We start from the raw sequence: 56,344 nt of genomic DNA, 5'->3' as shown, positions 1-56,344 counted from the left end.
GACGACGTCGTGCCGCTCATAGGCGTAGGGCGCGCGGCCGCAGACTTTGAGCGGTCCGTCGATGCGGTCATAAGGCTTGCCGACCACCTTGAGCTGGTCGATCGGGTTTGTCGTGGCGGGCGTATCGAACTTCATGGGCATCAGCCTCGCGCCTCCGTCAGGACCGAGCCGAGCGTGCGCTGCGCGAGCGTCCGCTTGAACTCGTTGTCGTGGGTGGGTCTCGCGTCGGCGAACAGGCCGTCCGTGACGGCCTTGGCGCCGCGCCTCATGTCCGCCTCGGCGCCCTCGATACGCCACGGCTTCGGAGCGACGCCGCCAACCGCGACGCGGCCGGAGCCGTCCGGCTGCACGATCGCGGCCACCGAAACAAGCGCGAAGGCATAGGACGCGCGGTCCCGCACCTTCCGGTAGACGTGCTTGCCGCCGACAGGAGGCGGCAGCGTCACGGCCGCGATGAGCTCGCCCTTCTCAAGCGCCGTCTCGACGTGCGGCGTGTTTCCCGGTAGGCGGTGGAAGTCGGCGATCGAGATGGTTCGCGCTTCGCCGCCGGGCTTCACCGTCTCCACCACGGCGTCCAGCGCGCGCATAGCGACGGCCATGTCGCTCGGGTGGGTGGCGATGCAGGCGTCGGATACGCCGACAACGGCGAGCTGCCGGCTGAACCCGCCGATCGCTGAGCAGCCAGAGCCGGGCGTCCGCTTATTGCAGGGCTGCGCCGTATCGTAGAAGTACGGGCACCGCGTGCGCTGGAGCAGGTTGCCGGCGGTGGTCGCCCTGTTGCGGAGCTGCCCTGAGGCGCCCGCGAGCAGCGCGCGGGCAAGAAGCGCATAGTCGCGCCTGACGCCCTCGTGGGCGGCGAGGTCGGTGTTGCGGACAAGCGCGCCGATGCGCAGTCCGCCCTCGGGCGTCGCTTCGATCTTGTCGAGAGCGAGCCGGTTCACGTCGATCAGGTGGGTCGGCGTTTCGATCTCGAGCTTCATCAGGTCGAGGAGGTTGGTGCCGCCGGCGATGAACTTGGCGCCGTCGTTCTTGGCGGCCGCAGCGGCGGCCTCGGCCGGGGTTGCGACGCGCTCATAAGTGAAGGCTTTCATGCGCGCCTCCCGGCGACTTCGGCTATTGCTTCGACGATGTTTGAGTAAGCGCCGCAGCGACAGATGTTGCCGCTCATGCGCTCGCGGATTTCGGCGTCGGTGGGGAGCATCTCGCCGAAAAGGTCTTCGGTGACGTGGCTGGGGACGCCGGCCTTGATCTCGGCGAGCGTCGCGACCGCGGAGCAGATCTGGCCCGGCGTGCAGTAGCCGCACTGATAGCCGTCATGCTTCACGAAGGCGGCCTGCATGGGGTGCAGGTTGTCGGGATCGCCGAGGCCCTCGATGGTGGTGACCTCCGACCCCTCGTGCATCACCGCAAGCGTCAGGCAGGAATTGATGCGGTGGCCGTCGACGATCACCGTGCAGGCGCCGCACTGGCCGTGATCGCAGCCTTTCTTGGTGCCGGTGAGATGAAGCCGCTCGCGCAAAGCGTCGAGCAGGGTCGTGCGCGTGTCGACCTCGAGCTGCCGCGCTTCCCCGTTTACCGTGAAGGCGACCGGCGCATAGGTCGGCATCCGCGACTCGGAGGCGAGCCCAGCGCCGGCCTTCGCCAGCTCAGGCGCGGCTGCGAGAACCGCAGCCGCGGCGACGCTGACCATCAGGTCGCGCCGCGATGGATCCCAATGCTGGGGATCGGTCATGTCGTGCTCCCGTCGTCGCGGGGCCGAACATCTTCGCGCCGCCGCTTCCAAACGAACAGGCCGCTCCATGCGGCCTCTCAAGTTTGGAAACGATCCAGGATCGCGACGGTTCGCGTTAATCGCGGGAAGATGGTTGAGCTTATGAGATCTGCTGATGAGCAGCGGCGGAGCCGTACGTCCTGAGGAGCGTCCTCAACCGCCGTGCGAAAGCGCTTTGTCCTAGCCGTCTGGCGCTCTCTGACGGCAAGGTCTGTGACTGGATGGAGACGGTAAGCGACGAGTAACAGGGTGGCTAACGCCACGGCTTGAGCGCGTTGAGCATGTCAGCAACAAGGGGCCCCCGGCGTCGACGGAATTAGCGTCGATCTGAGCCAAACACATCCGACGCTGGTAAGCGCCGCGTATTTCGGTAAGTCTGCAGCTCCGCGTTATTCGTTATGCCTCGGCTCGGATTCGTCGGTCGGCTTCTTCGCCTCCTCCAAGCCGGCCTGCATGGCCCGTTCGCCGCGCTCGAGCTGTTCGTCGGCTTTGGCCTTCAGAGCCGATTTAAGCTCGTCGGCCTCAGACCCCATCAGCCGGTTTTCGGTCTCCGTGCCCGGAAGCGCGGCGCCGAGGGCCGCGCCGATCGCGAGGCCGATGGCGCCGACGGCTATAGGATTTTCGGTGCAAAGCCTCTGCAGCTCGCTGACGGCATCGCCGATCCGGGCGCCGCCGGTCTGCAGCGTGTCTCCGGCCGACGAAGCCAGCGAACCGACCTTGGCGCCGACGCCTTCGACGCCCGATTTCCCGGCGCCCAAAGCGTCACGCATGCCGGCGGATGCGGAGGACATTGCGTCGCCGACCGCGGCCGCGGCGCTCGACGTCAGGTCGCGCGCATCGTGCGCCGTTCGGACACCGCCGCCATGCAGCGCGCCCAGCGACGGGCCGGCGGCGGGCTTGCGGCCGCTCATCAGCCAGGCGAGGCCGGCGCCGATCAGGAGCACGGGCAGGGGATTGTCCCGCGCCTGGGTGGCGGCGTTCCGTACGAAGTCCGAGCCGCCATTGTTGCGAGCGTAAGCGAAGGCCTGGTCGACGACCCGGCCGGGCTCCATCCGGGCGCGGATCTCGTCGAGCGTGGACGACAGTTCGGCGCGGGTGCGTTCAGCGTCGCGTTCGAGTTCGCTGGTGCTTCTAGTCATCGCGTCTGCTCCTTTGCGACGGCGATGTCCTGCTGCATCTGGCCGACCGTCCGCCGCGGCACGATGTCGGTCTTCTTGAGGGCGGCTATCGCCGACGACAGGATGATGCCGCCGACGATCATGACGACGACGCCGACGATGACGACGGACCAGATCGGCGTCACGCCGTAGAGCTGCAGTCCGAGTACGGCGGCCTGAAGCAGCACGACGAGCCCGGCGATGAGCAACGCCGAGGCGATGACGATCGTCATCGCGCTCGCAGCGATCTTCGCGACGGCGTCGCCGACTTCGGATCGGGCGAGCCGCACTTCCTGCTGCGCGAGCGTGGTGACCTGATCGACGAGAGTGGACAGCAGATGGGGAAAGGAGCGCCCGGCGGACGCCTGTTCATGAAGATCGGTCATAGCGGGCGCGCTCCCTCGCGAAATCGCTGGTCGCCTGTCGAGAGACCATCGGGATCGGACGCGCCTGTCGGAGAGCCTCCCATCGAGCCGGGCGCCGCCGGGTTCGCCAAAGGCTTCACGACGTTCGCCGGATGCGGCGCCGTTTCGGAGCCGATCGGCCGGTCGGTGCGCAGCGCCGTGACGGAATGCGCCGGCTCTGCCGCCGGGCCGGGTTGCGCGGTCGCAGCCGACGACGTGCTCTTCAGCAGACGCGAGAGAGCGAAGCCCGCGACCGCCGACGCGGCGAGGAAAGCCGCCGGCTCGCGCCGCGCGAAATCTTTCCCCATCGTCAGGAGATCGCCGATGCTCTTGTCCTTGAGGCTCCGCGAGACGCCCTCGAGCTCATTGGCGGCTTTGCGCACCCACTCCGCCATCATCGGCGATTCTTCGGCGACCTGATCGGCGACGCGGTCGACGGTGTCGGCGACGCCTTTCAGGCGTTCCGCGCCCTTTGCCTTTCCGTCTTCGGCGAATGTCTGGGCGCCCTGCTTCACCTCGTCGGCGAACTGGCGGGCCTGCTCTCCGACGCCGGCGGCGGACGATCCGCTTTCAGCTCCCGGGGATGAAGTTTCGGATGGGTTCGGCATGGTCCTGATCCTCACGTCCTCGATCGGAGACGCACAAACTCAAGCCGCGCGGATGTTGGAAGGTTCCTCTCCTCGCTAGAAAACGTACGTGAAGAGCGCCGCTACTCTCGACGGCGCCGGTCAGGCATTCAGTAGAGCCTCCAGCGCGCGACGGTCCGGCAGCGCACCGAACGTGCCTGGCTTGGTCGCGGTCAGCGCGCCACAGGCTGCAGCGATGCGCATCACTTCGAGCCACGCGCGGCGTTCAGCGAGACCGACGGCGAGGCCGGCGGCGAAGGCGTCGCCAGCGCCGAGGGTGTCGACCGCCTCGACGGGGAACGCCGCCTGGCGGTGGGGCTTGGCGCTGCTGCGGTACAGATGCGCGCCCTGAGCCCCGCTTGTGACGATGAGCGCCTCCACTCCAAACCCGAAGACGACTTCCGCAAGCCGTTCGGACCGATCGCCATCCGCATCGCGTGCGTCGCCGAGCAGGTCGCGCACAAGCGCCTCGGCTTCCGGCGCGTTGACGCACAGCACGGATGTCAGCGCGAGGAGGGGGTCGCTCGGCCGCCGGTAAGGGGAGGGGTTGAGGATCGTCAGGCGGCCCGCCGCGCGCGCGATGGCGAAGGCTTCCGCGATGGGCGCCTCCTCGACCTCGAACTGCGCGAGGCAGACGTCGGCGGCGGCGATCGCCGGCGAGGCCTCCCGCACGTCGCCCGCGCTCAGCGCATGGTTCGCGCCGGGCGCCACCGCGAGGCAGGTTTCACCGCCGCGGGCGATGAAGCCGATGCCTGCGCCGGTCACGCCGGTCTTGTGGCGCAGCATAGAGACGGAAAGCCCTTCCCGCGCGAAGGCGGGCGCGGCGAAGGCGGAAAGCGCGTCGTCACCGATCGCGAACAGCCCGTCTACCGACGCCCCGAGCCTGCGGGCGGCGATCGCGAGGTTAAAACCCTTGCCGCCGGGCTCCTGCAGGAAGGCGTGGCCCCTCAGGGATTCTCCGGGATGCGGCAGGGCCTCCACGGTCACGGTGGAGGCGACCACGAAGCTGCCGATCACGAAAATCTTTGCGTCCGACATGCCTCCGGCCCTAACTTTTGCGGCAGCGCGCGGCGAAGCGATTCATCGCCGGACGACTGGCAAATCCGCTTCCAAGACGGGCGACGTGACCAAGCAAGCCACTCTCTCCAGTCAGTTGCGGTTGAACAATGATACCGCGCTGCCGCATTATCTTCAGCTGGAGAGACAGATCGGCGCGCTGATCGAAACCGGCGTGATCCCGCTCGGCACGACGCTGCCGCCGAGCCGCAAGCTCGCCTCGGATCTGGGCTTGAGCCGGACGACGATCCAGAAATGCTACGACACGCTCCGGCGCAACAATCTGCTGAGCGCGGACGGCCGCCGCGGCTTCACCGTCATCGCCGGCGACCGCGTCGAGCCGAGCCTCGAGCGCCTCAAGGGCTTTACCGAGGAGATGCGCGAGATCGGCCGCACGCCCTCGTCGCGGGTGATCGAGCGGGCGGTCGTCGCCGACAGGTCGGTCGCCTCGGTGTTTGGGCTGCCCTCCACCGCCTCCTTCCTCAAGCTGGTGCGCGTGCGGTTCGGCGACGACACGCCGATGTCGCGCGAAGTCGCCTGGTACAATCTGAGCGCCGCGCCCGCCCTCGAGACCGACGATCTCAAGGGATCGGTCTACGAGCTGTTGCGGAAATCCGGCGCGGCGCTGACGCATTGCGAACAGACGATTGAGGCGGCGCAGCCCAACGCCGAGGAATGCGCAACCTTCGGCTTCGACGAGCCGCGCCCCTGCCTGCTCATCAAACGCCGCTCCTTCGCCGCGGACAACCAGCTCATCGAGTATGTCGAGGGCCTGTTCCGGGGCGACAGCTACGCCTACCGGCTGAAGCTCTCGATCTAGCCGCCGCGACGCCCTTCCAATGCCTCTGTCGGCCGCCGGATGGTCGCGGGCGGTCGCCGCTGTATGGAAGCGTCAACCCATCCCGGAACGGCGCCAAACATTCACTTGACTCTTTTTTGGTCTCTGTTTGGTATCTTTATGGTTCTTGAAATTCGTCTGCGCGCTTGAGCTTCTTGAACGGGGGGAACGCGATGTCGGCCGGAGCCGATCAACCGAAAGCGCAATGCGCCTGCCTGGTCCGGGTCCGCTATCTGGTCGCGACGTCGCGGCGCGGAGGGGGCTATACGATCGGCGTGAAGACAGACCGCTGCCGCCGCCGGGCTGTCGACGAAGATTTGTGCTGGCAGCACGCGAAATCCGCGGGGCGCGACACGCGGGGTTAGGCTGCTCGGTTCGAAGGTTTCTACGGAGTTGCAGCGCGCTTCCGCTCCAGGTAAGGAGCGGCCCGCCGACGTCTCGCGCGCGTGTTTCGTGCCTTCCGTCTCCGCTCTCCATCAGGGCGCAGGAGGGCCTCCACCTAGGCCTTGAGGTGCGATTCTGCTCGCGTCCAGTCGTAGCGCTGGGCGGACGGCTCGCGTCCAAAACCCTGACGCGAAGCCGTCGGGAGGATTTCGCGTAGACACCGCAAACGTCCCCTCACCGCGAAATCAGACGCCTCCGGAAGACACGCTCCCTCGTGGGCAGGGATCAGCGGAGGGTAGCTATGAGACGCGGTCCACCTAGTCCGACGATGGCGGCCCAACGAAATGTGCGATATCTGATGTCGCGTTCGGAGGGACCCCGTAATGGCTGAGCTTTCATCTCAACCTTTAGCGATTCAATCCGTGTATGGCATGTACGCGGAGGATAAACTATTCGTTAATCGAAGATACCAGCGCAAGTTGGTCTGGACACTTGAAGAAAAACAGAGGCTTATCGAGTCAATCCTGAAGAGCTTCCCTATCCCGGCGATCTTGATCGCTGAGCGGGAAAGCGCGAAAGGAACCTATGAGATTATCGACGGGCTGCAAAGGCTTCACGCCATTGTCTCCTTTATCGAAGGCTCTTTTAAAACGCTAGATGGAAGACTTTTTGATCTCAATCATTTCGCGAATGCAAAACGTCGCGCTGATGAAGGTATTTTCACTCCCTTGGTAGGGGACACAAAGCTCACGCAGAAAGAGGTGAGCGTAATTCTCGACTATAGTATGGCCTGGACGGTCATGAGGGGCGCAACTGAAACAGACATTGACGATGTCTTTGGCCGTATCAACATGGTTGGCGTGGTGAGGGAGGCTAAAGCTCTCGGCGTCACAATTGAGCAGTACTTCGCTCTTATCAAAAAAGAAGTTGGAAATTCGGGCCTGTCGGAGGATTTAAAGAAAAGCATCCTCTCAAGCATCGATTATAACTCGTATTACGGCTTGGGAGTTATCGCAATATCGGTTCCTGCGCAAAAAGATGTCTCCTACTTCGATGGAGATGTTTATTGGCGCAGCGGCGACTCAACCCAGAAGGCAAGCAAGGCGGCCGACATCGCAGGGATTGCGAAGCGCTTTGGATAGAGGGCGATTTCGGGAATTAAGCTGGACATTAGATATAAGACTTCGCTGGCTGCGGCCTACGTCGCCCGACGGGCATATTGCGGTTAGTCACCAGGTGCTCGCCTCCCGCAGTAAGCTTTCGGTTTCCGACTATCGAACACCCTCGACTGCCGTTGCCTCAATGCGCCTCCTCCCAGTTCTCCGCCGCCCTCGCATCCACCTGTAGCGGCACCTTCAGCGCCCTCGCAGGCAACGGGGCGTCCTCCATCACGCGCTTGACGATCGGGAGCGTCGCTTCGATCTCGGCTTCGTCGACCTCGAAAATCAGTTCGTCGTGGACCTGCAGCAGCATCTTCGCGCCGAGCTTGGCGTGCTCCAGCGCGCCGGGCATGCGGATCATCGCGCGGCGGATGATGTCGGCGGCCGAGCCCTGGATCGGGGCGTTGATCGCGGCGCGTTCGAAATTGGCGCGCTCGGCCGGGTTCTTCGTCCTGATCTGCGGGTAGTGACACTTTCGGCCGAAGATCGTGGTGACAAAGCCCTGGTCGCGGCAGGCGGCCTTGGTGGCCTCCATGTAGTCGCGGATGCCCGGAAAGCGCTCAAAATAGGTCTTGATGTATTGGCCCGCCTCCTCGCGGCCGATGCCGAGCTGGTTGGCGAGACCGAAGGCCGAGATGCCGTAGACGATGCCGAAATTGATCGCCTTGGCGCGCCGGCGGGTGTGCGGGTCCATCTCCGCGATCGGCACGCGGAACATCTCCGAGGCCGTCATCGCGTGGATGTCGAGCCCATCCGCGAAAGCCTGCCGGAGTTGCGGAATGTCGGCCATATCCGCGAGCAGGCGAAGCTCGATCTGGCTGTAATCCGCCGAGACCAGCCGCTTGCCCGGAGCCGCCACGAAGGCGCGGCGGATTTTGCGGCCCTCTTCCGTGCGCACGGGGATGTTCTGCAAATTCGGCTCGGTGGAGGAGAGCCGGCCTGTCGTCGTCGCCGCGAGCTGGTAGGTGGTGTGGACGCGACGCGTCTCGGGATGAAGATAGGTCGGTAAAGCGTCGGCGTAGGTGGATTTAAGCTTCGACAGCTGGCGCCAGTCGAGGATCAGGCGGGCGAGGTCGACGCCCGAAACCGCGAGCTCCTCGAGCACGCCGGCGGCGGTGCCCCAGGCGCCGGTCTTGGTCTTCTTGGCGCCCGGCAGCTGCATCTTGCCGAACAGGATGTCGCCAAGCTGCTTCGGGGAGCCGATATTGAACGGCTCGCCCGCGGCCTCGTAGACGGAGGCCTCCAGCGCGCCCATGCGCTGCGCGAGCTCTCCGCTCAGCCTCGACAGCATCGCCCGGTCGATCGAGACGCCCTCGCTCTCCATCGCGGAGAGCACGGCGGGCATCGGCCGCTCCAGCGTCTCGTAGACGGTGTTCATGCGCTCAGCGACGAGGCGGGCCTTGAACAGCTTCCACAGGCGCAAAGCGACGTCCGCCCTTTCGGCGGCGTAAGGCGCCGCCTTGTCGAACGAGACCTGCGCGAAGCTGAGGCGTGCGCGGCCCGATCCAGTGACGTCGTCCGCGGTCATCGAGGCGTGGCCGAGATGGCGGCGGCCGAGATCGTCGAGCGAGAGCCCGCCGAGGCCGCTCTCCAACGCATAGGCCATGAGCTGGACGTCGTCATAGGCGCGAAGCGTGATTCCGAGCCGCGAGAGCACGGTGATCCCCTGCTTCACGTCATGGCCGACCTTGAGGATGCTGTCGTCCTCGGCGAGCTCCTTCAGCAGGGTCAGCGCTTCGTTCGCGGGGATCTGGCCGGCGATCACCCCGCCGACGTCGCCGCCGCCTTCGGAGAGCAGATCGGTCGCGGCCTGGATGTGGCCGAGCGGCACATAGGCCGCGCGGTTCGGCCCAAGGGCCAGGGAGATGCCGACGAGCTCGGCGCGCATCGCGTCAGGCCCGGAGATCTCGAGCCCGAGCGCGATCACGCCATCCTCATAGGCGTCCTGCAGCCATTCTCCGAGCCGGCCGACCTCGGTGACGCACTCGTATTTCGAGCGGTCGACAGCGCCGGTCGCCGCCTCCTGCCGCCGCCGCTCGGCGAGGTTTTGAGGCGTGAGGAGTTCTCCGCCATTCCCCTTGCGGGGAGTGGGCGCGGAAGGAGGCGGCGCAGAATGAGCCGGCTGCGCCGGGCGTCGCTCGTCGCCCTCGGAGGGGGGCGCTTCGCCGTCATTCCGCCGCGTCGACATCATCTCCGCGTTTGGCGTCACGCTCGCGACGTCGACGCCGGTGGCCTCCGCCACGCGGCGCGTCAACGTGTTGAACTCCATGGCCTTCAGGAATGCGACGAGCCGCGACGGGTTCGGCTCGTGGACCGCAAGGTCCTCGAGAGGCACGTCCAGCGGCACGTCGGTCTCGAGCGTGACGAGGCGCTTGGAGACGCGCGCGAGGTCGGCGTTCGCAATTAGGTTCTCGCGGCGCTTGGGCTGGCTGATCTCGTGGGCGCGCTCGAGCAGGGTTTCGAGGTCGCCATACTGGTCGAGCAGCTGCGCCGCGGTCTTCGCGCCGATGCCCGGCACGCCCGGCACATTGTCGACGCTGTCGCCCGCGAGCGCCTGCAGGTCGATCATCTTCTCCGGCCGAACCCCAAACTTTTCGAACACCTCGTCCGGACCGATGCGCTTGTCCTTGACGGGGTCGAGCATGGTGACGAGCCCGCCGACGAGCTGGAACAGGTCCTTGTCGGAGCCGACGATCGTCACCTCCGCGCCAGCCTCGGCGCCCAGCCGCGCATAGGTCGCGATCAGGTCGTCCGCTTCGTAGCCGCCCTTCTCGATCGCCGGGATCGAAAACGCCTCGGTCGCGCGCCTGATCAGCGGGAACTGCGGGATCAGATCGTCCGGCGGCTCCGAGCGGTTCGCCTTGTAGGTCTCGTGGATCTCCTTGCGGAAGGTGACTTCGGACTTGTCGAAGATCACCGCGAGATGGGTCGGATCGACCCAGCCGGCGTCGCGGAGCAGCTTCCAGAGCATGTTGCAGAAGCCCGATACGGCGCCGACCGGCAGCCCGTCGGATGGGCGCGTCAGGGGCGGCAGCGCGTGGAAGGCGCGGAAAATGTAGGACGAGCCGTCCACGAGGACGAGATGGTCGCCTTTGGCGACGGGGCGGTTCGGCATGCGGAAGTCCCATCGGGGTGCGGCCGGGGACTATAAGGGTGCGGCGTCCGAAAGGAACCTCACGGAAGGCGCCGCGGCGGAGAGGCTGCGCCGTCGACCCAGTCCCGGCGCGTCGCAAACGAAAGCGGCGCGCCGGTTGCTCGGCGCGCCGCGGAATTGTCGACCGACGCGGGCGCGAAGCCCGCGTCAGCTCACTTCTCGATGGTGACCGACTTGCCGCTATCGGCCGTCAGCGGCGTCTGGCCGGGCGTGTAGCCGTTCAGCGAGAGAATGTAGGAGACGATCGGGTAGAGCTGATCGTCGGTGAGCGAGCCCGGCGCCGTCTGCGGCATGTTGGCGTGGATCCAGGTGCTCACGTCGGTGACCGACTGACCCCCGAAGCGGCCTTTGAAGGTGTCGCCCATCAGCGCGGGCCCGAGCGCGCCCTTGCCCTTGGCGGCGTGGCACGTGCGGCAATGCGTGTTGTACTCGGACGTGCCCTTGGTGAGCTGGTCCTGAGTGAAGGGCCCTTCAGCCGCGGAAGCGGAGCCCGCGAAGGCCGCAGCGCTGAACGCGGCGGCTGCAAGAAGGCCGTGGATCTTCATGTTTGTTTCTCCCTACCCGCACGAGGCGCACGCAACATTACGTGGCGCTTTCATACCAAGCGTCATCCCGCGCTACCTAAACTTTTTCTAGTTACAAAGCCTGATTGCGGCGTCTGGTCGCGCCACCGTGAACGCACGGGGCGTGTCACTCCGCGAGCTGCAGCCGCGGGTTGTCAGTTCTGGGCCGATCGATGCGGAAAGCGCGCGGCCGTTCGAACAGGAAGGTTCCCCAGCCGGTTTTCACGATCCCCCAGTGCAGAGCAAGGGGGACGACCACGCCGGCCGCCGTGACGATCGCGGAAATCGCGCCGACGTCCGAGATGACGCCCGTGTTCAACAGGATGACGCGAGCGAGCACCATCGGCAGGAAGAAGGCGAGATAGACGACGATCGAGCGCTCGCCGGCATAGCGCAGCGGCTCGGAGGCCTTCGAGCCCGCCAGCAGCGCAGCCGTGGTGACGATCGCGAGCGCGCCGGCGACGCCGAGCACGAGGCTGACGCCGATCTGTTCGGAAAGGCCGCCGAACACTGCCCAGGCGTGAATGAACGCCCAGGCGGCGAGGCCGGTCAGCGCAAGCGCCGATCTCCGCCGCACGTTCTCGGCGAAGGCGAAGATCAGCGGCGCGCCGTACCACCCGAGCATCACGTAGAACAGCCGCGCGCAGAACTCGTCTGGGACCATCCAGCCGGTCTCGACCCGAAGCGATTCCAGGCCCGCCGCGAAGGCGAGCACCAGCAGCGGAGGCAAGCCTTTCACGAGCTTGGCGAACACGAAGAAGATCGGCAGCAAATAGATGAACCAGAGCGTGCCGAACGGGTCGACCAGCGACAGAAGGAACTGGTGGACGACCTCGCCGATCCCCTCGTCCATCGCCACCGCCGGCCAGCGGGCGGCGCCCTGGATGACGAGCCAGAGGAAGTAGAAATAGGCGAAATGCACGACCTTGCGGTCGAGATAGAGCCGCCAAGGCCGGTCGATCACCAGCGCGAGAAAAAGCCCCGAGATCATGAAGAAGTCCGGCATCCGGAACGGCCGCGCGAACGTGACCACGTAATGCATGAAGCCCTCTTCGCCCGCGGCTTTTTCGACGCCAAGAGTGGAGTGCATCATCACGACGAGAACGATGCAGATGCCCTTGGCGACGTCGACCCAATCGAGGCGCGGCTTCATTGCGGATGCGTCGCGGGCGCTGGCCATGGCGTCGGTCCCAGGAGGAGGTTCACGTCCACCATAAAGCGAAGGTTTTCAGGGAAGGTGAAAGGCGGTCCGTCTAAATCGGGGTCGGAAGGTAAGGATTTGTTAGGCGCTCTGAAGCAGGCGAAGAGGCCTTATACGTGCTGAAATCAGCCTCGTCCTACCGCCCTCCGGATCCCGTCGGCGATCTCGCGGCGATAGGCGGACGGGGCTCGATCCAGCCGTCCATAAATGTGGAAGATCGCGGGCTGCACGACGAGGCCGAGCGCCATGGCGGCGGCGAGAACCGGGTCGCTCGCAGGGATCTCGCCTTCCGCCATCGCCTCCTCGAACACCCGCACCAGCGCCGCGACGGCGTTCTCGGGGGCTAACTGGTCGAGCGCCCTCAGGTGCTCGTGCTGCGCGATGAGCACATAGGCAAAGCCGTCGGGATCGGCGTCGAACGTGTCCGCGAAGAATCCGACCAGCGCGTCCAGCCTGGCGTCGAAGCCGTGATGATCGGCGCGCGCGGCTTCGACGCCACGGGCGAGAGCGCCGTAGCGGTCGAGGAATAGCGCGCGGGCGAACTCCTCCTTTGAGGCGAAGTGCCGGTAGAGCGCGCCCTCGGTGACGCCGACCGCCTGGGCGATGTCGCGGATCGACGTGCCGGCCACGCCGCGCGCCGCGAACAGCCGGATCGCCGCCGCCTCGATGCGGCCGCGCGTGTCCGCGGAGGCGGACGCCGACCTCACGCCGCCTTCTCCTCGCCGACCACAAGGCGGGCGATCGTGACGTAATCGGTCTTGCCAGAGCCCAGCAGCGGGATCGCCTCGACGACGCGGATCTCGGCGGGGACCGCAAGGTCGGGGAGACCCGCATCGCGCATCGCGGCGCGCAACTCGCCGCGGTCGGGCTGCGGGCGGGTGGTGAGCAGCACCACACGCTCCCCCTTGCGCTCGTCGGGAACAGCGATCGCGGCGTGCGCCTCATCCGGCCAGACGCGTCCGACCGCCTCTTCGACGACCCCGAGCGAGACCATCTCGCCCGCGAGCTTGGCGAAGCGCTTGGCGCGGCCCTTGATGCGGACGAAGCCGCCACCGTCGAGCGTGACGATGTCGCCGGTGTCGTGCCAGCCACCGGGCGGCGGCTCCAGCACGCCGGGATTGTCCGTTCGGAGATAGCCGAGCATAACGTTCGGGCCGCTGATCGCGAGCCGGCCGCCCTCAGCGACGCCTTCGACCGGATCGAGCCGGTGCGCCACGCCGGGCAGAAGCTGGCCGACGGAGCCCGGCTGGTTGAACATTGGCGTGTTGACCGCGACGACCGGGCTCGCCTCGGTGACGCCGTAGCCCTCCAGAATCCTCAGGCCGAACTTCTCGCTCCAGACCCGTCGCGTCTCCGGCTTCACGGCCTCGGCGCCCGCGACCACGAGCCGAAGAGAGCGGAAGTCGTAAGGGTGCGCGGAGCGCGCATAGCCCGCGAGGAAAGTGTCCGTGCCGAACAGCACGGTGGCGTTCAGGCCGTAGAGCAACTCCGGCACCTGCCGGTAGTGCAGCGGAGAGGGATAGAGCAGGGTCCTGACGCCCGAGACCATCGGCAGCAACAGGCCGCCTGTCAGCCCGAAGGCGTGGAACACCGGCAGCACGTTGAAGATAAAGTCGGCTGGGCCGAAATCGATCCTGGCGGCCACCTGCGCGACGTTCGACAGCAGATTGCGATGGCTGAGCACGACGCCCTTAGGCGCGCCCTCCGAGCCCGAGGTAAACAGGATCGCGGCGGGCGCGTCGGGATCGCCGCCGACGGCCCGGCCGCTGAGAAGAAGTCCGCGAAGACGGTCGAGCGTCCCGATTGTCGCGCGGACGTCCTCGAGATAGACGAGCTCCACCGCCTCCTTGAGCGCCGCCTCCTCGCGCTGCAGTCGGCCTTTCTCGATGAAGGCGCGTGACGTCAGCACGGTCGCGATCTGCGCCGCGCGGCAGGCGGCGACGAGGTTCGCCGGGCCCGCCGTGTAGTTCAGCATCGCCGGAACGCGCCCGCCGCGATGAAGCGCGAGGAAGGCGACGGCGACGCCCGCCGCGTTTGGCAGGAAGACGACAACGGCCTCGCCTGGCTTCGTCAGCGGGTCGATCTTGGCGTCGAGCGCGGCGGCGGCCGCCAGCAGCCGGCGATAGGTGAGCTTAGTCCCGAACGGATCCTCCACCGCCGGACGGCCGAACCCTTCCGACCGCGCCGCCGCGACTGTCGCCTGGTGGATCGTGCGGTCGGCGTTGGTGGTCGCAAACAGCATGCGCTCCATGAGCGCGGTCAGCGCCGCGCCCGCGGCCTGCCTGCGCTTGCGGCCGACAAGGGCGGGGTCGATCTCCAGCCGCTCCGGCGGCAGCACCGTGACGATCACCTTCGGAAACCAGCGTTTCCGGACTTGGGAGGGCAGCAGATAGGAGAATGGCGAGCGGTCGAGCCCCTCGATCCGCACCGGCACGACCGGCGCGTCGCCGCGCACCGCGATCAGCCCCGCGCCGTCATAGACCTTCATCAGCGAGCCGGTGACGGTGATCCGTCCCTCCGGGAAAATCACCAGCCGCTCGTCGGATTTCACGAGGTTGATGAGCGCGCGCGTCGCGAGCGGCTTCGCGGGGTCCATCGGGAAAGCCCGCACGAGGCGCATGAACGGCTTCACCCACCAGCGTTCGGCCATGCCGCTGTTGATCGCGAAGACCGGGTCATTGGTCATCAGCGACATGATCAGCGGCGCGTCGAGCAGGCTGACGTGATTGACCGCGATCACGGCGCGTGGCCCGACCTTGTCGAGGTTCTCCATGCCGCGGACTTCGACGCGGAAGATCAGCGTCGCGATCAGATGCGCGATGTCCCGGGCGATCGAGCCCGGCAGCGCGCGGCCGAGGAAGGGTGCGCCGATCAGCGAGGCCAAGCCCAGCAGGCCGATCAGCGTGGACGTCGAGAGGCCCGCTGCCTGCAGCGCGATCAGCGCTACGGCGCCGGCGACCATGAAGGCGGCGTTGAGGACGTTGTTCGCGGCGATCACGCGGGCGCGGCGGTCCTCGTCCGCTTCGCCCTGCAGGAAGGCGAACACCGGCACGACGAACAGCCCGCCGGCGGCCGCCATGCCCATGAGGTCGATGGCGATGCGGAGGTCGCCGGGGCCGCGCAGGAATTCGCTCCAGCCGATCGCAGGCTCCGCCGGGATCAGACCGTAGGTCGCGAAGGCGAGGTCGAGCGCGAACAGGCCGACGATCACGCCGGCGATCGGGGTCAGCGCGAGCAGCACGCGACGTTCGCTGAGCCTTGCCGCGAGCAGCGAGCCAAGCGCGATGCCGACGGTGAAGACGATCAGGAACAGGGTGACGACGCTCTCCGCGCCGCCGATTGAGGTCTTCACCAGCTGCGGCACGAGCGCGAGGATGATGCCGCCGGTAAGCCAGAAGCAGCTCACGGCGATCGCCGCGATCCATTGGCGCGGCTGACGCTTAAGGTCCTTAAGCAGCCCGAACGCGCTCTTGAAGATGTTGCGCTCGATCTTCAGGCCTGGCGCGCTTTCGCCGGTCGGCGGGATAGCGCAAGCGCTGAGGAAGGCGAGGAGAGAGATCGCGATGGTCACCCCCGCGACTGCCCAGGGGCTCGCCTCCGCGACCATGATGCCGCCGCCGACCGTGCCGGCGAGGATGGCGATGAAGGTCGCGGTCTCGATCAGCGCGTTGCCGGCGACGAGCTCCTCGCGGCGGAGATGATCGGGCAGGATGCCGTACTTCACGGGCCCGAACAGGGAGGACAGCACGCCCGTGAGGAACAGCGCGACGAACAGCAGGAAGGCGGATGGGATCAGGAAACCGATCGAAGCGATGATCGCGACGCCGATCTCACCGGCTTTGGTCCAACGCGCGACGCGGGCCTTGTCGTAGCGGTCGGCGAGCTCGCCGCCGAGCGCCGAGAGCAGGAAGAACGGCAGGATGAACATGCCCCCCGCCAGCGTCACCAGCATCGGCCCGCTTGTCCCGCCAAGCCGGAACAGCAGCAGGATGACAAGCGCGTTCTTGATGAAATTGTCGTTGAACGCGGCGAACAGCTGGCAGCCGAACAGCGGCGCGAAGCGGCGGGAGCGGAGCAGTTCGAACATGGCCGAAATCTCGCGTTCAAGTATGTGAGTAAATGTTTACTCGCGAACAATTCGCCACGTCAAGGGTGCGATCAGCTGGTTGGCCCCGGCCCCGTCATCGTCGCCGCGTCCCGCTTGCGCCTCTTCTCGCGCCCCCGCTACTCTGCGCTCATCACCAGGACGAACCCCCATGGCGACCCGCGGCTTCATCGGACGGCGGACACCCGAAGACCACGCCGCGCGCACCCCTCCGGGCCAGGCGCTGACGACGGACTTCCCAGTCCTCTCCGCTGGCCCCACGCCGCGGATCAAGCTCGAGGACTGGAAGTTCACGCTCAAAGTCGGGCCACGGCCGGTGTTCGCCTGGGATTGGAAGACGTTCGACGCCCTGCCGAAGACGGCGTTCACCCGCGACATCCATTGCGTCACCACGTGGTCGAAGCTCGACACCAAATGGGAGGGCGTGACGATCGACGATCTGCTCGCAGCGGCGGGGATGGAGGCCGCGACGCCCTTCGTGCTCGCGCACGGCTTCGACGGCTATTCCACAAACGTGCCGACCGCTGATCTCGCGGGATCGAAGGCGATGATCGCCACCACCTATGACGGCAAGCCGCTGACGCCGGACCATGGCGGCCCGGCGAGGCTGCTGGTGCCGCATCTCTATCTCTGGAAGTCCGCGAAGTGGGTCAGCGGACTGCAGTTCACAGAGGTCGACACGGCCGGCTTCTGGGAGCTCCGCGGCTACCACATGGTTGGCGATCCCTGGCGCGAGCAGCGCTACCACGACGACCCGTGAGCGCTAGCCCTTCGCCCTGGGAGCGGGCTACGATCAGCGCGATCTCGGACCTGACGCCACGGGTCAAGAGCTTCACGTTTGCGCCCGAAACGCCGTTCCGGTTCCGCCCTGGGCAGCATGTCGATCTCAGGCTCACCGCGCCCGACGGCTACCAGGCCCGGCGGAGCTATTCGATCGCCTCTGCGCCGTCGGCTGACGGGACGATCGAGCTCGCCATCGAGCGGCTCGACGACGGCGAGGTGTCGTCTTTTTTCCATGAGGCCGCCGAGGTCGGCGACGCAATTGAGCTGCGCGGACCGATCGGGGGGCACTTCGTCTGGGATTCCGATGATGGCGGGCCGCTGCTGCTGATCGGCGCGGGCTCCGGCGTTGCGCCGCTGATGGCGATGATCCGCGAGCGCGCAGGCCAAGGCTCGGCCGTGCCCGCATTGCTGGTGCTCGCCGCGCGAGGCTGGGACAACATCCTGTTCCGCGACGAACTTCTGGCTCTGGAGGCGCGGACGGACGGCTTCGAACTCGTCTTCGCTTTGTCGCGGGAGGCGGTGCGGCGCGACCGCGACCATGGCGGGCGAATCGATCAGGCGCTGGCCGCCGCCGCATTGGCGCGGCTCCCTTCGCCGCCGACCTTCGCCTTCGTCTGTGGATCGAACGCCTTCGTCGAGGCCGCGACCTCGGCCTTCATCGAAGCTGGCCTCGACTCCAAGATCATCCGGACCGAGCGCTACGGCGGCTGACGCTTCAGCCGAAGCGGTGCAGGGCGAGCAGCACGAGCATCGTGTAGATGACGCCGGAGCCGACGAAGAACCAGGCGGGATGGATCCCGGGCGACGTGCGCATGAGGATCGTGGCGACGCCGCCGATCAGCGCCATCAGGAGCAGCGCTCCGACCAGTACGCCCGCGCGTCGCGCCCATTGCATCATCGAAGCTGCCCGGTGAAGATCGCCAGACAATGCGGCGCCCGGCATCTTGGGCCAAGAGGCGACCGTGGCTGGAACAAGCATCGTGCTTCGCATCGCCTTCGTCGTCCTCCTGATCGTCGCCGCGCTCGGCTTCACTGACGGCCGCGGGCGGCTTGCGCATGTGGCCTACGAGGCCGGTTCTCCGCGCGTCGCGGCGCTGCTGATCGGCGGGCCGGCCTGGCGGGGCGTCGCGCATTACGAGGCCGGGCGTTATCCGCAAGCATCGGCCGCCTTCCGTGAGGACGAGTTTCCCGGCCGGCTCTATGATCTCGGCACGGCGCTGGCGCGCGAAGGCCGGCTCAAGGAAGCGTCCGAAGCCTTCGACGATGCGCTCGAGCGCGACCCGAACGACGAGGACGCGCGCTACAATCTGGCCGTCGTCGAGGCCATGCTCGCCAAGGTGCCGACGCCCGGCGCCGATGCGAAGAACCCGGCGAACGCCAGCGCAAACCAGAACAAGCGCGGCGGCGAAGCCCCGAGCGACGCCGAGAACGAGATCAGCTCGACGGGCCTTGGCGCGGCCGGCGACCGCGATTCCGGCCGCGAGGCCAATTCGGCGGGACCGAGCAAAGTGCTGCGCACCGGCCGGGCGAACCCGACCAACGACCCGAACAAGAGCAAGCAGGCGAGCGGTTCGATCGGCTCGTCGGCGGGCATCGGCCGCACCGGCGACAGCAACACGAATGTGGCCAAGCCCTACGAGCAGCCCGCGCTGCGCAGCGACGTGGTGCTGACGACGACGGTCTACGCCTCCCGCCAGTGGCTGGAGACCCTGCCCGACGATCCCGGCGCCTATGTGAAGAAGCTGTTCGCCCAGCAGCGCGAAGCGCGCAAGGAGCGCGGCCTGGCGGCGCCGGAGGTGACGGACCCTTGGTGACGCGAGCGTACCGCAGTCACGCCTTCAGCCGGTACCCTGTCTTGAACACGTACCAGACGGCGGTCAGGCAAATCGCGAGGAAGACCAGCGTCATCGCGAGGCTGATCTCCACGCCGACGTCGGACTGGCCGAAGAAGCTCCAGCGGAAGCCCGAGATCAGATAGACGACAGGGTTGAACAGTGACACGCCGCGCCAGAACGGCGGGAGCATATCGATCGAGTAGAACGCCCCGCCGAGAAATGTCAGCGGCGTCACGATCAGCAGCGGCACGAGTTGCAGCTTCTCGAAGCCGTCGGCCCAGATGCCGATGATGAAGCCGAACAGCGAGAAGGTGACGGCGGTGAGCACGAGGAAGCCGACCATCCATACCGGATGCTGGATCTGCAACGGCACGAACAGCGAGGCCGTCGCCAGCATGATTAGTCCGATCAGGATCGACTTGGTCGCGGCCGCGCCGACATAGGCGACCGTGATCTCGATAAACGAGATCGGGGCCGACAGGATCTCGTAGATCGTGCCCGCGAAGCGCGGAAAGTAGATGCCGAACGAAGCGTTTGCGATCGACTGCGTCAGCAGCGTCAGCATGATCAGGCCCGGAACGATGTACGCGCCATAGGAGACGTTATCGACCTGCTGGATGCGTGAGCCAATGGCCGCGCCGAACACCACGAAATAAAGCGAGGTCGAAATTACAGGAGAGATGATCGACTGCATCACGGTGCGCCAGGCGCGCGCCATTTCGAAATAGTAGATCGCGTAGATCGCGCGCCAGTTCATCGATTGGCTCCCACCAGGCCGACGAAGATGTCCTCAAGCGAACTCTGCTTCGTCTGGAGGTCCTTGAAGTGGATGCCGGCGGCCGCAAGGTCCGTCAGCAGGCCGGTGATCCCGGTGCGATCCCCTTGAGTGTCGTAGGTGTAGACCAGCGAGCAGCCGTCGTCGGCGAGCTCGAGCTGGTGGCCCGCCAATGCCGGAGGCACAGCCCCGAGGGGCTCGGCGAGCTGCAGCGTCAGCTGCTTCTGGCCGAGCTTCGCCATCAGCGCGGCCTTATCCTCGGTCAGGATGATCTCGCCGCCCAGGATGACGCCGACCCGGTCGGCCATCTCCTCGGCCTCCTCGATGTAGTGGGTGGTGAGGATGATGGTGACGCCGGTCTCGCGAAGACCGCGCACCAGCGCCCACATGTCCCGCCTCAAGCCGACGTCGACGCCCGCTGTCGGCTCGTCGAGGAACAGCACGCGCGGCTCGTGGGCCAGCGCCTTGGCGATCAGCACGCGCCGCTTCATGCCGCCGGAGAGCGTGCGGATCTGCGCGTCCTTCTTCTCCCACAGCGACAGGTCGCGCAGGATCCGCTCGATCTTGGCGGGATCTTTCGGCTTGCCGAACAGGCCGCGGCTGAAGCTCGTGGTCGACCAGACGCTCTCGAAATGGTCCGTCGTGAGCTCCTGAGGGACCAAACCGACAAGCGCGCGGGCGGCGCGGTAGTCCCTGACGATATCGTGCCCGTCGATAGAGGCGCGGCCTTCGCTCGGGGTCACGATCCCGCATAGGATCGAGATCAGCGTCGTCTTGCCGGCGCCGTTCGGCCCGAGCAGCGCGAAGATCTCCCCACGGTCGATCGAAAGGTCGATCGATTTCAGCGCGGGGAGGCCGGTGGCGTAGGTCTTGGAGAGGTTTTCGACGGAGATGATTGGCGGCATGGCCGCGAGATAGAGGTCGGGCCCCGCTTCGTCCATGGCCCGGCCGCGCGGGAGACCGCTTGCGCAGGCGCATTCGAGCGCGGCTCACTTCGCTGGCGTGACCTCCCTGGCGGACGCCAGGCTCCGGGATTTGGGCGCGAGCCGCCTGACGGAGGAGGAGGCTGCGACCTCGCCGCGGGCGAAGAACGCCTCGTGGTTTGCTTCGATCTCGTCGAGTTCATAGAGGTAGTTGACCATCATGCTATGGGCCTGCCTTTCGGCGCGCGCCGAACGGTCGCCCATGAAATTGACCCGCTCGAGCCGGGCGCCGTTGCCGAGATGGAAGCGCGCGACGGGGTCCGCCGGCCCGCCGCGCCGGTCGCGGCCATGGAGCAGATAAGCTGCGCAAAGGCGGGGGAGGATCGGCTTCAGGCGCTCGGCGACCTCCGCATCGTCCATCCAGCCGCGCTCGGCGAGCGGCTCCAGCGTTGCGCGGTCCTCGTTCGTCAGCCAAAGCGAGGCTTCGTCCGCGGTCTCGCGGGCGAGCCATGCGGCGAAGCCCGGAACGGGCGACAGCGTGACGAAGGTCGAGAGATCCGGCAGGTCGCGGCGAAGATCCTCGACCACCTGCTTGATCAGGAAATTGCCGAAGGAGACGCCGCGCAGGCCGTCCTGGCAGTTCGAAATCGAATAGAACACCGCGGCGTTCGCCTCTTCCGCGCGGATCGGGGCGCGGGCGGGGTCGAGCACCTCGTCGACGGAGGCCGGCATCGTGGTGGTGAGCGCGACCTCGACGAAGATCAGCGGCTCGTCGACCAGCGTAGGGTGGAAGAACGCGTAACAGCGGCGGTCTGCGGGCTCGACGCGGCGGCGCAGCTCCCCCCAGTCGCGGATCTCGTGCACCGCCTCGTAGCGGATGATCTTTTCGAGCACGTTCGCCGGGCTCGCCCAATCGATCGGCTTGAGCACGAGGAAGCCGCGATTGAACCAGCTCGCGAAGAGATGCGCGAAATCGTCGTCGACGAGGGAGAGCGCCGGGTCGTCGCCCTTCATGTCCAGTAGGCTCTCGCGCATGCGCACCAGCGTGGAGGTGCCTCCGGGCGCGAGGTTGAGGCGGCGCATCAGCTCCAGCCGGCGCGATTCCGACGCCGCGTGCAGCGCCTGCGCCGCGCGGGCGGAGGGGTCCGCGGAATAGGCAGCGACCGCCGCGCCGAGCCGCTTCTCGTCCGGCCCGTAGCGCTCCAGCAGCAGCGTCATGAAGGCACGGCGCTCCGCCTCGGAGGCTGTCGTCCAACGGTCAAGCACGGCTTTGGCCAGCGCGATGCCGGAGGCCTCGCCGCGGTTCGAGAGCAGCGCTTCGGATAGCTTGCGGAGATCGCCCCTGCGGCCGGGCTCGTCCTCCCCGCCGCGCGCCAGCAGCCGGCGCCCGCGCTCGGCGATGGTCTGCAGCAGGTCGCCGAAGAAGCTCGCTTCGCTCATGACCGCGGCCCTCCTTCCGCTTCGGAGTCGGAAGCATAAGGTGCGCCTTCGCAGGCCCGATGACAAAGCGCACTTTCGGGAGCGCGGCGATGCGGCGCAGCAGTGAAAGCGAGGAGGAGAGAGCGCCCCAGGCGCCGGCGACCGGCGCGCGCTCTCGGCCTCACCTCTTCGTCTTGAACGGCGCCATTCCGCCGCGCGCCAGTTCGTCGGCGCGTTCGTTTTCGGGGTGCCCAGCGTGGCCCTTCACCCAGCGCCACTCGATCTTGTGGACCTTCAGCAGCTCGTCCAGCCGCATCCAGAGGTCCTGGTTCTTCACCTGTTTCTTGTCCGCGGTCTTCCAGCCGTTGCGCTTCCAGCCAGAAATCCACTTCGTCACGCCGTCGCGCAGATATTGGCTGTCGGTGTGGACGACGACCGCGCATGCCTTCTTCAAGGCTTCCAGCGCGGAGATCGCGGCGAGCAGCTCCATGCGGTTGTTGGTGGTGAGCGCCTCGCCTCCGGAGAGCTCCTTCTCGGCCATTCCAAAGCGCATAATGGCGCCCCAGCCGCCGGGGCCGGGATTTCCCGAGCAGGCGCCGTCGGTGAAGATCTCCACCGCACCGGGAGTCGTGGCGACGCCCTCGGGCGCTTCGTGCGGCGCAGCGCTCATGCGCGCCAGCCGAAGGCGGTCGCGTCGGCGGCCTGTTGATGGAAGCGCAGCTTCTTAAGATATTCGAGCGGGTCGAGCTTCTTCACCAGCGCGCCGGGCGGCGTGTCCAGCCAATCGACCAGCCGCGTCAGCAGGAAGCGCAGCGCAGCCCCGCGCGCGAGCAGCGGCAGGGCCTCGATCTCTTCCGGGAGGAGCGGCCTTGCGGCGTGATATGCCTCGATCATCGCCCGGCCCTTGGTCACGTTGAACGACTGATCGGGCTCGAAGCACCAGGCGTTCAGGCAGATCGCGAGGTCGTAGGCCAGCCAGTCGTCGCAGGCGAAGTAGAAGTCGATCAGCCCCGACAGCTCCTCGCCGAGGAAGAACACGTTGTTGGGGAAGAGGTCGGCGTGGATGACGCCCTCGGGCAGCGAAAGCGTCGCGAATCCGGCCTCCAGCGCGTCGAGTTCGGCTGCGATCGTCTCGTCGAGCCCGGGCGCCACCACATGGCTGCGCCCGCGTGCGGCCTCGGCCAGCGGACGCCAGCCGGAGACAGAGAGCGCGTTCGGCCGCTTCAGCCCAAAACCCTTGCCGGCCTCGTGAAGGTTCGCGAGCGCCGAGCCCAGCGCGGCGCATTGCGCGGCTGTCGGCCGCCGGACCGAGACGCCGTCAAGGAAGGTGACGAGCGCCGCGGGCCGGCCGCACAATTTGCGCAGCGCCTCGCCGTCGCGCCCAGCCACCGGCTGCGGGCAGGTCAGTCCGTTCGCCGAGAGATGCTGCAGCAGCTCGAGGAAGAACGGCAGGTCCGCCGGGTCCACGCGCTTCTCGTAGAGGGTGAGGATGAAGCGCCCGCCGGTCGTCGCCAGCAGGTAGTTCGAATTCTCGACGCCCTCCGCGATCCCCTTGAAGGAGACGACCTCGCCGATGTCATAGGCCACGACGAAGGCTGCGAGCTCGTCGTCCGGTACTTCGGTGTAGACGGCCATGCGGAGGAACCCGGGAGAGGTGAGAGAGGGGACGCGCTCCCTTAGGGGCTTGCGCGCCGTCCGGCAATCTCGGGAAGGGCCGTCATCCCGGCCGAGCGAAGCGAGAGCCGGGATCGTTCATCGGACTGGGCGCTCGATCCGGTGCCCGATCGCGGCTCTCCGCGCTTCGCCGCTTCGGCCGGGATGATGCTATGACCTCACTCCGCCGCCTCTCGGAGCTCACGCGGCAGCGGGAAGAACACGCTCTCGTCGGCGGTCGAGACCGTCTCCACCTCGACGGCGTAGCGCTCGCCGAAAGCGTCGATGATCTCGTCGACCAACACCTCCGGCGCCGATGCGCCCGCGGTGACGCCGAGCGTGCGGATGCCTGAGAACTCGTTCCACTCGATGTCGGTCGCGCGCGCCACCAGACGCGCCACCCTGCAGCCGGCGCGCTCCGCGACTTCGCGCAGTCGCTGCGAGTTCGAGGAGTTCGCGGCCCCGACCACGATCAGCGCGTCGCAATCGGGAGCGACGCGCTTCACCGCCTCCTGACGGTTGGTGGTCGCGTAGCAGATGTCTTCCTTGTGCGGGCTCGCGATCGCCGGAAACCGCGTCTTCAACGCCGAGACCACCGCAGCGGTGTCGTCGACCGAGAGCGTGGTTTGCGTGACGTAAGCGAGCTCGCGGCCCTCCGGAACGTCGAGCCTCGCCACGTCCGCCTCGGTCTCGACCAGCAGCACGGCGTCGTCGGGCAACTGACCCATCGTGCCGACGACCTCGGGGTGCCCGGCATGGCCGATCAGCACGATCAAGCGGCCGCGCCTGTGGTGGATCTCCGCCTCGCGGTGCACCTTGGTCACCAGCGGGCAGGTGGCGTCGATCGCGATCAGGTTCCTGGCCCGCGCCGCCGCCGGCACCGACTTCGCGACGCCATGCGCCGAGAACACCACCGGCGCATCGCCGTCCGGCGCCTCGTCGAGCTCCTCGACGAACACCGCGCCTTTGCGCTTCAGCGCGTCGACGACATAGCGGTTGTGCACGATCTCGTGACGGACATAGACCGGCGGGCCGAAGCGTTTCAGGGCCGCCTCCACCACGTCGATCGCCCGGACCACGCCCGCGCAGAAACCGCGCGGCGCACAGAGCAGGATCTTCAAAGGCGGCTTGGTGTCGGTCACGGCTTGGTCGCAGATGTCGCGAGCGGGCTCAGGGTCGAACCCGCCCCGCCTGGAGCCTTGGCAGATGGAGGCCGGGGATCAGCCCTGTCAAGCCGTGGACGGCGAAGCGGCCGGCCTTCCCAAGCCGCTCGGGCCATTGTTATAACGCCTGCGCCCGCCGCCTGAAGCGGCGTTGAGGCCCGGGGGTGCAGCGTATGTGTTCCGTCCGCCCGAATCGGCCGATCGCGGCAGCCGCCGCACTCGCCGCGCTTCTCTCCATCGGCGGCTGCAGCACGGTGGGCGGGGCTGGCGCCGACGCCGACGGCCCGCGCGAGAGCTTCGCGACCCGCCTGCTCGGCGGAGGCGGCGGTGCTCCGCCCGCGGCGGCCACGCCGGAGGACATGGAGCTCAAGCGCCAGTGCCCGCGTGTGGACGTGCTGGAGGGCGCGTCCTCCTATCCCGTCTACGACCAGCCCGGCACGACTGACCCGTTCTCCCTGCGTTATCAGGCCCGGCTCGCCGACACCGCGCGCGAATGCTCCAATCTCGGCGTCGAGGCCGGTATCCGCGTCGGCGTCGTCGGCCGCGTGATCCTCGGACCTAAGGGCGCGCCCGGCACGTTCCGCGTGCCGCTCCGGATCGCGGTCGTCGACGAGACCGACAAGCCGGTCTATTCCGAAAGCCGGCTCGTGGAGGTGACCGTGCCCGCGGGGCAGGGAACGGCCGACTTCACCCATGTCGAGGACAACATCGTCGTTCCGATCCCGAGCAACCGATTCCGGGGCTGGCGCATCCTCGTCGGCTACGATCCGGTCGGCGCGAAGGCGGGCGCGGGCGGCCAGCGCAAGCGCTGAGCCGCGGACGTCCCCACCGCTTGACACCGTCTCCGCCCCATCCGTATATCCCGCCCGCTCAGGTTCCCCGCTTCGTCGGGCTTGAACCTCGTGGCGGAGTAGCTCAGCTGGTTAGAGCAGCGGAATCATAATCCGCGTGTCGGGGGTTCGAGTCCCTCCTCCGCTACCATTTCAAACCCGTATCAGTCGAAACGTTCCAGAGCATGCCCGGCAGCGGCGGCGCGCCTTCCTTGTTCAGCAACCCAGCGATCTCACGCGAGCTCCAATTCTCGTCTGCCGCTCGCTTCACGCTATGCCGAGATGGCTAGCGCCTTAGACAGGGCGCCACAAAAGCCTATGACAGGGACATTGTGGAGGACGCGCGGGCGGATCGTGTAGCTCTCTCGATCGAAGTCTAGAGGCGAACTGGCGTGTTATCGAACGATAATTAGTCGGCGATCCTTTTGTGACGGCATCCAACTTACTCTTAATTGTAGTTATCATAAAATCGGCAATATAAAAACTCATTCTAACGGGTCTGTGAGCGGATCATTTACCATTTGATAGCTGAATGTCTCCGCGGCTCACCCCCCGGCCGCGATCCATTCGGACATTCCCCCAATGCTCACAAACGTAACCGTTCGCGTGCGCCTTATTGCGTCGCTTGCCCTGTTGTTCGCCGTGATCTGCGGGCTGGGCGGCCTCTCTTATCTGCGTCTCTCGGATCTGAACGGCGCAAGTGACGATCTCGGAGGCAATTGGCTGCCGAGCACGCGCATCCTCGGCGATCTCTCTCAGGATTTCGAGCGCCTCCGGGGTCGCGAGGCGCAACTCATCCTGCTGCCGGAGGACCAGAAGCGCGCGTTCACTGAGAAGGTTAGAGGAACGGTCGACTCAATCGCCCAGGATCTGGGCGCTTACGAGCCCCTTATTTCCGAAGGCGAAGAGACACAGTTCGCGAACAGCTTGAAGGTCGGATTGCGGCAATATCTGTCGTTGCACAACGACTTCATGAAGGAGACGGATGGGGGGCATGCAGAGGCCGCTGCGGCCCTCCTGATGGGAGAGATGAGATCTCTCGCCGACGGGGTCCGGAAAAGCATCGAGACTGATCGCGAATTCAACGCAAAGGGCGGAACGGATGCGGCCCACAGCGCCGCGTCGCTCGGCGACAACGCCAAGCTGGTCATCCTCGGGGTTCTTGGTCTCGCCGCCGCGATCGCAATTGTGGTCGGCTGGATGTGCATAAGCACCGTCTCTTCCCCGATCATCCGCATGGGCGCCGCCATGAGGCGTCTGGCTGATGGCGACACCGCCCTGGTGATCCCGAATTCAGGCGAGCGGAATGAGATCGGTGAGATGGCTGCGGCCGTCGGCGTGTTTCGCGACAGCATGATCCGCGCTCGTGATTTGGAGGAAGAAACAAGGCAGGGCCGCGAGGCTGCCGAGATCCAGCGCAAACGCATGATGCAGGAGCTTGCGAGCCGCTTCGAAAACGCCGTTGGCGGTATCGTTGAGACGGTCTCTGCTGCCGCCACAGAACTTCAGGCGACCGCCTCTCAGCTTTCGGCTGGGGCGCAATCGACCGCAGGCCAATCGGCGACGGTGGCTGCGGCGGCGGAGGAGGCCGGAGCGAACGTGAACTCCGTCGCGGGGGCTGCGGAGGAGCTCGGAGCCTCGGTTTCCGAGATCGGCCAGCAGGTAAGCCGCTCGGCCGGCATGGCGAACGAGGCCGTCGCAGAGGCGAAGGCTTCTGCAGAGGTTATCCACAGCCTCAGCCAGTCCGCAAACCGGATTGGCGCTGTCGTCGACATGATCTCGACCATTGCCGGCCAGACCAATCTGCTGGCGCTCAACGCCACGATCGAAGCCGCGAGGGCAGGTGAGGCCGGGCGCGGCTTTGCAGTCGTCGCCGCCGAGGTGAAGGGCCTCGCAGAGCAGACCGCCAAGGCGACGGCGGAGATCAGCGAGCAGATCGCCGGCATTCAGAGCGCTACGTCGCAGGCCGTCAGGGCCGTCGACAGCATCGGCAGCCGAATTCACGAGATCAGCGCCACCGCTGCTGCGATCTCTGCGGCCGTTGAAGAGCAGGGCGCTGCGACGCGCGAAATTGTGCACTCCGTGCACCAGGCGGCATTGGGAACGGGCGAAGTCACTACCAACATTACGGGCGTCGCCCGCGCGGTCGAAGAGACGGGCGCCGCGTCCTCTCAGGTGCTCGGCGCGGCTTCTGATCTTTCCGTGCAGTCCGAACGTCTTCGCAAAGAAGTGGGCGACTTTCTGGCGTCTGTCAGAGCTGCGTAGGCGGCGCAGCTTCTGCGCCGCCCGTGATGATCAAAGATACCTGTTCTTGAGTTCCGCCCGGCCGGGGAGACCCGCTGCCGGGCGTTTTCGTATCCATCGGCCGCGACTTGCGAAGCGAGAAATAGGCGAACGCCACTTCGAGCGAGGCTCCCTTCTCATCTCGTTCTCACCACCAGTAGCGCGTCACCGCTTGCTGCGAACCCTCGAGGCTCTCAGCGCAGGGAAGTCGCCAACGACACGCTGTCTGCATCGGGACAGGCTGCGCCTAATCGCTCGAGAAGGTCCGACCTCTTAGTCGTGGTGCTCGGGCATGTCCTTCAGCTGGTCTTTCGTCCACGTCGTGACGGCATGAACATCGCCGTCTTCATCGCGCATGAACTGAAGGTCAGTCGCCGAAACGGCGACCGGCTTCGCGCCGATCCCGAGGAAGCCACCCACATCGATCACGACCTTGGCCGTCGCGCCGGAACCGTGGACGTGAGCGACGGAGCCAATTTTTTCGTCGCCTGGACCGTAGATCGTGGCGCTCTCAAGCGTCGACCCCGTGAGTTCGTCGCTCGCCAGTCGGACGTGCTTGCTGTGATCCATAGCTTCGCTCCTTGGCTAGGTGATCTCCTCTAACCCCCGTCGGCTGCTTGCGTTCCGAAATCGGATTGGGGCCGCTCTGGTCCCCAAGCTATCCGTTTGCCGCATCATCCATCGTCGTCTGATCGCGCCCATGACCGGCTGCTCTGTCACACGAGAGAGAGATGGATGCGCCCTTCATCGTTGCCTCCAGAGATCGCGAGCGTGGCGGCTCCCATACAACCTCTCGATCCGGAAAAGTGCTGAGGCGCGAGGACTGCTGTATGCGGGATCCCGAAGGAATCGGAGGATGACAGCTCGTGCAAAAAACAGCACCAGTCGTACGACTTACGGCCCTAGTGATCTATGCCTGCCTTTCAGCAGCGCCGGCGGTCGCTCTTGATGACGCTCTCGGAACAAGCCTTCGCCGCTTAGATCCAGAAAACCGGCTTCATCAGCTCTGCGACATCGAGATGATGCGCAGAATAGAGGCCGAGCATGGGCCGCTGCACCCCGATCGATTGGTGATGGACGCGGAATCGCCAGCCGTGCTTCGGCGCGACGTCTTGGCAGGAACAGGCGGAGCTGTCCGCAGCGGTGGTCAGTGGTACCGGCTGTCCTTCCGATGTCGCGCCTCTGCCGAGAGACTTCAGGTCCTTGAGCTCAGCTACAAGATCGGCTCCGCTATCCCGCAAGCTAGGTGGGGAAAGGGCTGACCGAGCGCGTAATCGGCTCTTCGCCCGAGGATAGGGATAAATCCGTCATTGTGGAGACTGACGAGATCCGGACCCCACCAGATACAGGCGGGCTGCGGGGTGCCCAAAACGAGGCGCAACGCGGATTTAAGGGTCTCGGGCCAGTTTCGCCGGGGCCCAAGAACATGGCCGGACCAATCGAAGGCGCAGATCTCAGCGCCGGTTTTTCCTGGCAAACTCCAGGACGCTTCGGCTGTCGTTTCAGCCTGTCGCACAGTGGTGTTGTTCACACACGTTTCCGAAGCGCTGCGGTATCCCGGTCTCGCTCATACGACGTCGAACGCCATCTGCAAATTCAGACGGTTCAATCGCGGGCGTCGTGTCTTACGATTTCGGCGGGGCCGCGGATTGTTCGGCTGCGCTCGCGACCTCTCGAAGTTCGGCGATGGAGATATGACTTCCGTCGCAACTGAAAATTGCGAGGTCGGATCGCTCCAAAAGAGTGTGGCTCGCGAACTATGACGAACGCCTCACGCACCGTTTCAGTGCCCGCGGCGCTTTGTGCATGCGCCGGATCCCAGATCAGTTTGCAAGCCATGCGCGCCTCCGAGGCGCGATGAACCGTTCCGAGCATGTTTAGTCTAGTTCGCGTAGCTACTTAAGCACGGCTCCTCCGATCGCGCCGTCGCGACCGGATTGATGTTCTTGGGTCGCAGTTCAAAAAGCTGTCACGAGTGAAGGGCGGCGAAATCTTGTTTTTTCGAGTCGGACTCGTCTGCTGAATGCGCCGACGCGTGTTCACGCCCCAGCCTTCTTGTCGAGCTGCTTGAGCCTGGATCGCCGAACTCGCCGATCAGGCTCCTCTCGCCGACTGTGCGACTGACGCCTCCGTGTCTCTCTCGAATTCTTGTCTTGCATGGCCTTCGCAAAGAGCCACAAGATCGTGCGTCCGGTCTGCTCTTACCCGATGTTTCCGTCAGATGCCTTCGGGCCAAGTTTCGGCAGATCGGCGCGTGGCGCTGTCGGAGGACGCGCTCAGGTCGGCGAGGAGCCGCGTCAATCGGGCCGCGTGATCGAAACCGGGGAGGGTCGTCGATCCTCGCCGGATGTCGTCGCGGAGGGCGGCGTAGACCGCGCCTACATTGACCGCCTCGTTCGGAAGGGGGGCGAGTTCGCCTTCGTCGACGCGCTGCTGCTCGCCGTTCACAGTCAGAGCGAGGCGGCCCGACTGGAAACCGCGCGGCGCGGCGCTCTCCAGCGTCAGCGCACCTCTGTCCCCTACGACTTCGAAGCGGAACTTCGCGGCTTCGGTCCTACCGCCCGCGACCTCCACCGAAAGCCCGGCGCCGCTCTCCAACCAGGATTGCGTCACGCAGAAGTCGGGGATCGTTCTTGCGATCGTCTCCGTTTCGCCAGTGATGGCGACTTCGCCGAATTGGCAGGTCGTCATCGCCTGGAGGTTGGACAACGGGCCGAGCACCGCGATCGCCGCGTCGAGAGCATGCCCGGCGTGGATGGTCACAAGAGTCGCCCCGTTCGCGGGATCTTCGAGGTAGGTCTCGGCTTTTGCCGTCGAGGGTCCGAACGCCGCCGTTCCGGACTCCATCCGGCCGCTCAGCACCCGTCCGATCGCGCCGGACCGGATCATCTCCGCCGCGCGCTGCAACGAAGGGCTCGAGCGTCCCTGTAAACCGATCACGGCCAGTCGACCGGCGCGGCGAGCGGCGTGCGCCAGCTCTTCGGCCTCGGCCAGATCACGACCGAGAGGCCATTCGCAGTAGACGTGCTTGCCCGACCAAAGGGCGCCGAGCGCCAAGTCCCGATGGGCCGGAACCCTGACCGCGATGGTCACGATGTTCACGGCCGGGTCGCGGAACAGGTCGTCGGGGTCGGCATAGGCCCGCTCTGCTCCAAACGCTACCTTGGACGCTTCCGCGGAAGCCTGCGAGCCGCCGAGAACAGCGGCGAGGCGAAGGCCGCCGAGCCTCTGCACAGCGGGGACGTGGGAAATCCTCGCCCAGCCGCGCTCGGGGTTCGCCCCGACAATCCCAACTCCTAAGGTTTCAACCATCGTCACTCCTGGCGCCAATCTCGTCTTCTCTGGGCGGAGTCTGGCGCTGTTCGTCCGGTGAGGTAATCGCTACAGTCGTCATCGAACCGATGAGGGAGGCTCACCCTGGCTCGTCTCAGTCTTCAGGGTCTGGAGGTTTTTCTCGCTGTCGCCCGGTTCGGCAGCTTTCGACGCGCCGCCGTGGAGCGCGGGGTGAGCCCTTCGGCGCTCAGTCACGTCATGCGGGGATTGGAGGACGGTCTCGGCGTCCGGCTGTTCCACCGCACGAGCCGTTCCGTCGCTCTAACCGAGGCCGGACGTTTGCTTCTGGAGCGGATCGGGCCGCCTCTCGACGATGTCGGGCAAGCGCTCAGTGACGTAGGCGCCTTGCGCGATCGGCCCGCCGGGCTTCTGCGCATCAACGCTCCGCGGATCGCGGGGGAGCTCGTGTTCGAACCGATCGTCGCGCGGTTTCTTTTCGCCTACCCCGAGATCCGGATGGAGGTCGTCACGACCGACGGCCTCGTCGACATCGTCGCCGAGGGCTTCGACGCCGGCATTCGGCGCGACCGCCGCCTTGCGCCCGGCATGATCGCGGTTCCTGTCGGACCGCCGCGCCGTTTCGCCGTTGTCGGCGCCCCCTCCTACATGACGGGCCGCACGCCGCCCTACTCTCCGTCTGACATTCACGCGCACGCCTGCATCGAACGCCGGTTTCCCAACGGGTCCCACTATTCGTGGGAGCTCGCGAAAGATGGCGAGACGCTTGAAGTCGAGGTGTCAGGACCGCTCATCGTCGACGACACCCGCCTGATGTTGCGGGCGGCGCTCGACGGCGTCGGGCTCGCCTTCATGTTCGAGGAGCTTGTCGCCGAACATCTCGCCGCAGGTCGCCTCATACGATTCCTCGATGACTGGTGCCCGACATCGCCGCGGTTCTTTCTGTTCTACTCGGGGCGTCGGCAGGTGCCTCCTCCGCTGAGGGCGTTTATTGATTTCCTGAGGTCGCCCGCTTCACGTTGAAGACGTCGGCTTGGAGGCGGCGGAAGGCGCAAGTCGCGCCGACGGGATCGCGTCACGAAGCGGGCGCTGGTCTGGGGCGGAGCTCCAGGCTCGCAACCGCCGGAACTATTCGCCGCCCGAGGCGACCCGTCCAGGGAACAGCCGGGCGGCGCAGATGTTCGGGGCGGCGAACGAGGTGGCGTCGGCGAGCTGAAGCTGGCCCTCCGAAAGATCTCCGATCGGGTCGAAGACGAGCCGTCCGGCGGCGTCCTCCTTGAAGATCGTATCTGTCGGAAAGTGAATGTATGCGCCCTCGGCGATCGCGCGCACAAAGGTGCCCAGGGTCGGCGAATAGCCGTAGGCGGCCATCACGTCCGCGGTCCGATAGATGCCGGGCGTCATCGCCATGGTCAGGTAGTAATTTCGCTGCCGCGAAGGACCTAGGTCTTCAAGGTGCTGCAGCGCTCGCGGCGTCTTGCGGACCACCTCGGTGGCGACACGGCCCGTGTAGGCCGTGATCACGGCCTTCTGTTCCGAAAAGTCGACCCCCCTCAGCTCGACCTTCCGTCCGCCGCTGACGCTCACGCCGCCCGACGCCTCGGTCAACACAACGTACCCCGGGCTCCAGATGGAGACCAGGCCCGGCGCGCTGGTGTAGGATGCGGGCGTCCCGTCTCGACCGAGAGCGCCGACCGCGGATACGCCCGCTGAAAGCGCTAGGGCGTTCAACGTATCGTCGGGGCCGCTGTTGCCGGCGGCGACGAACACCGAAACCCCGGCCTTTCGCAACCTCATGAGTTGCCGGTCGATCTCGGTGTAGGGATTTGTTGGATCGAAGTCGTTGGTCAGGATTTTCAGCAGATCGGCGCGCCGCTCGGCTATCCGAGCGGGCCCGATCTGCGCATCGGCGGACACAAGCCGGTTCAGGTCTCCGAGATCGACCGGAAGGACGATCGACGAGACAATCCCGGCAGGCCTTGGAATCCTGCCGGATTCGATGTCGCTTGCGAGCCGCTGGAAGTCGGTCGCGAGCGTGCGCACGTTGAAGATCGGGTTCGTCTGATACGCGATCGGCTCGGGATGCGAAGCCTCCACGATAGCGGCGACAATGTCGCCATGGCGCACTTGGGACGGCTGCTCAGCCGGATCGTCGTCGATGTTCGCCGGCTTGAAATGCGCAAAGGTGTCCAGGACGACAAAGGGCGCCGCCGACGCGCATGCCGCGCGAGCTGCAGTCTCGGCTTCAGATTGAACAAACCGGCTGGCCAGATGCGGTCCTGGACTGGCTTCCCCTACCAACTCGCCGCCAGTAAGCGCGACCGCAACGAAGCCGAGCGCAACGGCCGCTAATACGCCTCTGTTCGCCGGCATCATCGCCAAGTGTTGCCTCGTCAGGTAGAGACAAGGCCAGTCTGGGCGCGCCGATCCTCTTATTCAATACATAGCCGCCGCGCGCTAAACGTGGTGCATAACCGCCACGCGGACGAGATCCTGAAGGCTGCCGGCGTTCAGCTTGTCCTTCAGGTTCGAGCAGGTGTTGGCGACGGTCTTGTAGCTGACGCCGAGCGAGCCTGCGATCTGCGTGTAGGAGCGCCCCTCCCCAAGCAGGGACAGGGTCTGGAGTTCGCGGGTCGTGAGGTCCGCCTGCTCCGCCCGGGAGCGCGAACCGAGAAGCGCCACCTGAATCGCCATGTCGTGCGCGATATAAGGTTGGTTGCGTCGCACCTTCTCGATCGCCTCCAGCAGCGTCTTGGGGCCGCTATCCTTCACGACAAAGCCGGTGGCCCCGGCCTTCAGCGCGCGGCGGGCGATCACGGGGTCACCATGCATGGAGAAGACGAGGATCGGCGTGCGCTGGTCGGCGAGCCTCAGACGTCGGATCAGCGACAGGCCGGCGAGGCCGGACCCGCGTATCGAGAGGTCGACAATCACGAGGTCGGGCCTCACGCGCCTGAAGAGCTTGAAGCCGGCGAGCGGCGCCGCTGCCTCGACCACTTCGTCGAACCCGGCGTCGAGCAGCACGCGTCGGCAGCCCTCCAGCACGATTGGGTGGTCATCAATGACAAGCGCGACGCTCATTGCGAAAAGTCCTTCATCTTAGCCTTGGCGCCGTCTGTCGCATGGGTGAGCGGCACGACGACGTCGAGCGCCGCGCCCCCGGGCGCATTGTGCAGATGGAACGAGCCGCCGAGCGCCCTCAGCCGTTCCCCGAGCCCGACGAGGCCGAAGCCCGCGGGGGCCGGATCGGCGACCCCTCCGCCATCGTCGAGCACCCGGACCCGAAGGGCCTCCGCGCCGCCTTCGTCGCGGTCGTGAGCAACGGTGACGGCGACGCGCGAGCAGGCGGCGTGCCGGACGGCGTTCGTCACGCCCTCCTGCACCGCGCGATACACCGTCAGATCGACAGGCTCGCCATAGCCGTGCCCGATGTCCGATGCCGAGAGGTCGAAGCGGCACTCCGGATGGTGCCGCTGGAAATCCGCGAGCAGTCCGGCAAGCACGTCGGGCAGCGGCGCCGCGCCGAGCGCCATGGGCCGCAGGCGCGTGAGGAGCCGCCGGTTCATGTCGGATAGGCGGGCCGACAGATCCGCGACGGTCGCGAGGCGCTCCTTCGCCTCGCCGCTCGCTTTGACGGGGGGCGCGTCGATCGCCCGCTCGAGCGATTCGAGATTGGCGCGCAGGCCGAACAGGCAGGGGCCGAGCTCGTCGTGGAGCTCCTTCGCGATCTGGCGCCTTTCGTCGTCCTGCAGCGAGACCATGCGCCACGACATGCGGCCGTTCTTCGCGCGCTCCGCGGCGAGCGCCTGTCCGAGCGCGTTGAAGCGCTCCACGATGGCGGAAAGTTCGCGGCTCTTCGGCGCGTCGATGCGTCGATTCAGGCGGCCGAGCCTCAGATCCGCCATGCCCTCCGCAAGCGCGCCAAGCGGCGCCAGCTCGCGGCCGAGCAGCAGCGCGAAGATCGCGACCGTCATCACGTTCAGCACGATGAACAGCGCCATCAGGGACAGCATGTCGTCCCAGACTTCGGCGATTTCGTCGGCGGGGTCGCCATGGACGACCACCGACCCGGCGGGTTCTCCCCCGATCACCACCGGGATGGCCAGCGATGAGGGTGGCGGCTCGATCAGGCGCGCGAACCAGTCCGGCACCCCATCCCGCTCGTCGGCGCCATGGCGCCTGCTTGGCTCGCGCGACGCGATCGCCGCGCCGAAGCGATCCTCGACGACGATCCGCGCGTGCCGAACCATAGGCAGCGCGGCCTGAAGGTCGGAGATCACCCTCAGGCGCCCGACGTCACGCTCGAGCCGGGTGACCGTCTCGCGCGCGAGGCGGCCGGCGGTGTCGAGCGAAGAGGCGATCTCGACCTCGGTCGCCTGGCGGGCGTTCAGGATCGTCACGATCCCGGCCGCGCAGGCGCAGGCGAAGTTGACGCCGACGAACAGGACAAGGATGCGCACGCGCAGCGAGGCGCCGCCCACCGATCTGGTGGCGACCCGCGCCCGCTCGAACGGGTGAGCCAAGTCGGGAGCGAGCCCGATCGTCACTTTTCGCTCTCTCCCGCCGCCGAAGCGGGGAGCGGCTGGCGACGCAATCCGGCGAGCGCCGTCGCCTGGTCGGGGCTCGCGGCGCGCGCGATTACATAATGCTGGCAGGTCTCGCCGAAGCCGGCGCGTTCGCCGACATCCGCGATCGAAACCAGCGCCTCGATGACGTTGCGGGGGCTCTCCTTCACTCCGCGTTCGGCGAGCATGGTTTCGACCTGGACCGCACGGTTAGCGACCATCCGCGGCCCTTCGGTGAACCGGATATCAGCCTCATGCAGCAACGTCCTGAGCGACGCGGCCGCCGGATCGTCAGCGCCGACGTCGCGGCCAGCCTCGCGGCTCGCGAGCCAGAGGGCGGGCGAGAGCTTTTCGTCGACGTCGATCCAGCTTCGTGACGCCATCGAGAACGCGCTCGGCGCGGGAGCCGAAACAGCTGCAGGAGACCGCGTCGGCGCGGGGTCGTCGCAGGCGCAGAGCGCAAGGATAACTCCAGACAGCGCCATGCGAGTGGGTCTATTAATAATCCAATATTTAGAGAGCGTCATTCTATTGCCTTCGGTCATTAGACCATTGTCTTCTTATTACTCGACAGCCGCTTCAACGTCATCCGCCAGTGGCGGCTCGCGCAGTCCAAGGCTCCGCTAGACAGAGAACCTCCCGCATCTTCTATACATTTGTGATTTATAAGATCATCAGGCATCGGCGATCATACTGCTGCAGATTGGCAGTCGCCATGCCAAATGTTCCCGCCCTGATTTTCCACTTTCGCCAAAGACACCTGAAACCTATCCGGTAAGTCTTTGCGGGCTGCGAAGCGCAATAATCCCGCTGGGTAAGAAGTAATAAACGATCCGCCCAAATCGGGTCGCAAGACGCAGCGCGCCGACGGGTCCGGACCCAAGCCGGGCCGGCGCCGCGGAGGAAGACTGGGAAACGCAAGGGGTTTTAGGATGAAAAGATTTCGAACGTCCGCTTCGGCGTTCACGCTGGCGGCTTCGACGGCGCTGAGCGTCGTGGGAGCCACGCTCCCGGCCTTCGCCAACGACAAGCTGGTCGAGCTGTCGCAGAGCGAAGAAAACTGGCCGATGACCGGCAAGAGCTACAAGGCTCAGAACTACTCGAAGGCCACCCAGATCAACACGGAGAACGTCAAGAACCTCCGTCCGGCCTGGGCGTTCTCGACGGGCGTGCTGCATGGCCATGAGGGCACGCCGCTCGTGATCGGCGACCGCATGTACGTCCATGCCGCGTTTCCGAACCCGACCTTCGCGCTCGATCTCAACGAGCCCGGCAAGATTCTGTGGCAGCACAAGCCGAAGCAGGCTCCGACGGCCCGCGCCGTCGCGTGCTGCGACGTCGTCAACCGCGGCCTCGCCTATTGGCCGGGCGACGGCAAGACGCCTTCGCTGATCCTCAAGACACAGCTCGACGGCCACATCGTGGCGCTCAACGCCGACACCGGCGAGGAGTTCTGGAAGATGGAGAACTCCGACATCAAGGTCGGCTCCACCCTGACGATCGCGCCTTACGTCATCAAGGACACGGTGCTGGTCGGCTCATCCGGCGCCGAGCTCGGCGTGCGCGGCTATGTGACCGCCTACGACGTCAAGACCGGCGCCCAGAAGTGGCGCGCCTACGCCACGGGTCCGGACGAGGACATTAAGCTCGCCAAGGACTTCAACATGGCGAACCCGCATTACGGGCAGAAGGGCCTCGGCACCAACAAGACCTGGGAAGGCGACGCTTGGAAGATCGGCGGCGGCACGAACTGGGGCTGGTACGCCTTCGATCCGGACACGAACCTCTTCTACTACGGCTCGGGCAACCCGGCGCCGTGGAACGAGACGATGCGTCCTGGCGACAACAAGTGGACCATGACGATCTGGGGCCGCGACATCGACACTGGCGAGGCCAAGTTCGGCTACCAGAAGACGCCGCATGACGAGTGGGACTACGCCGGCGTCAACGTGATGATGCTGTCGGAGCAGGAAGACAAAACGGGCAAGATGCGCAAGCTTCTGACTCATCCCGACCGCAACGGCATCGTCTACACGCTCGACCGTGAGGACGGCACGCTCGTCTCCGCCGACAAGCTCGACGACACCGTGAACTGGGTGAAGCAGGTGGACCTGAAGACCGGCATCCCGGTCCGCGATCCCGAGTTCGCGACCCGAATGGACCACAAGGCGACGGAGATCTGCCCGTCGGCGATGGGCTACCACAACCAGGGCCACGACAGCTACGATCCCGAGAAGAAGCTCTTCTTCATGGGCATCAACCACATCTGCATGGACTGGGAGCCGTTCCAGCTGCCGTATCGGGCTGGTCAGTTCTTCGTCGGCGCGACGCTGTGGATGTACCCTGGCCCGAAGGGCGATCGCCAGAACTACGAGGGTCTCGGCCAGATCAAGGCGTACAACGCCATCTCCGGCAAGTACGCCTGGGAGAAGATGGAGAAGTTCTCCGTCTGGGGCGGCACGCTCGCGACCGCCGGCGATCTCGTGTTCTACGGAACGCTCGATGGCTTCATCAAGGCGCGCAACTCGAAGACCGGCGAACTGCTCTGGAAGTACCGCCTGCCGTCTGGCGTGATCGGTCACCCGATGACCTACACGCACAAGGGGACGCAGTACGTCGCCATCTATTACGGCGTGGGCGGTTGGCCGGGCGTGGGCTTGGTGTTCGACCTGAACGACCCGACGGCCGGTCTTGGCGCGGTCGGCGCGTTCAAGAACCTCGCCAACTACACCCAGATGGGCGGCGGCGTTCAGGTCTTCGCGCTGAACGGCAAGAACCCCTACGACGACGTCAATATCGGCGAGTGGACCGGCAAGGCGAATTGACCGCCTGACGCCTCCAAGACGCTCCCGCCGGACGGCTTGCTCCGCCGGCGGGAGACTTACAGAGACAAGAGCCAGACGACCGGGTTTGACGCCAGACGGCAGCCCGCCGACCGCCGGTCGGCCGAGAAGCGCCGCGGCCTCCAGGGAGACGAAACCCAATGACATTCTCATCCAGCAAGCCAGCGCACAGCGCACTGCTCGGCGCCGCGATCCTCGCCCTTGCGCTGGCGTCCGGCGCCGCGCGAGCGGTCGAAACGCTCAAGGTTTGCGCCTCCAAGATCGAGGCGCCCTATTCGACCGCTAAGGCGGACGGGCTCGAGAACAGGATCGCGAAGATCGTGGCCAAGGCCATGGACCGCGAGGTCGACTATGTCTGGTTCGACAAGGCCGCGATCTTCCTGGTACGCGACGGGCTCGACAAGAAGCTGTGCGACGTCGTGTTCGGCGTCGACGCCGACGACGAGCGCGTCCTCGCGACCAAACCTTATTTCCGAACCGGCTATGTCTACGTCACGAAGGCGAGCGGCGGCCCGGAGCTCGGCTCGAGCTGGAAGGACGTGGAGACGTCCAACGCCACCAAGTTCGCGGTGCGCTTCTCCACGCCCGCCGAGCTGATCCTCAAAGCCGCCGGCAAGTACGAGGAGAACGTCTCCTACGGGCTGTCGCTCGTGAACTTCGAGGACAAGCGCAACCGCTACACGCAGGTTGCAGCCGACAGGCTCGTCAGCGAGGTCGCGAATGGCGACGCCGACGCTTCGATCGCCTTCGCTTCCGACGTCGCGCGCTTCGTGAAGGCGTCCCAGACGCCGCTGAAGATGACGATGCTGGACGACAGTTTCACGCCCGCCGATGGGCCGAAGATTCCGCTTCATTTCGATCAGGCGATCGGCGTCCGAAAGGACGACGCGAAGCTGGCGACGGCCCTCGACGAGGCGCTCGTCAAGGCGGCGCCCGAGATCGAGAAGGCGCTGGCCGACGAAGGCGTGCCGACCCTCAAGCCGAACAGCTGAAACGCCCGGGCGTCGCGCTCTTCGGCGTCCTGATTACCTCTGCAAGTGAGTCCTGATGATCAAGCATCGACTGAAAGCAGCCGTCGCGGCCGTCGCGTTCCTGGCCTCAGCGCCCGCCGCGTATGCCGACATCACGCTGAACAACACCATCACTGGCGAACCGCTGAACCTCGACGACGCGCCGCCGGACGGCAGGGACGTCGCCGGATTCAAGGAGTTCATGCAGACGGGCAAGAACCCCTATGTCGGCAACAAGGACTGTCTGGCGAAGGGCGAAGAGCTGTTCAACGGCGCCTGTTCCGGCTGCCACGGACATCTTGCCGAAGGCAAGATCGGACCCGGCCTCAACGACGCCTATTGGACCTATCCGGGAAACGCCACAGACAAAGGCATGTTCGAGACCGTGTTCGGCGGAGCGAGCGGCCAGATGGGGCCGATGTACAACTCGGTCAACGTCGACGAGATGCTGATCACCATGGCCTGGGTGCGGCATCTCTACAAAGACGATCCGTCCAAGGCCGAATGGCTGGAGGCCGACGCTCGAAAGGCGCTGAAGCCATACGACGGATCGAAGCCACCGGCGCCGGGACCGGACGCCCCGCAGGAATGCCGGATGGGCGGATGACGATCTGCGCCGGGAGCGGCGCGGGGGCTGAGCGCGCGCGTCGCGCTCAGGCGACTGCAAGCACCAAGCAAGAACTCCGAAAGAGGAAACGCCAGATGTCGATCATGTCCTGCCTTCCCCACACCGCGCTCGCCGCCGCGCTGACCGTCACGTTGGTCGCCCCGGCGCTCGCTTATGACGGCACCAACTGCAAGGAGCCCGGCGTGTGCTGGGAGCCGAAGCCGGGCTATCCAGAAAAGACCAAGATCACCGGCTCGAAGTACGATCCGAAGCATGACCCCAAACAGGTCCAGAAGCAGGGGGACTCCATCAAGGAGATGGAGGATCGTAACAAGAAGCGCTCCGAGAACTTCGCGAAGACCGGCAAGTTCCAATACGACGTCTCCAAGATCGGCGCCAACTGATCACCGTCGTTCGCTCCGGCGCCAAGCGCCGGAGTTGGCCAATCCCTTGCGGTTCGACGTTCGCGTTCGAGCCGCTCCCTCTCGTCGTCGGGGCGGGCTCTTCCGGCCGTCCCATGGGATGACGACACGCACCTGACGGTCGCCGGCGTCCGGGTCGCTCAAGATCCAAGTGGCCCGGCGCGGCGGCCGCCTTTTGCCCGTAGAAGAAGGTGCTTCCAGATGGCGTCCACGTCGATCGCCGAGCGGCGCGCCGAGGCCGACGGTTCGCTTGAGGGCTGGCGGACGCGCGCGCTGGCCTTCGAGGCCGAGATCTCCCGCGCCGTCATCGGACAGCCCCATGTCGTGCGGCTGCTGACCATCGCGCTGTTCGCGCGGGGCCATGTGCTGCTGGAGGGCGACGTCGGCGTCGGCAAGACCACCATCCTGCGCTCGGTGGCGCAGGCGCTCGGCGGTCCGTTCGAACGCATCGAGGGCACGGTCGACCTGATGCCGACCGACATGCTCTACACCGCCTTCGTCGACGACGACGGCAAGCCGCGCGTCGAGCCCGGCCCGGTGCTTCGCCACGGCGAAGACCTCGCCGTTTTCTTCTTCAACGAGATCAACCGCGCGCGCCCGCAGGTGCATTCGCTGCTGCTCAGGCTCATGGCGGAGCGCAGCGTGACCGCGTTCGGCAAGGAATGGTCGTTCCCGCACCTCCAGGTGTTCGCGGACCGTAATCGCGTCGAGAAGGAAGAGACCTTCGAACTGCCGGCGGCCGCCCGCGACCGCTTCGTCATGGAGATCGGCGTCGACACGCCCGCCGATCCCGAGGTCAGGCGGGAACTCGTCTTTGACCCCCGCTTCCACGACGTCGACGGCCTCATCGGCGGCCTCAAGACCGGCGTGCTCGACCATCGCGGCCTGAACGACGCCGGCCGCGCCATTCAGGCTTCGGTGAAGACCAGCCGCACGCTCGAACAATACGTGCTCGGTCTGTGGGATGCGCTGCGCTTGCCGGCCTCGGTCGACGTCGCGATCGAGGGCGTCGACATGGGCCGGCTGATCCTGGGAGGCGGCAGCCCGCGCGGCGTGAGCGCGCTCGTGCGCTGCGCGCGCGTCCGCGCCTGGCTTGAAGGCCGCGACATGGTGCTGCCGGAAGACCTGCGCGCCGTCTTCGCGCCGGTGATGGCGCACCGCATCTTCCTCGACCCGATCTATGAACTGCGCCGCGACAGGATCGTCCGCGATCTCTGCGCCCAGGTGTTCGAGCGGGTCCCGGCGCCGTGAACCCTGCTCACGCGCCGGACGGCGCGCCTCGGGTCGACCTGCCCTACCGGCTGTTCGGCCGCGCGCGCGGCGTCGCGCCGGGCGCGCATCGTGCGGTCGGCGCAGGCGCCAACGGCGCCTTCCTGCGCCATGCCTCGATCCTCGAGACCTCGGATGCGCGGCGGATCGACGTCCGCGCCTCGATCACCGATCCATTCGGTGGCCTGAAGGTCCGCCGCTTCGAGAACCGCGCCAGGATCGACGTCTTCGTCGTGCTCGACCTTTCCGGCTCGATGACGTTCGGCCGCGACGGCGAGGCGGGCGACGCTGTGGCGGAGCTCTGCGGCGCGATCGCTCATGCCGCGGTCAGAGGCCAGGACCGCTTCGGGATGATCGCGGCCGGGCCGACCGAGCGCGCGGACCTCGCGATTCGCGCTACGCGCCGCGCGGGCGTCGATGAAGACGTTTGGCGCCGGGTCTCGGCGAACTCCGGCCAAGGCGCGGGCGTCGGCGGTCTCATCGCGGCGCTGGATGAGCTGCCACAGCGGCGATCGCTCGTCTTCGTGGTCTCGGATTTCCTGATGCCCGAGGGGGACGTCGACGAACTGCTCGGCCGGCTCTGGCGCCACGACGTCGCGCCGATCGTCTCGCAATCGAGCGCGGTCGAGACGCGCCTGCCGCGCTTCGGCCTGATCGAGACTCGCGACTTAGAGACGGGGCGGAGGCGCCTCGTCGTGATGCGCCGCTCGCTGCGCGAAAAATGGCTCGCGGACGCGCGCGCTCGCCGCGCCGCGCTCGATCGTGTCTTCCGACGCCACGGCCGCCCAGCATTCGATCTGGTCGACCGCTTCGACGCCGACGCCTTCGCTGACCACCTCCTGTCGGGGGGCGTTTGATGCGCGTCCTGCTCGCGGCGACGGCGCTGGTCGCGTTAGTCCATCCCGCCGCCGCTCAGGTGAGCGGACTGCAGATGTCCGGCCCTCGGCCGTTCGGACTACTGCTCGGCGACGTCTTCACCCTGACGACCCAGTTCGACGTCGCGAAACCCTTCAAGCTCGATCCAGCGGCGCTGCCGAAGCCCGGTCCCGTGACCTATTCGCTTGATCTCCGAAGCCTGAAAGTCGACGAGCGCTCGGGGCCGGACGGGGCGACCCGCTACGAAATGGCGGCGGAATACCAGACCTTCTATGCGGCGCTCGAAGCGATCGAGCAGACGGTTCCGCCGTTTACGCTCGCGGTGGTTGGCGCCTCCGGCGAACGTGTCGAGGCCAAGAGCGCGAGCTGGACCTATCTGACTTCGCCGCTCCGGCCGATCGTCGCGACGGCTGGCGGCGGCGCGACCGCCTTCGCGCTGCAGCCGGACGCGGCGCCGATCGCCAAAAGCCTTCGGCCAGCCGAGATCCAGACCGGCGTCGCCCTCGGCGCGACCTTGCTCGCGCTGCTGCTGCTCGCCTGGAGCCGGGCTTGGCCGCCGTTCCACCGCAGGCCTTCGAGGCCCTTTGCGCAAGCCGCCCGCGCCGTCGCGAAGGTCGCGCGGTCCGGCGAAGACGGATGGCGGGCAGCTGCTCTCGCGCTTCACCGGGCCTTCGACATCTCGGCCGGCAAGCGGCTGCTCGGCGACGATCTCGGCGCCTTTCTGTCGGCGCGGCCGGCGTTCCGCTCCTACGAAGCGTCGATAAAGGCCTTCTTCGACGCCTCACGCGCGGCGTTCTTCGGCGGCGGGCGCGTCGCCCTGCCCGCCGAAGACCTGAAGCGGCTTGCCAGAAATCTCGCGGCTGCGGAGCGGGCCGCGTGAACGCCATCGGCTTCGACCATCCCCTGGCGCTTCTGCTGCTGCCGCTGGCGGCGCTGCCGTTCTTAGCCTCGCCACTGCGGCTCTCTGCCGTGCCGTCGAGCGCAGTCGTGCCGGAGGATGCGCTTTCAGCCGCGATCGGCGTCGCCCTGTCCTGCCTCGGCGCGCTGGCAATCGCGGCGCTCGTGCTCGGTTTGTCCGGACTCCACCGCCGCGATCAGGCGGTGGAGCGGCGCGGGGCGGGCGCCAATGTCGTGCTGCTGATCGATCGGTCGTCGAGCATGGACTCGACCTTTGCCAACCGCTCGCCGGAAGGAAAGGAAGAGTCCAAATCGGTCGCGGCACGGCGCCTCCTAACGGATTTCGCGGCTCGCCGGCCGGCGGACCGCGTCGCCGTCGCGGCATTCTCGACCGCGCCGATGCCGCTCGTGCCGATGACCGATCATCATGATGCGGTGAGCGCCGCAATCGCCGCGATCGACCGGCCGGGGCTCGCGCACACCGATGTCGGGCGCGGGCTAACGCTCGCCTTCTCGATGTTCGACGACACGTCGAGCGAAACCTCACGCGCGCTGGTGCTCGTCTCCGACGGCGCCGCGGTAATAGACCGGCGTGTGCAGGACGCCCTTCGCGACGCCGCGCGACGCGATCCCGTGAGGCTCTACTGGCTGTTCCTGCGAACTCAGGGGTCCAAGGGCATCTACGACCGGCCGCCTCCGGGCGAGCCGGACACGCCGCAGATCTATCCCGAGCGCCACCTCGACGTGTTTCTCAAAAGCCTAGGCCTACCCTACCGCGCTTTCGAGGCGAAGAGCGCCGCGGACGTCTCCGCGGCGATCCGCGAGATCGACCAGCTCGAGCAGCGGCCGACGGCCTACAAGGAGACCATTCCCCAACAGAACCTCGACTGGATCGCCTATCTTGTCGCCGCCTTCGCGACGGCGCTGCTGCTCGGCGCGAAGCTGATGGAGCGGCGGCTCGATGAGCCCGAACTCGCCCGGCCGGCGAGGACCGCGTCATGAGTCTCGGCCGGATCAGAGCAGTGCTTCCGCCGCTGCTGCTGCTCGCGACGACGCTCTGGCTCGCACAGTCGGCCTGGACGCTGCAGGGCAAGCGGTCCGAGCGCGCCGTGGCCCAGGCCCTGGCTTCCAATCACGACGTCCGTCCGCCGGACGACGCGAGCGGCGAACTCGTCTTCGCCCGCGCTCACTTCCTGCTCGTGCGCGACAGCCTCGACGAGGCGCAGTCGCTGGCCGGGCAGATCGTGGAGCGCGGCGAACCAGAGGTCGCCGCACGGTTCCACTACGACGTCGGCAACGCGCGCGCGCGGCGCGCAGTCGGCGCGATCGAGGCGAGCCAGATCGACAAGGCCATTCCTGAGGTTCGCCTCGCCAAGGAGGCGTACCGCGCCGCGTTGAGGGCCGATCCAACGCTTTGGGACGCCCGCTACAATCTCGACGTCGTCATGCGGCTGGTCCGCGACTTCCCCGAGATCGAGACGGCCGAGGAGGAAACCAAGGCGCAACCGAAGAAGCTCTGGACCGACCTTCCGGGGCGACCCCGGGGCTTACCGTGAGCGCGCGCTCGATGCGGCCCGATTGGCGAAGCCTCGCCCTCGGCTCGGCGCTCGCGCTCGCGCTCGCGGCGGCTGCGCAGCCCGAGATCCAGGCGACGCGCGCGACCTATGACGTCATCGGTTTCGTGGACATCACCGGCTCGATGAACGCCCGCGACTATAGCGCGCAAGGGTCGCCGCAGAGCCGGCTCGACGCCATCAAACAGCGCCTGCCGGCGGCGATCGGCCGCCTGCCCTGCGGCTCCCGGTTCGGGCTTGGCGTGTTCAGCGAGCGACGGGTTTTCCTGTTGTTCGAGCCGATGGAGACCTGCCGCAACTTCGGCGCGATCACGGGCGCGATCCATGGCCTCGACTGGCGAATGGCCTGGGAGGGCGACAGCCGCATCGCGAACGGACTCGAGCGCGCGATCGAGATGGCCGAGCCGGTCGGCGCCGACGTCGTCTTCCTGACCGACGGACATGAAGCCCCACCGCTCCGCGCCGACCTTCCCCTGACCTTTGAAATCGAGAAGGGAAAGGTGAAGGGCCTCGTGGTCGGCGTCGGCGGAGCGGAGCTCGTGCCAATCCCGAAATATGACGACTTTGGCCGGGAGTCCGGCTTCTTTTCCATGAGGGACGTGCCGCAGGCGTCCCATGTCGGCCCGCCGCCCGACGGCGCCGAGGCGCGCGCCGGCTACAACGCCCGCAACGCCCCGTTCGGCGACATGCCTGAAGGCGACGAGCACCTCACCTCGGTGAAAGAGCCGTATCTCCGCCAGATCGCCGACGCGACCGGCCTCGGCTACGTCAGGCTGGTCGAGCCGGATGCGCTCGCCGCCGCGATCGAGACCAACGCGAAGCCGCGGCCGATCCCGGTTCCGGTCGACCTGTCCCCGCTTCCCGCCGCTCTCGCGCTTCTGGCGCTTGGACTCCTCTATGGCGCGCCGCTCGCGGCCTCCCTGAGAAGTCGGCGGGTCTTACAACAAGGAGTTTCATGATGCGTTTCCGACTGCTCGCCGCGGCTGTTCTGGCGCTTGCGTCGTCCGTCGCGCTCGCTCACGGCCCGACTCCGCAGAAGATCGACGAGAAGATCGAGATCAAGGCCGAACCCGCCAAGGCGTGGGCGCTGGTGAAGGATTTCGCCGGGATCAAGAACTGGCATCCGGACGTCGAGAGCGTCTCCTTCAAGGACGGGGAGCGCACGCTGAAACTGAAGAACGGCGCCGAGCTCGTAGAATCGCTGGACGAGGTCGACGACGGGGCGATGCGGCTCGGCTACCGCCTGTCCAATGAGGGAAGCGACGCGTTCCCGGTCGGCTCCTACTCCGCGACGATGGTGGTGAGCGCGAAGGACGGCAGCGCCGAGATCGCCTGGCAGGGCCGCGCCTACCGCCTCGACACCTCGAACGAGCCGCCGGAGGGCAAGGACGACGCCTCCGCGGTGAAGGCGATGTCCGACTTCTTCAGGACCGGCCTCGAAGGGCTGAAGAAGAAGGCGGAAGGCGGCGCGGGATGACGCTCCGCGCCCTTGTCCTCCTCGCCGCCCTTTCGGCTCCATTCTGCGCTCACGCCGACGAGCCGTTGCTCGCGGTCGTCGGGCAGACCGGAAACGTGGTCCGGCTGTTGCCGCTCGGCGAGAATAAGCCCGAAGCCATCGAGGTCGCCGAGCTTCCAGCGGGCGTCGCAGTCGGCTCGGACGGGCGCACGCTCTACGTCACCCATCCCGACCGCGGCCGCGTCACGGTGCTCGACGCCGTGACGAAGCGGACCACGGCCTCCTTCTCCGTCAAGGGACAGCCGTTCGGCGCCGCCGCGACCGACGAGTTCCTCTACGTCACCGACTGGACCCGCAGCCTGGTGCTGAAGATCGACGTTTTGACGGGCGCGACGCTCGGCGAAATCCCGACCGGCAAATCCCCGGCTGCGATCGTCCTCAGCCGTGACGGACGTCGGGCCTATGTGGCCGCCCGCGAAAGCAATGCGGTCAGCGTCATCGACCTCATGGCGGGCGCTGAAATCAGCCGGATCGCCGTCGGCAAGGCGCCGTTCGCCCTTGCGCTGTCAGGCGACGGCGCGCGGCTCTACGTCGCGAACGTCCAAAGCGGCGATCTATCCGTTATCGACGTCGACGGCGGACAGGAACTCAAGCGGCTCCCGATCGGCAAGATGCCCTACGGCGTGGCGGCCTCGAAGGACGGCGGGCGCATCGTCGTCACGCTCCAGCACGACGACGCAGTTGCAATCGTCGACGCCGTATCGCTTGAGGTCACGGCGCGCGTAGGGGTCGGGAGCTACCCGGAAGGGGTCGCGATCACGCCGGACGGCCAGTACGCGGCGGTCGCGAATTGGTTCGAGGACACCGTCTCGCTGATCTACCTCGACGCCGCACGCGTGACGACGACGCTGCGGGCCGCCGGCGGCCCGCGCAACCTTTTAGCGCTCGGACAATGAAAGCGCCCGCGACCGCCGCGACCAACAACCTCTGAAAAACGGAGAAGAACAATGCGGAAGATGCAGATTCTCGCCCTCGCGACGCTCGCCGCGACCATCGTGCCGGCAAGCGCCCAGCGCGCCGGCGACCTCCCGCCGATCGATGTCGGAACCGTCGTCAGCGATATCGGCGCCGGGTGGGTCAAGAAGACGACCGGCGAGGAAGGCGTCACCTATGTCTGCGAGAGCGACGCCTGTGGCGGCCGGGGCGTGGTCGGCATCGGCCAGGCGAAGGCTTCGCCCGACTATGTCAAAGAGGTGGTGGCGGATCCGGAAAAGACGCTGAAGAGCTACCGCTACGCCACCGACGAATCAATGCGGCCTTCGGGTTGCGAGTTCAAGACCTACGAAATCCAGCGTCTTAGTGAGCGCCGGATCAAATACCAAAGCAAGGGCGCCTGCGGAGAAGGCGCGGCCGCGGTGATGAGCACTATCTTCGACGTCGACCGACCCGGCATGATCTCGGTTCAGGTGCTGACCAAATCCGAACAGAACGCGCTGAAGCTCCGCGACGCCTCCATCGGCAAGCTCGTGGCCGCTCTGGACAACACGCCGGCCTCCGCCGCGCGATGAGCCGCTGTAGCTGAGGCCTCTGGTTCTGGTGGCGCTTCAAGCGGCCGAACGATCCAGCGATCCAGTCTCGAGTTCCTGGAATATCTGAAGCCGGATGTGATCGTTTGCTTCGGCCTGGAGGGGAGGAGGCGACCGGGCTGCGCTCTCCCGCGGCGCGCCGGTCGAGCTGATCGGCGCGCCGCAGCCGCTCGGTTGCCTCTACGCGTGGGCGCGCCGCTGGCGGCGAGAGGGGACTGCAGGCCATTCGCCACGCGGCGCGAGCTGGCAGGAGAAGCGCGTTTAAGCGTCAGGCTTCCGTGGCTGCGGCGGCGAGTTGGGTCGCGAAGTCGCGGTAGGAGCGCAGCGGACGGCCCAGGATCTCGGTCAGCCGCTCGACGTCGCCTTCGTCCGGGATCATGCCGTCGCTGACATAGCGCTCGGCCATCAGCCGCATCTCGTAGGCCATCCACTTGGGCATGAAGCTGGCCATGTTCTGCTCGAAGCCGGTGGGATCATCGCCGCCGTACACGATCGGGCGGCCGAGGACGTCCGACCAGATCGCGGCCGCGTCCGGGCCGGTCAGGGTGTCCGGACCGACAAGGTTGATGGTCTCAATCGGCAGTTTGCCCACGGCCTCATCTCGACGGATCAACTCGATCGCCGCGACTTCTGCGATGTCTCGAGCGTCGACCATGGCGACGCCTTTGAAACCGATCGGCATCGGATAGACGCCATGGTTCACGATGACGTCCTTGATCATGACCTCGTTGTCGATGAAGTAGGACGGACGCAGGATCGTGGCGCTAAAGCCCATCTGCTCGAGCATCCGCTCCGCGCCCGACTTCACCGCGAAGTGGGGCACGTTCGGGAACCGGTCGGCGTGGATCACCGATAGATAGACGACCCGCTCGACGCCTGATTCACGGGCGACGTTGAGAGCGATGATCGCCTGGGTGAATTCGTCGCCCGTGACCGCGTTCAGCAGGAACAGCGTGCTGACGCCGTCGAAAGCGCTGCGCAGAGAGTCGATGTCGAGCAGTTCGCCCTGGGCGACGTTGACGCCGGCGGGGAAGTCGGCCTTCGAGGCGTCGCGAGTGAGCACACGCACGGCCGCGCCGCGCTTGACGAGTTGATCGACGACATGGCGGCCGACGCGGCCGGTAGCGCCGGTGACGAGGATGGTCATTGGAAATCTCCGTGGGTCTCAGTGGACACAAGGAGAATGAGAGATCCATATTCCGCCCGATAGCCGTTCTATTTAGACATACCGTCTCTCAGGTGGAACACATGGACCTGTTGGCCCTTGCAGACTTCAACCTGGTCGCCCGCCACGCAGGCCTCGGGCGCGCGGCTCGCGCCACCGGTCGGCCCAAGGCCACCTTGTCCCGAAGGGTCGCGGAGCTCGAGGCGGATCTGGACCTGCGATTGTTCGAGCGAGGCGGGAGAGCGCTGAAGCTCACTCAGGAAGGACACGCGCTCTATGAGCGGACGGCAGCGCTGCTCGCCGAGCTCGACGAGACTGCAACCGCGATTGCGTCTGGTGGACACACCCCTCGCGGCCGCCTGCGGATCAGCGCGCCGTTGCTGTTTTCGCAGACTGCGATGGGCAAGCTGGCGGCCGGGTTCGCCATGAAATTCCCAGACGTTCGCCTTGAGGTCACGACCGAGGATCGAGCGGTCGATATGATCGAGGAAGGCTACGACCTGGTGATCCGCGTGAATCCGGATCCGGACGAGACCCTCGTCGGGCGCGCATTTCTGCGAGATCGATTGGTGGTGGTGGCGAGCCCCGCTTTGACGCGGCCAAGAGACGGTTCGCCCGCGCCCGCTGTGGTGCGCGGTCCGGTGGAGCGCTCGGAGCTATGGAAGATCACGGCTCAGGCCGGAGGTTCGACCATCGCGATCAATCCGGTCCTCAGCCTATCATCGATGATGATGGTTCGTGACGCGGTTCGGGCGGGGGTGGGAGCAGCGCGCCTCCCGATCTCGCTCGTCAGCCACGACCTGGCGGCAGGCTCCCTTGTGCATTGGGGCGATGTGGATGCGCCGGAAATCGCCTTATGGACCCTCTACCCGTCGCGCCGCTTGCTGAGCGCGCGCGTCTCGGCGTTCCTCGACCACCTCAGAGCCACCTTCCCGACGGGAGAGCCGCATGAACTCGCCGCCTATATCGACGCGTGAGGCGGAACTCGGCTCCATGCAATGCAGTGAGCGGCATCTTCCGTTCGCACGAAGAGGGCGCTGTCGCTGCTTACGTAACCAAGCCACAGTGGCGGCCGAACATGCGGAGCGCGAAAGCGAGGCGAACGCCGCTGGGAGCCATCCGCTACCGCGGCTTGCGCGCGGCTCGTTTCGGCTCCGGCGGAAATTGGAGGCTGAAATCCGAGATGCGGCTGGCGGCTTCAGCTTTTCGCTCGAGATCGGAGAGCCTCGCCTCATGGTCAGCCTCAGCCGTAGCGGAGATCGACCCGGTCGATCTAGGCGCTCCGTCGAGAGAACCCCGCAGACCGACCGCCGGTCCTCCGATCTCGGAAGCCGCTGGATGCGAGGCGTCGCTCGACTGCAGATTTTGAGCGGCTGCGATCCCCGACCAGCAGATGACGACGAGCGGCACTGCATAGAGAGCGGCCGTGCTACGCCTTCTTTCAGAATGCATTATCGTTTCCGCGAACGATGGTTGGACGTCCGCCTAAGCGGTCGGTGCGCCAGGATTTTGGCTCTATCGAGAACGAGATCTCCTCGACAAGCCAAAGTCGGCGCGTCTTATCAAACCGTCAACGCGGTATCAGCGTATGGCGAGAAGGCGATCCGGGGTCGTCTGCCCCCACCGGGCCCCGACGTCGTCTAGTCGCCCCCGTCGCTTTCCGTCTCTCACGCGCCGGGGGCGGCGCCTGAGACGACGCAAAAGCGTCCATCGCACGGAGAAAGGAACCCGGCGCTCCTGCGACTGGTTCGTCCGCGATGTGCCCGATATCGTGCATCACCCGAAATCTTGCCGCCCTCAGAGGCACGTCATCCGCCAGTCATCTCGCCGCGCGCAGGAAACGCCGGCAATGGCCTGAGGCTTGCTTCGCGTCGCCGACGAAGTGGAGGCGTAACGCTATGAGTTCGACGACGCACGAGACGGAGGGCAACCCGCTCTTTCCGATCATTCTCTCTCTGGTGGCGGCCGCCGCGACGGGCGTGCTTTGGGCCTACGCGAACCCGATCCAGCTCGTGCCCGGCGTCATCCAGTGGCGCATCTTCGCCTTCCTGCCGCCTCTGGTCGGCATCCTGCTCGGTCCGAAGAGCGGGTTCATCTGCGGCTATCTGGGCACGGTCCTATGGTCGCTGCTGGCGGGGACCTTCATTCCGTTCCACTCGCTAATCGTCGACGGAATCATGGTCGGGCTGACGGGGTTCGTTCCCGGCCTGCTGTTCAACCCGGCGCGCGACGCCACGGATAGGAAGGCGCTGATCAAGATCGCGCTGGTCTGCGCCGTCGTCGGCCTCGTCATGGTCGTCGCGGTCTCGGCGAGCCTCGCTTATCTCGGCATCTTCCCGTTCTGGTGGGCCGTCGGCTATCTCGGCCTGTCCGACATCGTGCCGATGGTGCTGGGCACGCCGCTGCTCCTGCTGCCCGCGCTGAAAATCCTGAAGAGCGCGCATGCCGGCGGTGTCTCGCGCTTCTGAAGGGCCGCCGTAACGCATGCTCGTTCTCGACAGTCTCACCGTCGGTTTCGGCGCGCCGGAGCCTGCGGTGGCCGACGTCTCGTTCAGGCTTGCGCCGGGCGAGGCGGCGGTCATCTGCGGCGCCGGCGGGGCCGGCAAGTCGACCCTGCTCGCAGCCGCGGGCGGGATCGTGCCGCGCCTCGTCCGCGCGCAGGAGTTTTCGGGCGAGATCCGGCTCGGCGGCAGGCTTATGCGCGAATGGCCGACGCCCGAGCTTTTCTCGGCCGTCGGCTTCGTGTTCCAGAACCTCGACGACCAGCTCTGGAACCTCTCGGTCGAGGATATGATCGCGTTCCCGCTGGAGAACCGGCGCACCCCGCGCGATGAGGTTCGCCGGGAGGTGTCGAAAGTAATCGACCGGTTCGGCATCCGGCGGCTTGCCGGCCGCCAGGCGCTGACGCTCTCCGGGGGCGAACGCCGCATGGTCGCGCTCGCAGCGGCGTTCGCCGCAGAGCCCGATCTGCTCGTTCTTGACGAGCCCACCACCGGCCTCGATCCGCAGGCTCGTGGCCGCCTCGCATCCGCGCTCGGGGAGGCCCGCGCGGCGCGGCCCGGTTGCACGATGCTGATCGCCGAGCAGGACGCCGCCTCGCTCGCGCAGGTGACGGAACGCGCGCTGTTTCTCGCGGGCGGAAGGCTGGTCGGCCAGACATCGATCTCAGACGCTGCGCGGAACAACGAGATCTGGAGAACCGCAGGCGTCATCGCGCCGGGAGAAGCGCTGCGCCGGCGCCGGCCGGGCGCAGTCGGTCCGACGCGGCTAGCCGTCTCCGGATTGCGCTCGAGCCTCGTCCGGCCGGGCGGAGCGCCCGTGCTGCAGGATGTCTCGTTCGCGCTTTCAGCAGGCGAGATCGTGGGCCTTGTCGGGGCGAACGGCGCCGGCAAGACGACGCTGTTCCAGACCCTGCTCGGCCTGCTCAAGGCCGCCGCCGGCTCGGTCGCGCTCGACGACGCCGACGCGGCCTCCTGGAGCCCGGCCCAGCGCGCACGCCGCATCGGCTATCTCCCGCAGAACATGCGCCGCGTGCTGTTCAACATGACGGTGCTGGAGGAGGTCGTCTTCGCGATGGCGACCGATACGCGCCGCGTCGCGGATCCTGTGATCCGCGCGGAGGCGCTCGCCGCGCTGGAACCTTACGGGCTGGCGGACAAGGCCGAGGTCAACCCCTTCGCGTTGTCGGCGCGTGAGCAGGGGCTTCTCGGCCTCGCCTGCGTCGAGGCGGGGGGCTGCGCCGTCGCGATCCTCGACGAGCCTCTGATCGCGCGCGACCGCGCGGGGAGGGCGCTGCTCGGCCGCTTCCTCGACGCGAGCGAGGCGCAGGGAAGGGCGGTCATCCTCATCTCCCACGATCTCGAGCTCGTCGACGACGTCTGCGCCCGCGCGATGGTTCTGGCCGACGGACGGCTCGCCTTCGACGGCCCGACTGGGGCGGTTTGGGACTCGGGCGCCTTCGAGGCGCTCGGCTGGCCGAAGCCTTACGCGCAGGAGGCGCGCGCGGCATGAGCGCAGCCCATCGCCTCAACTTCTTCGTGAAGCTCGCCGGCGCGACTTTGGTGATGGCGCTCGCGTGGGCCGCGCCAGGGCCGTACTGGAGCGCGCTCGCCGCGGGGCTCGTCATCGCGGGGCTCGCTGTGACGCGCACTCCGGGATTGAGGGCCTATCTCAAGGGCGCGCTCATCCTCGTCGCGCTGGTCGTCGCCTCCTGGCTGCTGAACCTCTCGATCCAGGGGATGGCGCTCGGCGAAGCTCTGCCGATCGCGATCCGGATGGCTGCGCGGCTGGTGGCGACCACGGGCGCGTTCTTCTTCGTGATGGAGACCTCGACGCCAGGCGCCATCATGGCGGCGGCGAGCGCCGCGCGGCTGCCAGCGATGGCGACGCTCGCTTTGTCGCTGACCTTCGGATTGGTGCCCATGCTGCGCGAGGAGTTCGAGCGCATCGCCGACGCCCAGCGCGCCCGTGGCCTCGAGATCGACCGCGCGCCGATCCACGTGAAGCTGCGCTATGCGCTCGCCCGCGGCGTTCCGCTCCTGGTGCAGGCCGTGCGCATGGCCCATGCGATCTCGGTTTCGTTCGCGACGTCGGGCTTCGATCCATCCGTCAAGCGCACGACGTGGCGGCGCGTGGGCCTTTTCGTCGACGATCGCATCCCGGAGGACAAATGACCGCTCCCGAACAAGTGTCGAAGCTCACCGGTCAGACCTGGCCCGTCGACGTCGCCGGCTGGCGGCTCGATCTGCCGATCGTCGCGATCAAGCCGGATTTCGCGATCTCGCTGATGATGGTGATCGATCTCGGCGTGCGCTTCGGCGCGCATTGCGGCGAGCGGCTCGCGGAGCGCCTCGCGCCGCTGAAGCCCGATGTGGTTGTGGGGGCCGCCACGCTCGGGATCCCGGTCGCGATCGAGGTCACGCGCGCTCTCGGGCTCGATGATTACGTGATCCTGCAGAAGTCGCCGAAGATCCACCTCGGCGACGCGCTGGTCCAGACGATCCAGTCCATCACCTCGGCCGGCGAGCAGCGCCTGCTGCTGGACAGGCAGGCCATGCCGCTGCTCGAGGGCAGGCGGGTGGTCGTGGTCGATGACGTCGTCGCCTCGGGCGGCAGCCTCGGCGGCGCGATCGCGCTTTGCCGGCGGGCGGGCGCCGAGGTCGTCGGGGCGGGGGTGATCCTCACCGAAGCGCACGACTGGGAGGAGGCGCTCGGGGCCGACGCGTCGCTGATCCGAAGCCTCGCCCACATTCCGCAATTCGCGCCCGAGGGCGGCGTATGGCGTCCGATCTCCGGAACCTGACGGCGATCCCGCAGGGCAGGGCGGATACCCCCGCAATCCCGGTCCGCTCTCAGCCCGCCTTCTTCACGAACAGGTCCCTCAGCCGCGCGGGCTGGCAGCGCAGGTATTGATCGGCCGCGCGGATCTGCCCGCCGAGTTCCGCCGCCGCATGCCAAGGCCAGCGCGGATCGTAGAGGATGGTGCGGGCGAGCGCGATCATGTCGGCGTCGCCGGTCGCGACGATCGCCTCGGCCTGCTCGTAGCCGGTGATCAGGCCGACCGCGACGACCGGAATCGAGACCTCGGCCTTCACGGCACGCGCCAGCGGTACCTGATAGCCCGGAGCGACCGGAATCTGCTGTGTCGGATGCAGTCCGCCGCTCGACACATGGATCGCGTCGCAACCACGCGCCTCGAGCGCCTTGGCGAAGGCGATCGTTTGATCGATGTCCCAGCCGCCCTCCACCCAGTCGGTTCCGGATACGCGCATCGTCACTGGCCGGTCGGAAGGAAATGCAGCGCGCACGGCATCGTAGAGCTCGAGTGGAAACCGCATCCGGTTCTCGATCGAGCCACCGTACTCGTCCTCGCGCCGGTTGGAGAGCGGCGAGAGGAACTGGTGGATGAGATAGCCGTGCGCTCCGTGGAGCTGCACGGCGTCGATCCCGAGCCTGCCGGCGCGGACCGCCGCTGCGGCGAAGGCGTCGCGCACGCGCTTCAGCCCGTCCGCGTCGAGCGCCTGGGGCGGCGCGTCGCTGTCGGCGAACGGGATAGGCGAGGGCGCCTCGGTTCGCCAGCCGTTCGGCGCTGACGGTTGGATGTGATGACCGCCTAGCCAGGGCTTTTCGGTCGAAGCCTTTCGCCCGGCATGGGCGAGCTGGATCCCGATCGGCATGTCGGACCAGCGGCGCACGCTGTCCAGCGTCCGGGCCATCGCGGCCTCGGTCGCGTCGTCATAGAGCCCGACATCGGCGTAGGTGATCCGTCCCTCGGGAACCACCGCGGTCGCCTCGATGGTGAGCAGCGCCGCGCCCGACAGGGCGAGCTGGCCGAGATGGATCAGGTGCCAGTCCGTCATGCGGCCGTCTTCGGCCGAATACTGGCACATCGGCGCGATGACGATGCGATTTGGGAGATCAAGCTTGCCGATGGTCATCGGCTTGAAGAGCGTGGGACTGGCCAAAGCGATATCTTTCCTGCTCGACGAGACCGCGTGAACGCGCTGTCCCGGAACGTGTCGGTTCTGAGCGGAGATACGCCTGATCCGCTTCGGGGTCGAACTCCCAGCGGACAAGATCGATCCTGCGCATGCGCATGGCTTGGCGCCGCGCTCCTCCCAGATGCAAAAACCCGCCGGCTTTTAGCTGGCGGGTTTTTGTTTATTTGGTTGCGGGGACAGGATTTGAACCTGTGACCTTC

At 66.7% G+C, this 56,344-nt stretch carries 54 protein-coding genes and 1 tRNA gene (1 of these 55 cut by a window edge); 28 read left to right on the top strand and 27 right to left on the bottom strand.

All coding sequences use genetic code 11. The features are described from left to right. The 7 genes from paoC to EYR15_RS11225 all read right to left on the bottom strand — a co-directional run. Positions 1-135: the start of an aldehyde oxidoreductase molybdenum-binding subunit PaoC gene (paoC, locus tag EYR15_RS11255; RefSeq protein WP_131003853.1), read on the bottom strand. Its footprint begins 2,070 nt before the window's first position; the window shows 135 of its 2,205 coding nt (coding positions 1-135); it begins with the start codon at positions 133-135; its stop codon lies off the left edge, out of view. 5 nt (positions 136-140) lie between these two features. Continuing rightward, complete coding sequence (locus EYR15_RS11250) at positions 141-1,091, bottom strand: FAD binding domain-containing protein (RefSeq protein ID WP_131003647.1); 951 nt, start codon at positions 1,089-1,091, stop codon at positions 141-143. Then, the gene (gene paoA, locus EYR15_RS11245) at positions 1,088-1,732 is read right to left on the bottom strand and encodes an aldehyde dehydrogenase iron-sulfur subunit PaoA (protein WP_131003646.1); all 645 of its coding nucleotides are present in this window, start codon (positions 1,730-1,732) and stop codon (positions 1,088-1,090) included. Before paoA ends, EYR15_RS11250 begins: the two co-directional genes overlap by 4 nt. Before the next feature lie 428 nt (positions 1,733-2,160). Next, on the bottom strand, positions 2,161-2,910 hold the full coding sequence (locus EYR15_RS11240) for a DUF3618 domain-containing protein (RefSeq protein WP_131003645.1): 750 nt from the start codon (positions 2,908-2,910) through the stop codon (positions 2,161-2,163). Continuing rightward, positions 2,907-3,314 carry a phage holin family protein gene (locus EYR15_RS11235; RefSeq protein ID WP_131003644.1) on the bottom strand — a complete coding sequence of 136 codons (408 nt, stop codon included), beginning with the start codon at positions 3,312-3,314 and terminating at the stop codon, positions 2,907-2,909. Before EYR15_RS11235 ends, EYR15_RS11240 begins: the two co-directional genes overlap by 4 nt. Further along, positions 3,311-3,940 carry a hypothetical protein gene (locus tag EYR15_RS11230; RefSeq protein ID WP_131003643.1) on the bottom strand — a complete coding sequence of 210 codons (630 nt, stop codon included), beginning with the start codon at positions 3,938-3,940 and terminating at the stop codon, positions 3,311-3,313. Before EYR15_RS11230 ends, EYR15_RS11235 begins: the two co-directional genes overlap by 4 nt. Positions 3,941-4,060: 120 nt before the next feature. After that, positions 4,061-4,996, bottom strand: coding sequence for a ribokinase (locus EYR15_RS11225; protein ID WP_131003642.1), 936 nt, complete (start codon positions 4,994-4,996; stop codon positions 4,061-4,063). A gap of 85 nt (positions 4,997-5,081) precedes the next feature. On the opposite strand from EYR15_RS11225, the gene EYR15_RS11220 reads away from it, so the two are divergent. Next, complete coding sequence (locus EYR15_RS11220) at positions 5,082-5,834, top strand: GntR family transcriptional regulator (RefSeq protein WP_245498263.1); 753 nt, start codon at positions 5,082-5,084, stop codon at positions 5,832-5,834. 785 nt (positions 5,835-6,619) lie between these two features. After that, positions 6,620-7,378 (top strand): DUF262 domain-containing protein, encoded by a 759-nt coding sequence (locus EYR15_RS11215; RefSeq protein WP_131003640.1) that lies wholly within the window; start codon positions 6,620-6,622, stop codon positions 7,376-7,378. A gap of 157 nt (positions 7,379-7,535) precedes the next feature. On the opposite strand, the gene polA is transcribed toward EYR15_RS11215, so the two are convergent. The 5 genes from polA to EYR15_RS11190 form a co-directional block, all read right to left on the bottom strand. Further along, positions 7,536-10,511 carry a DNA polymerase I gene (polA, locus tag EYR15_RS11210; RefSeq protein WP_131003639.1) on the bottom strand — a complete coding sequence of 992 codons (2,976 nt, stop codon included), beginning with the start codon at positions 10,509-10,511 and terminating at the stop codon, positions 7,536-7,538. A gap of 191 nt (positions 10,512-10,702) precedes the next feature. Beyond that, the gene (locus EYR15_RS11205) at positions 10,703-11,095 is read right to left on the bottom strand and encodes a c-type cytochrome (protein WP_131003638.1); all 393 of its coding nucleotides are present in this window, start codon (positions 11,093-11,095) and stop codon (positions 10,703-10,705) included. A gap of 145 nt (positions 11,096-11,240) precedes the next feature. After that, positions 11,241-12,293, bottom strand: a complete 1,053-nt coding sequence (locus EYR15_RS11200; RefSeq protein ID WP_131003637.1) for an acyltransferase family protein — start codon at positions 12,291-12,293, stop codon at positions 11,241-11,243. 146 nt (positions 12,294-12,439) lie between these two features. Next, a complete protein-coding gene (locus EYR15_RS11195; RefSeq protein WP_131003636.1) occupies positions 12,440-13,021 on the bottom strand; it encodes a TetR/AcrR family transcriptional regulator in 582 nt (193 codons plus the stop codon). Further along, complete coding sequence (locus tag EYR15_RS11190) at positions 13,018-16,401, bottom strand: acyl-[ACP]--phospholipid O-acyltransferase (protein WP_131003635.1); 3,384 nt, start codon at positions 16,399-16,401, stop codon at positions 13,018-13,020. The genes EYR15_RS11195 and EYR15_RS11190 overlap by 4 nt, the downstream gene beginning before the upstream one ends. A gap of 169 nt (positions 16,402-16,570) precedes the next feature. Between EYR15_RS11190 and EYR15_RS11185 the strand changes: the two genes are divergently transcribed. Further along, entirely contained in the window at positions 16,571-17,179 is a 609-nt protein-coding gene (locus tag EYR15_RS11185; protein ID WP_131003634.1) for a sulfite oxidase-like oxidoreductase, read from the top strand. Next, positions 17,176-17,913, top strand: a complete 738-nt coding sequence (locus tag EYR15_RS11180) for a ferredoxin reductase (protein ID WP_131003633.1) — start codon at positions 17,176-17,178, stop codon at positions 17,911-17,913. The genes EYR15_RS11185 and EYR15_RS11180 overlap by 4 nt, the downstream gene beginning before the upstream one ends. A 4-nt stretch (positions 17,914-17,917) precedes the next feature. Here the strand turns inward: EYR15_RS11180 and EYR15_RS11175 are convergent, their stop codons facing one another. Further along, complete coding sequence (locus EYR15_RS11175; RefSeq protein WP_131003632.1) at positions 17,918-18,181, bottom strand: hypothetical protein; 264 nt, start codon at positions 18,179-18,181, stop codon at positions 17,918-17,920. On the opposite strand from EYR15_RS11175, the gene EYR15_RS11170 reads away from it, so the two are divergent. Then, positions 18,165-19,016 (top strand): tetratricopeptide repeat protein, encoded by an 852-nt coding sequence (locus EYR15_RS11170; RefSeq protein WP_245498262.1) that lies wholly within the window; start codon positions 18,165-18,167, stop codon positions 19,014-19,016. The two genes, EYR15_RS11175 and EYR15_RS11170, sit on opposite strands and share 17 nt — an antisense overlap. Positions 19,017-19,032: 16 nt before the next feature. Here the strand turns inward: EYR15_RS11170 and EYR15_RS11165 are convergent, their stop codons facing one another. The 6 genes from EYR15_RS11165 to ispH form a co-directional block, all read right to left on the bottom strand. Beyond that, complete coding sequence (locus EYR15_RS11165) at positions 19,033-19,794, bottom strand: ABC transporter permease (RefSeq protein ID WP_131003631.1); 762 nt, start codon at positions 19,792-19,794, stop codon at positions 19,033-19,035. Further along, a complete protein-coding gene (locus EYR15_RS11160; protein ID WP_131003851.1) occupies positions 19,791-20,717 on the bottom strand; it encodes an ABC transporter ATP-binding protein in 927 nt (308 codons plus the stop codon). The genes EYR15_RS11165 and EYR15_RS11160 overlap by 4 nt, the downstream gene beginning before the upstream one ends. Positions 20,718-20,801: 84 nt before the next feature. Further along, positions 20,802-22,175: a malonyl-CoA decarboxylase gene (locus tag EYR15_RS11155; protein WP_131003630.1), complete on the bottom strand. Its 1,374-nt coding sequence runs from the start codon at positions 22,173-22,175 to the stop codon at positions 20,802-20,804. A gap of 160 nt (positions 22,176-22,335) precedes the next feature. Then, on the bottom strand, positions 22,336-22,824 hold the full coding sequence (gene rnhA / locus EYR15_RS11150) for a ribonuclease HI (protein WP_131003629.1): 489 nt from the start codon (positions 22,822-22,824) through the stop codon (positions 22,336-22,338). After that, positions 22,821-23,789 (bottom strand): homoserine kinase, encoded by a 969-nt coding sequence (locus EYR15_RS11145; protein ID WP_131003628.1) that lies wholly within the window; start codon positions 23,787-23,789, stop codon positions 22,821-22,823. The genes rnhA and EYR15_RS11145 overlap by 4 nt, the downstream gene beginning before the upstream one ends. A 197-nt stretch (positions 23,790-23,986) precedes the next feature. Next, positions 23,987-24,949, bottom strand: a complete 963-nt coding sequence (gene ispH / locus EYR15_RS11140; protein WP_131003627.1) for a 4-hydroxy-3-methylbut-2-enyl diphosphate reductase — start codon at positions 24,947-24,949, stop codon at positions 23,987-23,989. A gap of 194 nt (positions 24,950-25,143) precedes the next feature. On the opposite strand from ispH, the gene EYR15_RS11135 reads away from it, so the two are divergent. The 3 genes from EYR15_RS11135 to EYR15_RS11125 all read left to right on the top strand — a co-directional run bounded on the left by EYR15_RS11135 (position 25,144) and on the right by EYR15_RS11125 (position 28,065). Next, complete coding sequence (locus EYR15_RS11135) at positions 25,144-25,782, top strand: hypothetical protein (protein ID WP_131003626.1); 639 nt, start codon at positions 25,144-25,146, stop codon at positions 25,780-25,782. 92 nt (positions 25,783-25,874) lie between these two features. Next, positions 25,875-25,951: transfer RNA gene (locus tag EYR15_RS11130), tRNA-Met, on the top strand. Between the two features lie 431 nt (positions 25,952-26,382). Next, the gene (locus EYR15_RS11125; RefSeq protein WP_131003625.1) at positions 26,383-28,065 is read left to right on the top strand and encodes a HAMP domain-containing methyl-accepting chemotaxis protein; all 1,683 of its coding nucleotides are present in this window, start codon (positions 26,383-26,385) and stop codon (positions 28,063-28,065) included. Positions 28,066-28,356: 291 nt separating this feature from the next. Here the strand turns inward: EYR15_RS11125 and EYR15_RS11120 are convergent, their stop codons facing one another. Further along, on the bottom strand, positions 28,357-28,653 hold the full coding sequence (locus tag EYR15_RS11120) for a PRC-barrel domain-containing protein (protein ID WP_131003624.1): 297 nt from the start codon (positions 28,651-28,653) through the stop codon (positions 28,357-28,359). Positions 28,654-28,949: 296 nt separating this feature from the next. On the opposite strand from EYR15_RS11120, the gene EYR15_RS17400 reads away from it, so the two are divergent. Next, a complete protein-coding gene (locus EYR15_RS17400; protein ID WP_131003623.1) occupies positions 28,950-29,345 on the top strand; it encodes a DUF930 domain-containing protein in 396 nt (131 codons plus the stop codon). Between the two features lie 955 nt (positions 29,346-30,300). Here the strand turns inward: EYR15_RS17400 and EYR15_RS11110 are convergent. Continuing rightward, a complete protein-coding gene (locus EYR15_RS11110) occupies positions 30,301-31,395 on the bottom strand; it encodes a Gfo/Idh/MocA family protein (RefSeq protein ID WP_131003622.1) in 1,095 nt (364 codons plus the stop codon). Positions 31,396-31,500: 105 nt separating this feature from the next. Here EYR15_RS11110 and EYR15_RS11105 point away from each other — a divergent pair, with 105 nt between their 5' ends. Further along, positions 31,501-32,397, top strand: coding sequence for a LysR family transcriptional regulator (locus EYR15_RS11105; RefSeq protein ID WP_245498285.1), 897 nt, complete (start codon positions 31,501-31,503; stop codon positions 32,395-32,397). Positions 32,398-32,502: 105 nt separating this feature from the next. Here EYR15_RS11105 and EYR15_RS11100 read toward each other — a convergent pair whose 3' ends face one another. The 4 genes from EYR15_RS11100 to EYR15_RS11085 form a co-directional block, all read right to left on the bottom strand. Continuing rightward, positions 32,503-33,756: a S8/S53 family peptidase gene (locus EYR15_RS11100; RefSeq protein ID WP_131003621.1), complete on the bottom strand. Its 1,254-nt coding sequence runs from the start codon at positions 33,754-33,756 to the stop codon at positions 32,503-32,505. 75 nt (positions 33,757-33,831) lie between these two features. After that, positions 33,832-34,455, bottom strand: a complete 624-nt coding sequence (locus EYR15_RS11095) for a response regulator transcription factor (RefSeq protein ID WP_131003620.1) — start codon at positions 34,453-34,455, stop codon at positions 33,832-33,834. Continuing rightward, positions 34,452-35,921 carry a histidine kinase gene (locus EYR15_RS11090; protein WP_131003619.1) on the bottom strand — a complete coding sequence of 490 codons (1,470 nt, stop codon included), beginning with the start codon at positions 35,919-35,921 and terminating at the stop codon, positions 34,452-34,454. Before EYR15_RS11090 ends, EYR15_RS11095 begins: the two co-directional genes overlap by 4 nt. Beyond that, complete coding sequence (locus tag EYR15_RS11085) at positions 35,918-36,322, bottom strand: hypothetical protein (protein WP_131003618.1); 405 nt, start codon at positions 36,320-36,322, stop codon at positions 35,918-35,920. Before EYR15_RS11085 ends, EYR15_RS11090 begins: the two co-directional genes overlap by 4 nt. 549 nt (positions 36,323-36,871) lie before the next feature. On the opposite strand from EYR15_RS11085, the gene EYR15_RS11080 reads away from it, so the two are divergent. The 13 genes from EYR15_RS11080 to EYR15_RS11020 all read left to right on the top strand — a co-directional run bounded on the left by EYR15_RS11080 (position 36,872) and on the right by EYR15_RS11020 (position 48,461). Beyond that, complete coding sequence (locus EYR15_RS11080; RefSeq protein WP_131003617.1) at positions 36,872-38,764, top strand: methanol/ethanol family PQQ-dependent dehydrogenase; 1,893 nt, start codon at positions 36,872-36,874, stop codon at positions 38,762-38,764. Between the two features lie 158 nt (positions 38,765-38,922). Continuing rightward, positions 38,923-39,774: a methanol oxidation system protein MoxJ gene (moxJ, locus tag EYR15_RS11075; protein WP_131003616.1), complete on the top strand. Its 852-nt coding sequence runs from the start codon at positions 38,923-38,925 to the stop codon at positions 39,772-39,774. Positions 39,775-39,829: 55 nt separating this feature from the next. After that, positions 39,830-40,399 carry a cytochrome c(L), periplasmic gene (gene moxG / locus EYR15_RS11070; protein ID WP_131003615.1) on the top strand — a complete coding sequence of 190 codons (570 nt, stop codon included), beginning with the start codon at positions 39,830-39,832 and terminating at the stop codon, positions 40,397-40,399. Between the two features lie 104 nt (positions 40,400-40,503). After that, entirely contained in the window at positions 40,504-40,803 is a 300-nt protein-coding gene (locus EYR15_RS11065) for a methanol dehydrogenase [cytochrome c] subunit (RefSeq protein ID WP_131003850.1), read from the top strand. A gap of 219 nt (positions 40,804-41,022) precedes the next feature. Then, positions 41,023-42,072, top strand: a complete 1,050-nt coding sequence (locus EYR15_RS11060; protein WP_131003614.1) for an AAA family ATPase — start codon at positions 41,023-41,025, stop codon at positions 42,070-42,072. After that, complete coding sequence (locus tag EYR15_RS11055) at positions 42,069-42,947, top strand: DUF58 domain-containing protein (RefSeq protein WP_245498261.1); 879 nt, start codon at positions 42,069-42,071, stop codon at positions 42,945-42,947. The genes EYR15_RS11060 and EYR15_RS11055 overlap by 4 nt, the downstream gene beginning before the upstream one ends. Next, positions 42,947-43,846, top strand: coding sequence for a hypothetical protein (locus tag EYR15_RS11050; protein ID WP_131003613.1), 900 nt, complete (start codon positions 42,947-42,949; stop codon positions 43,844-43,846). The genes EYR15_RS11055 and EYR15_RS11050 overlap by 1 nt, the downstream gene beginning before the upstream one ends. After that, positions 43,843-44,865, top strand: a complete 1,023-nt coding sequence (locus EYR15_RS11045) for a vWA domain-containing protein (RefSeq protein ID WP_131003612.1) — start codon at positions 43,843-43,845, stop codon at positions 44,863-44,865. Before EYR15_RS11050 ends, EYR15_RS11045 begins: the two co-directional genes overlap by 4 nt. Further along, positions 44,862-45,419, top strand: a complete 558-nt coding sequence (locus tag EYR15_RS11040) for a hypothetical protein (protein ID WP_131003611.1) — start codon at positions 44,862-44,864, stop codon at positions 45,417-45,419. Before EYR15_RS11045 ends, EYR15_RS11040 begins: the two co-directional genes overlap by 4 nt. After that, on the top strand, positions 45,416-46,396 hold the full coding sequence (locus EYR15_RS11035; RefSeq protein ID WP_245498260.1) for a vWA domain-containing protein: 981 nt from the start codon (positions 45,416-45,418) through the stop codon (positions 46,394-46,396). The genes EYR15_RS11040 and EYR15_RS11035 overlap by 4 nt, the downstream gene beginning before the upstream one ends. Beyond that, the gene (locus EYR15_RS11030; protein WP_131003847.1) at positions 46,396-46,914 is read left to right on the top strand and encodes an SRPBCC family protein; all 519 of its coding nucleotides are present in this window, start codon (positions 46,396-46,398) and stop codon (positions 46,912-46,914) included. The genes EYR15_RS11035 and EYR15_RS11030 overlap by 1 nt, the downstream gene beginning before the upstream one ends. Then, positions 46,911-47,849 (top strand): YncE family protein, encoded by a 939-nt coding sequence (locus EYR15_RS11025; protein WP_131003610.1) that lies wholly within the window; start codon positions 46,911-46,913, stop codon positions 47,847-47,849. The genes EYR15_RS11030 and EYR15_RS11025 overlap by 4 nt, the downstream gene beginning before the upstream one ends. Positions 47,850-47,900: 51 nt before the next feature. Continuing rightward, positions 47,901-48,461: a hypothetical protein gene (locus tag EYR15_RS11020; RefSeq protein ID WP_131003609.1), complete on the top strand. Its 561-nt coding sequence runs from the start codon at positions 47,901-47,903 to the stop codon at positions 48,459-48,461. Positions 48,462-48,747: 286 nt separating this feature from the next. Here EYR15_RS11020 and EYR15_RS11015 read toward each other — a convergent pair whose 3' ends face one another. Continuing rightward, entirely contained in the window at positions 48,748-49,626 is an 879-nt protein-coding gene (locus tag EYR15_RS11015; RefSeq protein ID WP_131003608.1) for an SDR family oxidoreductase, read from the bottom strand. 101 nt (positions 49,627-49,727) lie between these two features. On the opposite strand from EYR15_RS11015, the gene EYR15_RS11010 reads away from it, so the two are divergent. From EYR15_RS11010 to EYR15_RS10990, 5 genes are all read left to right on the top strand, one after another. Then, entirely contained in the window at positions 49,728-50,621 is an 894-nt protein-coding gene (locus EYR15_RS11010; RefSeq protein WP_131003846.1) for a LysR family transcriptional regulator, read from the top strand. Positions 50,622-51,542: 921 nt separating this feature from the next. Then, complete coding sequence (locus EYR15_RS11005) at positions 51,543-52,112, top strand: aminotriazole resistance protein (protein ID WP_131003607.1); 570 nt, start codon at positions 51,543-51,545, stop codon at positions 52,110-52,112. 16 nt (positions 52,113-52,128) lie between these two features. Then, positions 52,129-53,655: an ABC transporter ATP-binding protein gene (locus EYR15_RS11000; protein WP_131003606.1), complete on the top strand. Its 1,527-nt coding sequence runs from the start codon at positions 52,129-52,131 to the stop codon at positions 53,653-53,655. Continuing rightward, positions 53,652-54,317, top strand: a complete 666-nt coding sequence (locus EYR15_RS10995; protein WP_131003605.1) for an energy-coupling factor transporter transmembrane component T family protein — start codon at positions 53,652-53,654, stop codon at positions 54,315-54,317. Before EYR15_RS11000 ends, EYR15_RS10995 begins: the two co-directional genes overlap by 4 nt. Then, positions 54,314-54,946: a phosphoribosyltransferase family protein gene (locus EYR15_RS10990; protein ID WP_131003604.1), complete on the top strand. Its 633-nt coding sequence runs from the start codon at positions 54,314-54,316 to the stop codon at positions 54,944-54,946. The genes EYR15_RS10995 and EYR15_RS10990 overlap by 4 nt, the downstream gene beginning before the upstream one ends. A gap of 49 nt (positions 54,947-54,995) precedes the next feature. Here the strand turns inward: EYR15_RS10990 and EYR15_RS10985 are convergent, their stop codons facing one another. Beyond that, on the bottom strand, positions 54,996-56,108 hold the full coding sequence (locus EYR15_RS10985) for an NADH:flavin oxidoreductase/NADH oxidase (RefSeq protein WP_131003603.1): 1,113 nt from the start codon (positions 56,106-56,108) through the stop codon (positions 54,996-54,998). Between the last annotated feature and the right edge of the window lie 236 nt (positions 56,109-56,344).

Origin of the sequence: Hansschlegelia quercus (assembly GCF_004310425.1) — a bacterium.
Taxonomy (GTDB): domain Bacteria; phylum Pseudomonadota; class Alphaproteobacteria; order Rhizobiales; family Methylopilaceae; genus Methylopila; species Methylopila quercus.
The sequence above is the reverse complement of the archived record's forward strand: the minus strand, read 5'-3'. Positions and strand labels throughout refer to the sequence as shown.

Bases quoted from the DNA above. Each gene is read 5' to 3' on its own strand.
- EYR15_RS11030 (WP_131003847.1), top strand. From the start codon at position 46,396: ATGCGTTTCCGACTGCTCGCCGCGGCTGTTCTGGCGCTTGCGTCGTCC.
- EYR15_RS11165 (WP_131003631.1), bottom strand. From the start codon at position 19,794: ATGAACTGGCGCGCGATCTACGCGATCTACTATTTCGAAATGGCGCGC.
- EYR15_RS11015 (WP_131003608.1), bottom strand. From the start codon at position 49,626: ATGACCATCCTCGTCACCGGCGCTACCGGCCGCGTCGGCCGCCATGTC.
- EYR15_RS11040 (WP_131003611.1), top strand. From the start codon at position 44,862: ATGAGTCTCGGCCGGATCAGAGCAGTGCTTCCGCCGCTGCTGCTGCTC.
- EYR15_RS11155 (WP_131003630.1), bottom strand. From the start codon at position 22,175: ATGAGCGAAGCGAGCTTCTTCGGCGACCTGCTGCAGACCATCGCCGAG.
- EYR15_RS11240 (WP_131003645.1), bottom strand. From the start codon at position 2,910: ATGACTAGAAGCACCAGCGAACTCGAACGCGACGCTGAACGCACCCGC.
- paoA (WP_131003646.1), bottom strand. From the start codon at position 1,732: ATGACCGATCCCCAGCATTGGGATCCATCGCGGCGCGACCTGATGGTC.
- EYR15_RS11005 (WP_131003607.1), top strand. From the start codon at position 51,543: ATGAGTTCGACGACGCACGAGACGGAGGGCAACCCGCTCTTTCCGATC.
- moxJ (WP_131003616.1), top strand. From the start codon at position 38,923: ATGACATTCTCATCCAGCAAGCCAGCGCACAGCGCACTGCTCGGCGCC.
- EYR15_RS11080 (WP_131003617.1), top strand. From the start codon at position 36,872: ATGAAAAGATTTCGAACGTCCGCTTCGGCGTTCACGCTGGCGGCTTCG.
- EYR15_RS11125 (WP_131003625.1), top strand. From the start codon at position 26,383: ATGCTCACAAACGTAACCGTTCGCGTGCGCCTTATTGCGTCGCTTGCC.
- EYR15_RS11050 (WP_131003613.1), top strand. From the start codon at position 42,947: ATGCGCGTCCTGCTCGCGGCGACGGCGCTGGTCGCGTTAGTCCATCCC.
- EYR15_RS11250 (WP_131003647.1), bottom strand. From the start codon at position 1,091: ATGAAAGCCTTCACTTATGAGCGCGTCGCAACCCCGGCCGAGGCCGCC.
- EYR15_RS11060 (WP_131003614.1), top strand. From the start codon at position 41,023: ATGGCGTCCACGTCGATCGCCGAGCGGCGCGCCGAGGCCGACGGTTCG.
- EYR15_RS11110 (WP_131003622.1), bottom strand. From the start codon at position 31,395: ATGGTTGAAACCTTAGGAGTTGGGATTGTCGGGGCGAACCCCGAGCGC.
- rnhA (WP_131003629.1), bottom strand. From the start codon at position 22,824: ATGAGCGCTGCGCCGCACGAAGCGCCCGAGGGCGTCGCCACGACTCCC.
- EYR15_RS11010 (WP_131003846.1), top strand. From the start codon at position 49,728: ATGGACCTGTTGGCCCTTGCAGACTTCAACCTGGTCGCCCGCCACGCA.
- EYR15_RS11145 (WP_131003628.1), bottom strand. From the start codon at position 23,789: ATGGCCGTCTACACCGAAGTACCGGACGACGAGCTCGCAGCCTTCGTC.
- EYR15_RS11215 (WP_131003640.1), top strand. From the start codon at position 6,620: ATGGCTGAGCTTTCATCTCAACCTTTAGCGATTCAATCCGTGTATGGC.
- EYR15_RS11135 (WP_131003626.1), top strand. From the start codon at position 25,144: ATGTGTTCCGTCCGCCCGAATCGGCCGATCGCGGCAGCCGCCGCACTC.
- EYR15_RS11085 (WP_131003618.1), bottom strand. From the start codon at position 36,322: ATGGCGTCACGAAGCTGGATCGACGTCGACGAAAAGCTCTCGCCCGCC.
- EYR15_RS11020 (WP_131003609.1), top strand. From the start codon at position 47,901: ATGCGGAAGATGCAGATTCTCGCCCTCGCGACGCTCGCCGCGACCATC.
- EYR15_RS11120 (WP_131003624.1), bottom strand. From the start codon at position 28,653: ATGGATCACAGCAAGCACGTCCGACTGGCGAGCGACGAACTCACGGGG.
- EYR15_RS11025 (WP_131003610.1), top strand. From the start codon at position 46,911: ATGACGCTCCGCGCCCTTGTCCTCCTCGCCGCCCTTTCGGCTCCATTC.
- EYR15_RS11235 (WP_131003644.1), bottom strand. From the start codon at position 3,314: ATGACCGATCTTCATGAACAGGCGTCCGCCGGGCGCTCCTTTCCCCAT.
- EYR15_RS11225 (WP_131003642.1), bottom strand. From the start codon at position 4,996: ATGTCGGACGCAAAGATTTTCGTGATCGGCAGCTTCGTGGTCGCCTCC.
- EYR15_RS11065 (WP_131003850.1), top strand. From the start codon at position 40,504: ATGTCCTGCCTTCCCCACACCGCGCTCGCCGCCGCGCTGACCGTCACG.
- EYR15_RS11175 (WP_131003632.1), bottom strand. From the start codon at position 18,181: ATGCTTGTTCCAGCCACGGTCGCCTCTTGGCCCAAGATGCCGGGCGCC.
- EYR15_RS10995 (WP_131003605.1), top strand. From the start codon at position 53,652: ATGAGCGCAGCCCATCGCCTCAACTTCTTCGTGAAGCTCGCCGGCGCG.
- EYR15_RS11095 (WP_131003620.1), bottom strand. From the start codon at position 34,455: ATGAGCGTCGCGCTTGTCATTGATGACCACCCAATCGTGCTGGAGGGC.
- EYR15_RS11185 (WP_131003634.1), top strand. From the start codon at position 16,571: ATGGCGACCCGCGGCTTCATCGGACGGCGGACACCCGAAGACCACGCC.
- polA (WP_131003639.1), bottom strand. From the start codon at position 10,511: ATGCCGAACCGCCCCGTCGCCAAAGGCGACCATCTCGTCCTCGTGGAC.
- EYR15_RS10990 (WP_131003604.1), top strand. From the start codon at position 54,314: ATGACCGCTCCCGAACAAGTGTCGAAGCTCACCGGTCAGACCTGGCCC.
- EYR15_RS11205 (WP_131003638.1), bottom strand. From the start codon at position 11,095: ATGAAGATCCACGGCCTTCTTGCAGCCGCCGCGTTCAGCGCTGCGGCC.
- EYR15_RS11230 (WP_131003643.1), bottom strand. From the start codon at position 3,940: ATGCCGAACCCATCCGAAACTTCATCCCCGGGAGCTGAAAGCGGATCG.
- moxG (WP_131003615.1), top strand. From the start codon at position 39,830: ATGATCAAGCATCGACTGAAAGCAGCCGTCGCGGCCGTCGCGTTCCTG.
- EYR15_RS11190 (WP_131003635.1), bottom strand. From the start codon at position 16,401: ATGTTCGAACTGCTCCGCTCCCGCCGCTTCGCGCCGCTGTTCGGCTGC.
- EYR15_RS11160 (WP_131003851.1), bottom strand. From the start codon at position 20,717: ATGCCGCCAATCATCTCCGTCGAAAACCTCTCCAAGACCTACGCCACC.
- EYR15_RS11000 (WP_131003606.1), top strand. From the start codon at position 52,129: ATGCTCGTTCTCGACAGTCTCACCGTCGGTTTCGGCGCGCCGGAGCCT.
- EYR15_RS11200 (WP_131003637.1), bottom strand. From the start codon at position 12,293: ATGGCCAGCGCCCGCGACGCATCCGCAATGAAGCCGCGCCTCGATTGG.